The sequence below is a fragment of the Pseudomonas sp. D5(2026) genome, assembly GCF_057766845.1.
Genome location: NZ_CM173421.1, coordinates 4,152,215 through 4,209,885 on the forward strand (window position 1 = coordinate 4,152,215; position 57,671 = coordinate 4,209,885).

48 protein-coding genes (1 of these 48 cut by a window edge) are annotated in these 57,671 nt (G+C 60.5%); 11 read left to right on the plus strand and 37 right to left on the minus strand.

Annotation, left to right across the window (positions count from 1 at the left end; genetic code table 11):
- The 12 genes from AC3B5Q_RS19235 to ihfB form a co-directional block, all read right to left on the minus strand.
- On the minus strand, positions 1-894 hold the 5' portion of the coding sequence (locus AC3B5Q_RS19235; protein WP_330508406.1) for an oligosaccharide flippase family protein. Its footprint begins 369 nt before the window's first position; the window shows 894 of its 1,263 coding nt (coding positions 1-894); its start codon is at positions 892-894; its stop codon lies off the left edge, out of view.
- Positions 895-924: 30 nt separating this feature from the next.
- Positions 925-1,506, minus strand: a complete 582-nt coding sequence (rfbC, locus tag AC3B5Q_RS19240; RefSeq protein WP_330508407.1) for a dTDP-4-dehydrorhamnose 3,5-epimerase — start codon at positions 1,504-1,506, stop codon at positions 925-927.
- A complete protein-coding gene (gene rfbA / locus AC3B5Q_RS19245) occupies positions 1,506-2,384 on the minus strand; it encodes a glucose-1-phosphate thymidylyltransferase RfbA (RefSeq protein ID WP_419230987.1) in 879 nt (292 codons plus the stop codon). Before rfbA ends, rfbC begins: the two co-directional genes overlap by 1 nt.
- 4 nt (positions 2,385-2,388) lie before the next feature.
- Positions 2,389-3,279, minus strand: coding sequence for a dTDP-4-dehydrorhamnose reductase (rfbD, locus tag AC3B5Q_RS19250; protein WP_330508408.1), 891 nt, complete (start codon positions 3,277-3,279; stop codon positions 2,389-2,391).
- Positions 3,276-4,394 carry a dTDP-glucose 4,6-dehydratase gene (rfbB, locus tag AC3B5Q_RS19255; RefSeq protein ID WP_330508409.1) on the minus strand — a complete coding sequence of 373 codons (1,119 nt, stop codon included), beginning with the start codon at positions 4,392-4,394 and terminating at the stop codon, positions 3,276-3,278. Before rfbB ends, rfbD begins: the two co-directional genes overlap by 4 nt.
- Positions 4,391-5,659 (minus strand): UDP-N-acetyl-D-mannosamine dehydrogenase, encoded by a 1,269-nt coding sequence (gene wecC / locus AC3B5Q_RS19260; RefSeq protein WP_330508411.1) that lies wholly within the window; start codon positions 5,657-5,659, stop codon positions 4,391-4,393. The genes rfbB and wecC overlap by 4 nt, the downstream gene beginning before the upstream one ends.
- Before the next feature lie 75 nt (positions 5,660-5,734).
- Entirely contained in the window at positions 5,735-6,853 is a 1,119-nt protein-coding gene (gene wecB, locus AC3B5Q_RS19265) for a non-hydrolyzing UDP-N-acetylglucosamine 2-epimerase (protein WP_330509469.1), read from the minus strand.
- 242 nt (positions 6,854-7,095) lie between these two features.
- Positions 7,096-8,427, minus strand: coding sequence for a Wzz/FepE/Etk N-terminal domain-containing protein (locus tag AC3B5Q_RS19270; RefSeq protein WP_330508412.1), 1,332 nt, complete (start codon positions 8,425-8,427; stop codon positions 7,096-7,098).
- 187 nt (positions 8,428-8,614) lie between these two features.
- The gene (locus AC3B5Q_RS19275) at positions 8,615-9,658 is read right to left on the minus strand and encodes an LPS O-antigen chain length determinant protein WzzB (RefSeq protein WP_330508413.1); all 1,044 of its coding nucleotides are present in this window, start codon (positions 9,656-9,658) and stop codon (positions 8,615-8,617) included.
- A 199-nt stretch (positions 9,659-9,857) separates the two neighbouring features.
- Positions 9,858-11,282, minus strand: a complete 1,425-nt coding sequence (locus AC3B5Q_RS19280) for an MBL fold metallo-hydrolase RNA specificity domain-containing protein (RefSeq protein WP_330508414.1) — start codon at positions 11,280-11,282, stop codon at positions 9,858-9,860.
- A 102-nt stretch (positions 11,283-11,384) separates the two neighbouring features.
- On the minus strand, positions 11,385-11,648 hold the full coding sequence (locus AC3B5Q_RS19285) for a lipopolysaccharide assembly protein LapA domain-containing protein (protein ID WP_028697046.1): 264 nt from the start codon (positions 11,646-11,648) through the stop codon (positions 11,385-11,387).
- A 19-nt stretch (positions 11,649-11,667) separates the two neighbouring features.
- The gene (ihfB, locus tag AC3B5Q_RS19290; protein WP_003252675.1) at positions 11,668-11,964 is read right to left on the minus strand and encodes an integration host factor subunit beta; all 297 of its coding nucleotides are present in this window, start codon (positions 11,962-11,964) and stop codon (positions 11,668-11,670) included.
- A gap of 1,050 nt (positions 11,965-13,014) precedes the next feature.
- Here ihfB and AC3B5Q_RS19295 point away from each other — a divergent pair.
- Entirely contained in the window at positions 13,015-13,470 is a 456-nt protein-coding gene (locus AC3B5Q_RS19295) for an REP-associated tyrosine transposase (RefSeq protein ID WP_021784961.1), read from the plus strand.
- Between the two features lie 362 nt (positions 13,471-13,832).
- Here AC3B5Q_RS19295 and AC3B5Q_RS19300 read toward each other — a convergent pair whose 3' ends face one another.
- From AC3B5Q_RS19300 to mtnA, 8 genes are all read right to left on the minus strand, one after another.
- Positions 13,833-14,039: a hypothetical protein gene (locus tag AC3B5Q_RS19300; protein WP_488392715.1), complete on the minus strand. Its 207-nt coding sequence runs from the start codon at positions 14,037-14,039 to the stop codon at positions 13,833-13,835.
- Positions 14,040-14,046: 7 nt separating this feature from the next.
- Positions 14,047-15,723, minus strand: a complete 1,677-nt coding sequence (gene rpsA / locus AC3B5Q_RS19305) for a 30S ribosomal protein S1 (protein ID WP_003252673.1) — start codon at positions 15,721-15,723, stop codon at positions 14,047-14,049.
- A gap of 124 nt (positions 15,724-15,847) precedes the next feature.
- Positions 15,848-16,534: a (d)CMP kinase gene (gene cmk, locus AC3B5Q_RS19310; protein WP_021784962.1), complete on the minus strand. Its 687-nt coding sequence runs from the start codon at positions 16,532-16,534 to the stop codon at positions 15,848-15,850.
- Complete coding sequence (locus AC3B5Q_RS19315; protein ID WP_033739306.1) at positions 16,531-18,738, minus strand: bifunctional prephenate dehydrogenase/3-phosphoshikimate 1-carboxyvinyltransferase; 2,208 nt, start codon at positions 18,736-18,738, stop codon at positions 16,531-16,533. The genes cmk and AC3B5Q_RS19315 overlap by 4 nt, the downstream gene beginning before the upstream one ends.
- A 186-nt stretch (positions 18,739-18,924) precedes the next feature.
- On the minus strand, positions 18,925-20,019 hold the full coding sequence (gene pheA, locus AC3B5Q_RS19320) for a prephenate dehydratase (protein WP_021784964.1): 1,095 nt from the start codon (positions 20,017-20,019) through the stop codon (positions 18,925-18,927).
- 1 nt (position 20,020) lies between these two features.
- Positions 20,021-21,106: a 3-phosphoserine/phosphohydroxythreonine transaminase gene (gene serC, locus AC3B5Q_RS19325; RefSeq protein ID WP_084852136.1), complete on the minus strand. Its 1,086-nt coding sequence runs from the start codon at positions 21,104-21,106 to the stop codon at positions 20,021-20,023.
- Between the two features lie 147 nt (positions 21,107-21,253).
- Positions 21,254-24,025, minus strand: coding sequence for a DNA gyrase subunit A (gene gyrA / locus AC3B5Q_RS19330; protein WP_488392716.1), 2,772 nt, complete (start codon positions 24,023-24,025; stop codon positions 21,254-21,256).
- A gap of 1,456 nt (positions 24,026-25,481) precedes the next feature.
- On the minus strand, positions 25,482-26,558 hold the full coding sequence (gene mtnA / locus AC3B5Q_RS19335; protein WP_488392717.1) for an S-methyl-5-thioribose-1-phosphate isomerase: 1,077 nt from the start codon (positions 26,556-26,558) through the stop codon (positions 25,482-25,484).
- 110 nt (positions 26,559-26,668) lie between these two features.
- On the opposite strand from mtnA, the gene ubiG reads away from it, so the two are divergent.
- The 3 genes from ubiG to AC3B5Q_RS19350 all read left to right on the plus strand — a co-directional run bounded on the left by ubiG (position 26,669) and on the right by AC3B5Q_RS19350 (position 28,915).
- Positions 26,669-27,367: a bifunctional 2-polyprenyl-6-hydroxyphenol methylase/3-demethylubiquinol 3-O-methyltransferase UbiG gene (ubiG, locus tag AC3B5Q_RS19340; protein ID WP_012271034.1), complete on the plus strand. Its 699-nt coding sequence runs from the start codon at positions 26,669-26,671 to the stop codon at positions 27,365-27,367.
- 2 nt (positions 27,368-27,369) lie between these two features.
- Positions 27,370-28,041, plus strand: coding sequence for an N-acetylmuramic acid 6-phosphate phosphatase MupP (gene mupP / locus AC3B5Q_RS19345; protein ID WP_028698296.1), 672 nt, complete (start codon positions 27,370-27,372; stop codon positions 28,039-28,041).
- A gap of 133 nt (positions 28,042-28,174) precedes the next feature.
- On the plus strand, positions 28,175-28,915 hold the full coding sequence (locus AC3B5Q_RS19350; protein WP_021782446.1) for a YciK family oxidoreductase: 741 nt from the start codon (positions 28,175-28,177) through the stop codon (positions 28,913-28,915).
- 118 nt (positions 28,916-29,033) lie between these two features.
- Here AC3B5Q_RS19350 and AC3B5Q_RS19355 read toward each other — a convergent pair whose 3' ends face one another.
- From AC3B5Q_RS19355 to AC3B5Q_RS19390, 8 genes are all read right to left on the minus strand, one after another.
- Positions 29,034-29,819 (minus strand): iron-containing redox enzyme family protein, encoded by a 786-nt coding sequence (locus AC3B5Q_RS19355; protein WP_021782447.1) that lies wholly within the window; start codon positions 29,817-29,819, stop codon positions 29,034-29,036.
- Between the two features lie 30 nt (positions 29,820-29,849).
- Complete coding sequence (locus AC3B5Q_RS19360) at positions 29,850-32,306, minus strand: EAL domain-containing protein (RefSeq protein ID WP_021782448.1); 2,457 nt, start codon at positions 32,304-32,306, stop codon at positions 29,850-29,852.
- Positions 32,307-32,601: 295 nt separating this feature from the next.
- A protein-coding gene (locus AC3B5Q_RS19365) for an IS3 family transposase (RefSeq protein ID WP_488392707.1) occupies positions 32,602-33,956 on the minus strand; the annotation gives its coding sequence in 2 pieces (ribosomal slippage) (positions 32,602-33,480 and positions 33,483-33,956; 1,353 coding nt in all).
- 72 nt (positions 33,957-34,028) lie between these two features.
- Positions 34,029-35,861 carry an ABC transporter ATP-binding protein gene (locus AC3B5Q_RS19370; RefSeq protein ID WP_488392718.1) on the minus strand — a complete coding sequence of 611 codons (1,833 nt, stop codon included), beginning with the start codon at positions 35,859-35,861 and terminating at the stop codon, positions 34,029-34,031.
- Positions 35,854-36,486, minus strand: a complete 633-nt coding sequence (locus AC3B5Q_RS19375; protein ID WP_028698294.1) for a DsbA family protein — start codon at positions 36,484-36,486, stop codon at positions 35,854-35,856. Before AC3B5Q_RS19375 ends, AC3B5Q_RS19370 begins: the two co-directional genes overlap by 8 nt.
- 3 nt (positions 36,487-36,489) lie before the next feature.
- Entirely contained in the window at positions 36,490-37,422 is a 933-nt protein-coding gene (gene trhO, locus AC3B5Q_RS19380; RefSeq protein ID WP_021782451.1) for an oxygen-dependent tRNA uridine(34) hydroxylase TrhO, read from the minus strand.
- Between the two features lie 127 nt (positions 37,423-37,549).
- The gene (locus tag AC3B5Q_RS19385) at positions 37,550-37,846 is read right to left on the minus strand and encodes a BolA family protein (RefSeq protein WP_010952797.1); all 297 of its coding nucleotides are present in this window, start codon (positions 37,844-37,846) and stop codon (positions 37,550-37,552) included.
- Between the two features lie 10 nt (positions 37,847-37,856).
- The gene (locus AC3B5Q_RS19390) at positions 37,857-38,381 is read right to left on the minus strand and encodes a DUF2059 domain-containing protein (protein ID WP_010952796.1); all 525 of its coding nucleotides are present in this window, start codon (positions 38,379-38,381) and stop codon (positions 37,857-37,859) included.
- Positions 38,382-38,535: 154 nt separating this feature from the next.
- Between AC3B5Q_RS19390 and AC3B5Q_RS19395 the strand changes: the two genes are divergently transcribed.
- Entirely contained in the window at positions 38,536-39,930 is a 1,395-nt protein-coding gene (locus AC3B5Q_RS19395; RefSeq protein WP_021782452.1) for a class II fumarate hydratase, read from the plus strand.
- 115 nt (positions 39,931-40,045) lie between these two features.
- Here AC3B5Q_RS19395 and AC3B5Q_RS19400 read toward each other — a convergent pair whose 3' ends face one another.
- Together AC3B5Q_RS19400 and pap are read right to left on the minus strand one after the other, a co-directional pair.
- Positions 40,046-40,999 (minus strand): DMT family transporter, encoded by a 954-nt coding sequence (locus tag AC3B5Q_RS19400; RefSeq protein ID WP_084850783.1) that lies wholly within the window; start codon positions 40,997-40,999, stop codon positions 40,046-40,048.
- Between the two features lie 177 nt (positions 41,000-41,176).
- A complete protein-coding gene (pap, locus tag AC3B5Q_RS19405; RefSeq protein WP_021782454.1) occupies positions 41,177-42,670 on the minus strand; it encodes a polyphosphate:AMP phosphotransferase in 1,494 nt (497 codons plus the stop codon).
- A 136-nt stretch (positions 42,671-42,806) separates the two neighbouring features.
- Between pap and mnmC the strand changes: the two genes are divergently transcribed.
- The 5 genes from mnmC to AC3B5Q_RS19430 all read left to right on the plus strand — a co-directional run bounded on the left by mnmC (position 42,807) and on the right by AC3B5Q_RS19430 (position 50,385).
- A complete protein-coding gene (gene mnmC / locus AC3B5Q_RS19410) occupies positions 42,807-44,771 on the plus strand; it encodes a bifunctional tRNA (5-methylaminomethyl-2-thiouridine)(34)-methyltransferase MnmC2/FAD-dependent 5-carboxymethylaminomethyl-2-thiouridine(34) oxidoreductase MnmC1 (RefSeq protein ID WP_021782455.1) in 1,965 nt (654 codons plus the stop codon).
- Positions 44,772-45,185: 414 nt separating this feature from the next.
- A complete protein-coding gene (locus AC3B5Q_RS19415) occupies positions 45,186-46,973 on the plus strand; it encodes an N-acetylglutaminylglutamine amidotransferase (protein ID WP_021782456.1) in 1,788 nt (595 codons plus the stop codon).
- A gap of 3 nt (positions 46,974-46,976) precedes the next feature.
- Positions 46,977-48,722: an N-acetylglutaminylglutamine synthetase gene (gene ngg / locus AC3B5Q_RS19420; protein WP_021782457.1), complete on the plus strand. Its 1,746-nt coding sequence runs from the start codon at positions 46,977-46,979 to the stop codon at positions 48,720-48,722.
- 167 nt (positions 48,723-48,889) lie between these two features.
- Positions 48,890-50,074 (plus strand): osmoprotectant NAGGN system M42 family peptidase, encoded by a 1,185-nt coding sequence (locus AC3B5Q_RS19425; RefSeq protein WP_021782458.1) that lies wholly within the window; start codon positions 48,890-48,892, stop codon positions 50,072-50,074.
- An 83-nt stretch (positions 50,075-50,157) separates the two neighbouring features.
- Positions 50,158-50,385, plus strand: coding sequence for a YheU family protein (locus tag AC3B5Q_RS19430; protein WP_004575803.1), 228 nt, complete (start codon positions 50,158-50,160; stop codon positions 50,383-50,385).
- A 14-nt stretch (positions 50,386-50,399) separates the two neighbouring features.
- Here the strand turns inward: AC3B5Q_RS19430 and csrA are convergent, their stop codons facing one another.
- Entirely contained in the window at positions 50,400-50,579 is a 180-nt protein-coding gene (csrA, locus tag AC3B5Q_RS19435; RefSeq protein WP_021782459.1) for a carbon storage regulator CsrA, read from the minus strand.
- Positions 50,580-50,699: 120 nt separating this feature from the next.
- Positions 50,700-51,509: an SDR family oxidoreductase gene (locus AC3B5Q_RS19440; RefSeq protein WP_084850779.1), complete on the minus strand. Its 810-nt coding sequence runs from the start codon at positions 51,507-51,509 to the stop codon at positions 50,700-50,702.
- A gap of 206 nt (positions 51,510-51,715) precedes the next feature.
- On the opposite strand from AC3B5Q_RS19440, the gene AC3B5Q_RS19445 reads away from it, so the two are divergent.
- Positions 51,716-51,868, plus strand: a complete 153-nt coding sequence (locus AC3B5Q_RS19445; RefSeq protein WP_003252624.1) for a DUF3309 family protein — start codon at positions 51,716-51,718, stop codon at positions 51,866-51,868.
- 73 nt (positions 51,869-51,941) lie between these two features.
- Here AC3B5Q_RS19445 and AC3B5Q_RS19450 read toward each other — a convergent pair whose 3' ends face one another.
- From AC3B5Q_RS19450 to AC3B5Q_RS19470, 5 genes are all read right to left on the minus strand, one after another.
- Positions 51,942-53,105: a hypothetical protein gene (locus tag AC3B5Q_RS19450; RefSeq protein ID WP_103443860.1), complete on the minus strand. Its 1,164-nt coding sequence runs from the start codon at positions 53,103-53,105 to the stop codon at positions 51,942-51,944.
- A gap of 11 nt (positions 53,106-53,116) precedes the next feature.
- Complete coding sequence (locus AC3B5Q_RS19455) at positions 53,117-53,866, minus strand: fimbrial biogenesis chaperone (protein WP_021782462.1); 750 nt, start codon at positions 53,864-53,866, stop codon at positions 53,117-53,119.
- Between the two features lie 78 nt (positions 53,867-53,944).
- Positions 53,945-56,413, minus strand: coding sequence for a CS1-pili formation C-terminal domain-containing protein (locus tag AC3B5Q_RS19460; protein ID WP_488392719.1), 2,469 nt, complete (start codon positions 56,411-56,413; stop codon positions 53,945-53,947).
- Between the two features lie 74 nt (positions 56,414-56,487).
- On the minus strand, positions 56,488-56,979 hold the full coding sequence (locus AC3B5Q_RS19465; protein WP_084850776.1) for a CS1 type fimbrial major subunit: 492 nt from the start codon (positions 56,977-56,979) through the stop codon (positions 56,488-56,490).
- 68 nt (positions 56,980-57,047) lie between these two features.
- Positions 57,048-57,533, minus strand: a complete 486-nt coding sequence (locus tag AC3B5Q_RS19470; protein WP_021782465.1) for a CS1 type fimbrial major subunit — start codon at positions 57,531-57,533, stop codon at positions 57,048-57,050.
- Positions 57,534-57,671 lie beyond the last annotated feature (138 nt).

The window sequence follows — 57,671 nt, forward strand, 5'->3', positions numbered from 1 at the left end:
ACTCCGCCATATCAATGACCGTGCCACTTCCGGTTTTTTTTCATTTTCATCGAGCAATGACCAAGCCTTGATCGCCTTAGGAGCAAAGACCTGGTTCAATGGGCGTGCCAGCGCCTGAATACTTTTAATTATTTTCTCTGCAAGCGCATAAGCAGCCACCGCAGCTGAATTTGAAAGACCTGAAAGAATCAGGACATTCGCCCCACGAAAGAGCGTCACCGAAATATTACCAAAAAATAAATGACGCCCATCCATGATATTTAATACAATCTCGCGCCAGCCAATAACGCGTAGCAACCCAACTCCAAAATGGTGCATTACGATCAAAAACGCTACAACACCGGATATCAAAAAACTCCCAGCTAGAATCACGCTCGCAGCAACCAGGCCGGCGGCGTCGTGCACCAGCAAATATATAGCACCTACCGCCCCGAACCTCGAGACGGTAATACAGGCAGCCAATGCGAGATTACGCTCGATCGCTTGGAAATAAAAATTGCTCTGCAATATCATCCCTAAGACGAAAATCAACCAGATCGCTAAAATCTCCGCCATCGCTCCAAACACTAAAGCACTAACACCGAGTAACACGAAAGCCGAGACCAGGAACAGGACCAGTCGCGCGCCAAGTATATTGAAGAAACATGCTGCCTCATGCTCTAGGCTTCCATGTTTCCTTGACTCGATTATCGCCTGCACACCGCTGGTATCAAAACTGTAGAGACATATCGTCAGCACATAGAAAGCCACAGCCTCGGCAACGACAAGGTCGGCAAACGCATCTTTCCCCAAAACCACCAGCAAATATGGGAAAACAAGCAATGGAAACAATGCATTCGCCCCTTGAATCGCTACAAGAGACAAGGCATTCACTGCATCGGATTTATATCTCATCAGCACGCTTTCACTTTAACCATTACCCATTTAACTTAATGCACAAATCTTTGTGCGCAATTTGTCAAAAGGCATAGCCTCAGCGTCTTTCGCAGAGATAATTAGCTCACCGAGCAGTTCGATGGGCCAATCAATAGCGAGCGCGGGGTCATTCCATAGAAATGAAGCTTCAGCTTCCTTATTGTAATAATCAGTGGTCTTGTACAAAAAGTGCGTATCGTCCTCTAAGGCTACGAATCCGTGGGCGAAACCCTCAGGAACCCAGAGCATTTTCTTATTTTTCGCGTTTAACTCCACCCCCACCCATTGCCCATACGTGCTTGAGTCCGGCCGAATGTCAACGGCAACGTCGAACGCTGCGCCTTTTACCACTCGGACCAACTTTCCTTGCGCGTGAGGCGCGGCCTGAAAATGCAGCCCTCTCAATACACCACGGCTTGAAGTAGAATGGTTGTCCTGCACAAACGGCCGAGGCGTTTCCAGCCCGAGTTTGGCAAGCGCAGAGTGGAACGCGCGGTCGTTATAACTTTCGAAGAAGCAGCCCCGCTCGTCTTCGAAAACTCTTGGCTCGACCAATACGACTTCCGGAATCGCGGTTTGGGTAACTTTCATTACTGCCCCTCCCCGATCAACGAAGCCAGATATTGGCCGTAATCCGTTTTTTTCAGGCGTGCAGCTTGCTCCGCCAATTCGGACTCGCCGATCCACCCTTGATTGAAAGCGATCTCCTCCAGGCAGGCCACTTTCAGGCCTTGGCGCTGTTCGATGGTATGAACGAATTGACCTGCTTCAAGCAAAGAGGCATGGGTGCCTGTATCCAGCCATGCGAAACCACGCCCAAGCATCTCGACGCTCAAGCTGCGATCCTCAAGGTAAAAACGATTGATATCCGTGATTTCCAGCTCACCCCTGGCAGATGGCTTGATGGACTTTGCAACCTCAACTACACGATTATCGTAGAAGTACAAACCTGTTACCGCGTAATTCGATTTAGGCGCGCTCGGCTTTTCCTCGATGCTGATGGCTTGGCCAGCCGTATTAAACTCAACGACGCCAAAGCGTTCCGGGTCAGAGACATGGTACCCAAAAACAGTGGCGCCATGCTTACGCGATCCGGCTTGCTTCAGGTGCTCCGAAAAGTGCTGACCATAGAAAATGTTATCGCCCAGAATCAGACAGCAGTCATCATCACCAATAAACTCCTGGCCGATAATAAATGCCTGCGCGAGCCCATCCGGGGATGGCTGCTCCTCATAACTCAAAGAAATACCAAATTGATGCCCATCACCCAAGAGATTGCGAAAGCTAGGGAGATCCGTGGGGGTGGATATGATAAGAACCTCACGTATCCCTGCCAGCATCAACACCGACAACGGATAATAAATCATGGGCTTATCGTAGATAGGCAACAATTGCTTCGACACACCCAAAGTAATCGGATGCAGCCGGGTACCCGAGCCACCAGCGAGAATGATACCTTTACGACTCATGTTATTAATCCTTTATCTCGGTCAGCATGCGATCAACTCCCTCCTGCCACTCAGGCAGCCTTATCTTGAGCGCCGCCTGCAGACGACTTGTATCCAAACGTGAATTGAGTGGCCGCTGGGCAGGTGTTGGATAAGCACGGCTAGGAATTTCCTCTACCGTCTCGACCTGTAGTTGTATACCAAGGGCACGCGCAGTCTTGATAACGTGGCTGGCATACCCATGCCAGCTCACCTCCCCACCCGCCGCGAGATGATAAATTCCACCATCGATGGAACCGGCCGCTGCGGCCTTGAGTGCATGAGCGGTGACATCGGCTATCAGCTCTGCGCCTGTGGGTGCACCTACTTGGTCGCTCACTACCTGAAGCTTCTGTCTTTCCGCCGCCAAGCGTAACATCACCTTAGCAAAGTTATTCCCACGCGTGCCGTACACCCAACTGGTACGGAAAATAAGGTGACTGCAGCCGCTAAGCTGGATGGCACGCTCGCCCTCCAGCTTGCTACGACCATAAACGTTCAGCGGTGAGACCGTGTCTTGCTCTACCCACGGCGCTTGCCCCTCGCCTGAAAACACGTAATCAGTAGAGTAATGGATCAGCCAGCAACCGCTTTTCGCAGCGTAATTGGCCAAGACGCCTACAGCTTCCGCATTGATACGAAATGCTTGCGCCTGGTCGGTTTCTGCTTTATCCACTGCGGTATAGGCAGCAGCGTTAACGATAAAATCCGGCTTGACCTCTTCTAGCGTCCGCTGTAACCCTGGCAAATTAGCAAGATCACCTACAAAGGCCCCCTGCCCTTCCCTACCAAGCGCAACGACTTGACCCAGGCACTGCAATGAGCGTTTCAACTCCCAGCCGACCTGACCGTCTTTACCCAACAATAAGATTTTCATGCTTGCGAACCGTCGCCGTATTGCTTATCGAGCCAAGACTGATAAGCACCGCTCTTGATGTGCTCCACCCAAGAAGGGTTGTCCAGGTACCATTGGACGGTTTTGCGTATACCTGACTCGAATGTTTCTTCGGGTTTCCAGCCGAGCTCACGCTCGATTTTCGAGGCATCGATTGCATAACGCTGATCATGACCAGGTCGGTCCTTTACATGCGATATCAACTCCTCATAGGCCTTCCCCTCAAGGCCTGACGCACGCATCGCCGCATAAGCGGCTGTATTAATGCCAGTCAAAGGTCTCAACTCATCAAGAATAGAGCAAAGCGTCTTGACAACGTCGATATTCTTCTTTTCGTTATGACCGCCGATATTGTAGGTCTCGCCTACCTGGCCACAGGTCAGTACTTTATAGAGTGCACGGGCGTGGTCTTCCACATACAACCAGTCACGAATCTGATCACCTTTACCGTAAACAGGCAACGGCTTACCCTGAAGGGCATTGAGAATGATCAGCGGGATAAGCTTCTCTGGGAAGTGATAGGGACCATAGTTGTTGGAACAGTTGGTAATCAGCGTGGGCAGGCCGTATGTGCGCTTCCACGCACGCACCAAGTGATCGGAACTCGCCTTACTTGCTGAGTAAGGCGAACTCGGCGCGTACGGCGTCGCCTCGGTAAACAACGAAGAAGTATCATGCAAATCACCATATACCTCATCGGTGGAGATATGATGGAAACGGAATGCAGACTTCTTTGTTTTATCTAATTGATTCCAATACTCACGCGCAACCTCCAACAGGTTGTACGTGCCAACTATATTGGTCTCAATGAATGCAGCAGGACCTTCGATAGAACGATCGACGTGTGACTCTGCGGCCAGATGCATTAGGGCATCGGGCCGAAACTCCTCAACGACCTCTGCCAACGCTGCCCGGTTACAGATATCGACGCGCCGAAAGCAGTACCGCTCGTTACTGCTGACGCTGGCCAAAGATTCCAGATTACCGGCGTAGGTCAGCTTGTCTACGTTACACACGCTATGTTCAGTGTGATCGATGATATGCCGAATCACCGCAGAACCGATAAAACCTGCACCGCCAGTCACGAGGATTTTCATGCCGACCACACCCCACGCGTATCGACCACTTTGAGCGTATCAACACGATCGCGCTTGATATTCTTGAATTGTTTATGGTCTACCAGAAGAATCAGTATATCGGCTTGCTGTAATGCGTCCTCGATATCGACCAGTTCGAGCCCGGCAGCCAAACTTGATGGTAACGCGGTAATGTTGGGCTCCACTGCCAAGACCTTACCAGGATGTGCCCGCTGGATATGCTGAACAATCGAAACCGCAGGGCTCTCTCGGAGGTCATCGATATCAGGCTTAAATGCCAGTCCCAAGCAAGCAATCGTAACGTCTTTAGCGGTTTTATCAGCGTTGGCCTGCAGGTACTCGGCAACCGCCAATTTTGCCTTATCAAGCACCCAGAACGGTTTGCTATCGTTGACTTCGCGCGCAGTACGGATTAACCGGGCCTGCTCAGGCGTCTTGCTTACGATGAACCACGGATCGACAGCGATGCAATGACCACCGACACCAGGGCCAGGCTGCAGAATATTGACCCTAGGATGGCGATTTGCAAGACGAATCAACTCCCAAACGTTGATCCCCAGTTCGTCGCAAATCATCGACAGCTCATTCGCAAATGCAATATTGGTATCGCGGAAACTGTTTTCGGTCAGTTTGCACATTTCAGCGGTGCGAGCATTCGTGATGACACATTCGCCTTCGACGAAAATCTGGTACAGTGCCGCCGCTGCCTCAGAGCATTTTGGCGTCATACCGCCAATGACCCGATCATTCTGAACCAACTCTCGCAGAACATGGCCGGGCAACACGCGCTCAGGACAATGCGCAATGCGGATGTCAGACGCCTCACCATGGGTCTGCGGGAACGTAAGGTCCGGGCGGGCCTCGGCCAACCATGCCGACATTTGCTCGGTAGCACCAACGGGCGAGGTGGACTCAAGAATGACCAAGTCACCCGATTTGAGTACAGGTGCGATCCCCCGACATGCCGACTCAATATAATCTAGGTCAGGCTGGTGATGAGCCTTGAAAGGCGTGGGCACAGCAATCAGAAAAGCATCCGCCACCTCGGGTTCGGCGGTGGCTCGCAGGTAACCTTCGGTTACTGCTGCATGAACCACCATGTCCAGATCCGGTTCTACAATATGTATTTTACCTTGATTAATCGTTTCAACAGCTTTCGGGTTCACATCGACACCGATAACTCGCTTTTTCCGCGAAGCGAATACCGCTGCGGTCGGCAGCCCTATGTAACCGAGCCCGATTACCGAAATAGTTTCGAATGCCATGTTAATCCTTATAAATCAGACACTTTTAATAGTCCGCAACATCGCCTCGACGGTGGCACGAAGCGACGCTACCAATTACATATTGAGCAGTGCTTCAATTATACGCTGACTGGCAGCGCCATCCCCGTAAGGGTTATGGGCGTAGCTCATCGCTTGGTAAGCCTGCTCGTCATCGAGTAACTGGCAGAGCGCACCTACAATCTCTTCCGCTTGGGTACCAACTAACCGTACAGTGCCTGCTTCCACGGCCTCCGGCCGCTCAGTAGTGTCGCGCATCACCAGCACGGGCTTACCGAGCGAGGGCGCTTCTTCCTGGATGCCCCCAGAGTCCGTGAGGATGATGTAGGAGCGACTCATCAAATGCACAAACGGCAAGTAGTCGAGCGGCTCGATCAAATGCACATTGGCGATACCGCTCAATAATCGGTTAACAGGCTCGCGCACATTGGGGTTGAGGTGGACCGGGTATACTATCTCGACATCAGGGTAGCGTTTGGCAACCTGAGAAAGCGCTTGGCAAATACGCTCGAAACCATCGCCGAAACTTTCTCGCCGGTGCCCCGTGACCAGTACCATTCTGCGCTCGGCATTGAGGAAAGCCGTTGGCGCCGATGCGGTTTCTCGCAGCTTCTCATCTGTTTGCAGTCGATCGACCACATCCAAAAGCGCATCAATCACTGTATTCCCTGTGACGATGATGTCAGAAGCGCTTACACCCTCCCGCAGCAAGTTGGCACTTGAGGTTTCTGTGGGAGCGAAATGCAGCCTTGCGAGCGCCCCTGTCAGCTTGCGGTTAGCCTCCTCAGGCCAAGGCGAGTAAAGGTTGCCAGTACGTAACCCCGCCTCCACGTGCGCAACGGGAATTTGCTGGTAATAAGCAGCCAGAGTAGCAGCGAAGGTAGTCGCCGTATCACCATGAACCAGAACGACATCGGGACGAAATTGCCTGAACACCCCCTTCAGGCCTTGCAATATCGCAACAGTGACATCGGTCAGGTCTTGACCTGCCTTCATGATGTTGAGATCGAAATCCGGCTCGATACCGAAAAGCCCCAGTACCTGGTCAAGCATTTCCCGGTGCTGACCAGTTACGCACACCTTGGCTTCAAATCGGGAGTCGGCCGTAAGCGCCAGCGCCAGTGGCGCCATCTTGATCGCTTCGGGACGGGTACCAAACACACATAATGTTCTCACGACTACAAACTCCAAGCATGATACACGCCAGCATTAACGCGTTTGGCACAGGGGCCGGGTCTACACCGAGGGTAAATCAGTGAGCCCGATGCCTTTCCCAGCCTCCTGTCGCCCGAACAGTCAAACAGGTTTAGAAAAAACCATCTTGACCTGCATACTCAAAAGCCAAAGACCTATCGCCATGCCATGGTATAACTCAAATTTCATGGCAACATCCATGACTTCGGACACAACATACCACACTACTCAACAATTAACGCCGGAGTCTCCTGCCGACCAATGCCAACTGCAATTTTGGCTCTCTCTGCATGGCGCTTCCGAGCTTTGACCAGCCCCTTCAAGAGCGCGACAAAGACTCCCAATATCAAGCCCGCGAAAAGCGAAAGGCCGATGATAAGAGTTTTGCGGGGTTTCAGTGGGCTCGATGGAGTCGCGGCATATTGATCCACGCTCACCAAACGCAGCTGGCTTAGATCTGTATTGATATTATTCAATCGCGCCCGCTCAGCCCGCAAACCCTCAATGCCTTCAAGAAAAAGCATTTCATTTTCACGCGCCAAGAGCATTTCCACTTCACGATTGGAGGCGAGCATCAACAGTTCTTTACGAATTTTCGCAACGCGTGGCTCGGTAAAGTCATCAGACGACCGCTTGCGCAGCACATCGCGCTCCGCCTCTAGCACATCGTAGCCCATGAAATAGAGCGGCACCTGCTGGGTATTGACTTCAGTTCGCACAATATTGGAGCCACCCGCTGCCTCTTCAGACATCGAGGAAGGAGTAGCGGGTTTCCTCAGACCCAAATTTCGTGCGATGGAAATCGATTCGTTGAGACTAGCCAAGCGGGCTTCTCGCCGGAGCTTCAACTCTACCCGAAGCGCCTTGAGCTCATCCTGCAGACGCGCACGCTTGATCGAGTCTTTCTCGTTAAGCTTGGCTATGCGACTTTCTTTATTGGCATCGTATTTTGCTACTGCCGCTTGAATCTTTAATTCAATCTCCCGAAGTCTATTCGAAATAATACCCTTCAAGTCTTCGGCGAGCTGCACTCGCTCCCGCTCAACCGCGAACGAAACGAAGTTATTAAGAACGGAAGCCCCATCGAGACCTTTTTCATACCTCAGATTCAAGCCAATGAAAGCCGAAAGAAGATCCGCCTTTTTTGGATCTGGCTGAACGAGCTTGAAAGAGTCATTAAATCTAGCAAACGCCTGCTCTGCAGTCTCACCAACTTCCGCGTAAGCATCGACTAACTTTGACTGGGAGCGGAAATAACTAAGCCGATTATCGTAAGAGTCCAACGCTGCACCAACACGAACGAGTGCCGCACCTGGAGGCAGTGTATAGACCCCTGAGCGATTCAAGGCATCCAGATCATTCAATGCAGCAGGACGCAAAACAGTTCTGACCTCATATTCTGGCTTGGCCAAAAAAGCGTATGCGGCACCTAGTGAGGCGACAACCAAGGCTATGGCCACTACCATTGCTCGACGACGCCATAGCTCCTTGGATACACGGAAAAGATCGAATTCGTCCTGAATTGCTGGGTAGGTACCATGCGAAAAATTGGTCACGTCACAAGCCTGTCTGCTAGAGGTAGATCAGCCGGGACAGGAATGACTTTCGCTCTGAACTGGCTACCTCAACCATTTACCCATCAGTGCTATCCCTGTCGTACGGTGGGCAGCCATTCTCGCATTTTCCCCACCCCAGCAAAAGGCCCTTCCTGCACAATGGCATTCAGACAAGCAAGCCCAGCGCTCAGCGCTGATGGATCCGTAACCAATAACCCCGCGCCACCCCAACGAACACCCCTAGAACAAGGGCAAACAGGACCGTCAAAACCAGAACGAAAAGCTTTTTCGGCCTGATCGGTGTCTCCGGCTGATCTACGACTCCATCCTGCTGGTAGACAGAGATCACATCGGCGCCAACCTGCAGAGTACGGTACTGCTCCATTTGCTGCTGCATTCGCCTCAAGCCACTGATGAAAGGATCATCGGAGGTTCGAGCCTCAAGGTTCGCGATCTCAGCTTCCAGGGCGTCACTTCCGCGCATATAGCTCAAACTTCCCGCCATGCCGGCAGACACTTCAGCAGATAACGTGCCCGAAATCAGAGGTGGCTTCTTCAGCCCAATCGCTTTTGCCACAACCAACGCCTCTCTCAGCCTGACGATTGTGTCCTCACGCTCTTCTCGAGCAGTAGCTCTCGCCCTCGCAATCTGCCGCTTGATATTATCGGCCTTGACCAGCATATCGCTCTGATTGTTGTTGAGCACCTCTCGCTTAGCGCGAGCTGCTGCCAACTCCACATACCGAGCCGCCCATTGCACTGCTTGTTCAGGATTACCGACATCAACCTTGATCACGAAGCGGTTAGGCGAGTCCTTTGCGGCGACTGCCACGCTAACATCGCGCGCATAGTCGCCGTACAACAGGTCCCAGGAATTATTACGCCTGTCTTCAGGAAGGCTCGGCAAGTACACAGTACGAAAAAACTGACTGCGAACCGCTTCGGACTGTAGGCTCCTCAAGAAGATCTCGTAAACATCCTTGACATGCCAGACACCAAGGCCAGTCTCCCCTCCTCTGCCATCGTTCAGTTTCGCAATATCCGTCTGCGCAGGTGGCTGCACATAGAGCTTCGCCTCATAGACTGGCTTGGCCATCAAAACATACGCCAAGCCTGCAACCATGACGGAAATCGCCACGGCAGCCATCCAAACCTTCTGCCCCCATGCCCCTTGAATCAACTCAAAAAGACTAACCTCATCACCACCCAGGCCTTCATATCTGTTTTGCATTGCCTCGATCTTCCTCCAACCCAACTGGCGACCTATGCACTCTGAAACCCCATCAAGGGGGCCAGGGCTTCCCCAAGCTCACCGAAGCGCTACAGGCCTTTGCAAACCTGCTCAACCCCAAGCATAGGTATTAATCGGTTGTAGAGACACCTCGACCTGTTTAGTTCCTATTGAACCGACCAGTGGCCAAAATGATGCACTAAGGTGCCTCAACCTTGGCATAATGACCTACAGATTCAAATTCGGATACCAAAGCGCTCATAAGAATATGCTTTGTCCGATCCTCACCATGCACCAGCACCACCCGCCGCGCCTTGCAGCTCATGGCAAACCTCACCAGTTGCGCCTGATCCGCATGCCCCGAGTAGCCGCCCAAGGTCATCACCTTCGCCCGGATCTCATACATCTGCCCATCCAGATCAATCCGCACAAACCCTTCCGCCCCTTCACTCGCCTGTATCACCGCGCCCGGGGTCCCCTTGGCCTGGTAACCGACAAACATCACCTCGTGCCGCGGATCCCCCAGCATGGCCTTGAGATAATTGACGATGCGCCCACCCGAGCACATGCCATTGCCGGCAATGACAATTGCCGGCCGCCCGGTGCTCTTCAGGTAATTGACCACCTGCTGGTGGCGGGCGTGGGAGTCCACACTTATAAGCTGGCTGAAACCGAGCGGGTCGCGCCCTTCGGCAAGGCGCGCCCGTGCTTCGGCATTCCAGTAGTCGTGCAGCTCCCGGTATACACCGGTAATGCGCTGGGCCAGGGGCGAATCGAGGATGATGGGCAGTTGCGACCAGTCGAGCGGGTCGCCATCGGGGGCCGGGCCGGCTTTGTTCAGCAAGGCCTTGCGGTGAAGAATGCCTTCGAGCTCGTACAGTAATTCCTGGGTGCGACCGAGGCTGAAGGCCGGAATCAGCAGTGTGCCCTGGTCGGCCAGTGCGCGGTCGATAGCTGCTTCCAGCCGCTGCTGACGGTCGCCCGCAGGCGGGTGCAGGCGGTCGCCATAGGTGCTTTCAAGTACCAGTACATCGGCCCGTTCCGGGGGCTGCACGGGGCGTAGCAAGGGGTTGCCACAAGCGCCCAGGTCACCGGAGAACACGTAGCGGAGGCCGGCTTGTGCGCGCACCACATCGCATTCGACATAGGCCGAACCCAGCAGATGCCCGGCCCGCTGCAGGCGAATGCGGCAATTGAGACCGGGGTGCTCGACCAGGGTATGCCACTGCTCGAAAGGCAAGGGCACGATCAGGTCGCGGATGAACTCCAGATACCTCGCCACATGGGCGGGTTCGCTGCTGACAGTCAACTTGTAGGCATCTTCCAGCACCAATGGCAGTAGCCGGGCAGACGGCTCGCTGCACAGGATAGGGCCACGATAGCCGGCAGCCAGCAGTGCCGGGATGCGGCCGACGTGGTCGAGATGCACATGAGTGATAACCAGCGCCTGAATGCCCTGCACGTCGAAGCCGAGCGGCGCCGATGCTGCACCCGGCGCGGCATCGATGCCCTGCTCCAGGCCGCAGTCGATCAGCAGGCTGGTGGACGGATCGAGGTGCAGTTGATGGCAGGAGCCGGTGACGCCGCGAGTGCCACCGTGATGGGAAAGGACGGGATATTCCATGCTGCGCACACTCGCCTGGGCCGAAAATGAAGTGCGTTATTACTCCATGACGGCCATTGCAGGCATAGGTGAGACTTTCCCAAGTGGGCGTAGGAAATTACCTTAGTTACCGCTCAGTGCCGCCTCACGGGCTGAAGCCCTGATCTTGCGCTTGCTGCGCTGCACGCCGTAGGCACCCAGCAATGGCCCGACTGCCAAGCCGATGACCAAGGCAGCCAGCACCAGCACGGCTACTGGCACCTCTGGCGCGACCCAGCCAAACAGGACCAGCGACACGGCTTGCTGGTTCTCCAGCACGAAGAACAGCACCACAGCCGCCAACAGCAGCACGAACACCGCCACCAGGGCGCGCTTGAGGTTACGCATCAGATTGCTCCTTGATTGATCAGGCTTCGGCCTCGTCTTCTTCATTGACGCGGTCGCGCAGTTCCTTGCCGGGTTTGAAGTGCGGCACGAACTTGCCTTCGAGGCTGACCGACTGGCCGGTCTTGGGGTTACGGCCTACGCGTGGAGCGCGATAGTGCAGCGAGAAGCTGCCAAAACCGCGGATCTCGATGCGATCGCCGGTAGCCAGGCATTGTGACATCTGTTCAAGCATGGTCTTGATGGCCAGCTCCACGTCCTTGGACGAGAGCAGCCCCTGATGGGTGACAATACGTTCGATCAGCTCCGACTTCGTCATATTTTTCCCTTCGTTATCAAGCAGCTAGATCATTGCTTAACCAGTTTGTAGCACGCTGGGAGGGATTTGAACAGGGTGGTTCTTGACTTAATAAAAAAATTCAAGATTGAAGTTTTACAGGAATGGTCTAGCTGGCGGGGGTTGGCATGATTGGTGGCGGGGCGGCAACCACGGAGAGCCCGAGGGGATGGCGGTAGGGGGCTTGGCCTGTATGGCGGTAGAGGGGCGTTACCTGGGAGATCGAGCGCCGCCTGTATGGCGGTAGAGGGGCGTCGCCTGGGAGATCGAGCGCCGCCTGTATGGCGGTAGAGGGGCGTCGCCTGGGAGATCGAGCGCCGCCCGCGCGGCGCATCGCGAGCTGCGCTCGCTCCTACGTTTGTTTCGGGCCAATCATTCCTGTGAGATTTGTGCGCGAACGCCTTGGCGCATGGCTCGATATCGCGTCGTGCAAACAAGGCGGTCGCGCGCGCCTGTCACAGGCGTTACTGGCCAGAAACAAACGTAGGAGCGAGCGCAGCTCGCGATGCGCCGCGCGGGCGGCGCTCGGTATCTGCAACACCATAAAACCCACGGCAAACACCCCCGGTCATTGCGCAATGTCATGCCAGGCGGCGTGGCCTTGAGGGGATGGCGGTAGATGGGCGTCGCCTGGGAGACCGAGCGCCGCCCGCGCGGCGCATCGCGAGCTGCGCTCGCTCCTACGTTTGTTTCGGGCCAATCATTCCTGTGGGATTTGTGCGCGAACGCCTTGGCGCATGGCTCGATATCGCGTGGCACAAGCAGGCGGGCGTGGCCTTGAGGGTATGGCGGTAGATGGGCGTCGCCTGGGTGACCGAGCGCCGCCCGCGCGGCGCATCGCGAGCTGCGCTCGCTCCTACGTTTGTTTCGGGCCAGTTATTCCTGGGGGCGTTGCGCGCGAGCGTTTTGGCGCATGTCATGGTTCAGGCGGCCGCTTTGGCGCGCATTTACATGCTGCAAATCTCTATCGGATCGACTCCTGCACAGGCTGGCTACGCTAATCGAGCACCTATTCGCTCAAGGATGAACGCAATGCCCAACCCTCATGGCTGCAGGCTTCGCCGCGCAAGATGCTCGGTGCCAGGCAGGCTCTACATGCTGACTACCGTTACCCACCTACGCCGCCCTTTGTTTCACGACCTCCGCTTTGCACGATTGGTCATTCAGAACCTTCGTTACGCAGAAGAACAACACCACTGCCGATCACTGACCTGGGTCGTGATGCCAGACCACGTGCATTGGCTGATTGAACTGAAAGAAGTGACACTTGGAACACTGATGCAGCGCTTCAAATGCCAGTCCAGCAATGCACTGCACAAGGCCGGGGCAAAGGGGAAGCCGGTGTGGCAGGCAGGTTATTACGACCGGGCCTTGCGCCGGGACGAGGACGTTTTCAAGATTGCGAGATACATCGTTGCCAATCCGGTAAGGGCAGGATTGGTGGCCACGGTTGGTGATTATCCACATTGGGATGCGGTGTGGCTTTAAGGGTATGACGGTAGAGATGCGCGACCCGGGAGATCGAGCGCCGCCCGCGCGGCGCATCGCGAGCTGCGCTCGCTCCTACGTTTGTTTCGGGCCAATCATTCCTGTGGGATTTGTGCGCGAACGCCTTGGCGCATGGCTCGATATCGCGTGGTACGAGCAGGCGGCGTGGCCTTGAGGGTATGGCGGTAGATGGGCGTCGCCCGGGAGACCGAGCGCCGCCCGCGCGGCGCATCGCGAGCTGCGCTCGCTCCTACGTTTGTTTCGGGCCAATCATTCCTTTGGGATTTGTGCGCGAACGCCTTGGCGCTTGGCGCGATCTTGCGTCGTACAAACAAGACGGTCGCGCGCGCCTGTCACAGGCGTTACTGGCCAGAAACAAACGTAGGAGCGAGCGCAGCTCGCGATGCGCCGCGCGGGCGGCGCTCGATCTCACTGGCGACACAACCCTTACGACAAACACTCACCACCACCACCACCACCACCACCACCACCACCACCACCACCACCACCCCACCAATAAAAACGCAAAAAAAAAGGGCGACCCGAGGGTCGCCCTTTTTACCGATCAAACAGAACTCAGTTCTGCTTGGCCATTGCTTCGCGCAGCAGCGCAGCCATGGTGGTGTCGGCAGCAGCTTCCGGAGCGTTTTTCAGGCTCTGGATAGCTTCGCGCTCTTCAGCGTCGTCTTTCGATTTGATCGACAGGCTGATAACGCGGGACTTGCGGTCAACGCTGATGATCTTGGCTTCGATCTCTTCGCCTTCCTTCAGAACGTTACGCGCGTCTTCAACGCGGTCACGGCTGATTTCGGAAGCTTTCAGAGTGGCTTCGATGTCGTCGGCCAGGGTGACGATGGCGCCTTTGGCGTCAACTTCTTTCACGATGCCCTTGACGATAGCGCCCTTGTCATTGACAGCAACGAAGTTGGAGAACGGATCGTCTTCCAGCTGCTTGATGCCCAGGGAAATGCGCTCGCGCTCTGGGTCGACCGACAGGATGACGGTTTCCAGCTCGTCGCCCTTCTTGAAACGACGTACGGCTTCTTCGCCGGTTTCGTTCCAGGAGATGTCGGACAGGTGAACCAGGCCGTCGATGCCGCCGTCCAGACCAATGAAGATACCGAAGTCGGTGATCGACTTGATGGTACCGGTGATCTTGTCACCCTTGTTGAACTGGCCGGAGAAGTCTTCCCATGGGTTGGACTTGCACTGCTTGATGCCCAGGGAGATACGACGACGCTCTTCGTCGATGTCCAGAACCATGACTTCCACTTCGTCGCCAACCTGAACGACTTTCGACGGGTGGATGTTCTTGTTGGTCCAGTCCATTTCGGAAACGTGTACCAGACCTTCAACGCCTTCTTCCAGCTCAGCGAAGCAGCCGTAGTCGGTCAGGTTGGTAACGCGAGCCTGTACGCGAGTACCTTCTGGGTAACGGGCAGTGATAGCTACCCACGGATCTTCGCCCATCTGCTTCAGACCCAGCGAAACGCGGTTGCGCTCACGGTCGAACTTCAGAACGCGTACGTCGACTTCGTCGCCAACGTTAACGATTTCCGATGGGTGCTTGATGCGCTTCCAGGCCATGTCGGTGATGTGCAGCAGGCCGTCGATACCGCCCAGGTCCACGAATGCGCCGTAGTCGGTGAGGTTCTTGACGATACCTTTGACTTGCTGGCCTTCCTGCAGGGTTTCCAGCAGGGCTTCGCGCTCGGCGGAGTTCTCGGCTTCCAGCACGCTGCGACGGGAAACGACAACGTTGTTGCGCTTCTGGTCCAGCTTGATGACCTTGAATTCCAGCTCTTTGCCTTCCAGGTGGGTGGTGTCGCGCACTGGGCGGACATCAACCAGGGAGCCCGGCAGGAACGCACGGATGCCGTTAACGTCGACAGTGAAGCCGCCCTTAACCTTACCGTTGATAACGCCCTTGACCACTTCTTCGGCGGCGAAAGCTGCTTCCAGAACAATCCAGCACTCGGCGCGCTTGGCTTTTTCACGGGACAGCTTGGTTTCGCCAAAGCCGTCTTCGACCGCGTCCAGCGCAACGTGAACTTCGTCACCGACCTTGATGGTCAGCTCGCCAGCTTCGTTGTAGAACTGCTCGAGCGGGATGACGCCCTCGGACTTCAGGCCAGCGTGTACGGTAACCCAGTCGCCGTCGATGTCGACAACGATACCGGTGATGATCGCACCCGGCTGAAGATTGAGGGTTTTCAGGCTTTCTTCAAAGAGTTCTGCAAAGCTTTCGCTCATTTTAATTCCTGTAGATTCGGGCGAAACAAACGCCCATAACCACATTCCAGACAATGTGGGTTCGTTTTAAGTAAAGGAAAGCCGGCAGGACGTTGACTGGTGCCCCTGCCTGCTTTCCTGGTTATCAGATAAGGTCGCGCTGGGCGATCTCGCTTCTGATACGTTGCAACACCTGCTCGATGGACAACTCGGTAGAGTCCAACTGAATGGCATCAGCCGCTGGTTTCAGCGGGGCCACTGCACGTTGGGTGTCACGCTCATCACGCGCACGAATCTCATCCAGCAGACTCGACAGACTAACATCTTCACCTTTGCCCTTCAACTGCAGGTAGCGGCGACGTGCGCGCTCCTCCGCGCTGGCGGTGAGGAAGACCTTCAAGGGCGCATCCGGGAACACCACAGTACCCATGTCGCGACCGTCAGCAATCAGCCCCGGCAATTCGCGGAACTCACGCTGGCGAACCAGCAGCGCATCACGCACCGCCGGCAGCGAGGCCACCATCGATGCACCGGCACCGACGGTTTCGGTACGGATGACGTTGCTGACGTCCTCACCCTCAAGGATGATCTGTTGCAGCTTACCGGGCTCGGAAGCGATGAACTGCACATCCAGATGGGCGGCAAGTTTGGTGAGCAGCTCTTCGTTGGTCAGGTCGACACCGTGGTTGCTGGCATTGAATGCCAGCAACCGATACAGCGCGCCGGAATCCAGCAGCTTCCAGCCCAGCTCGCGAGCCATCAACCCGGCGACCGTGCCCTTGCCCGAGCCGCTAGGCCCGTCGATGGTGATAACCGGTGCCAGCGAATTCACGACTTGCCCTCTTCTGCCACGCGAATCCCCACTTCGGCGCACAGCGCCAGGAAGTTGGGGAACGAGGTGGCGACGTTGGCGCAGTCGTGAATGCGAATTGGCGCACTGGCGCGCAGCGAGGCCACACTGAAGGCCATGGCGATGCGGTGGTCACCATGCCCATGCACTTCGCCGCCGCCCAACTGGCCGCCGTCGATGATGATGCCGTCCGGGGTCGGCTCGCACTTGATGCCCAAGGTGATCAGGCCATCAGCCATCACCTGGATGCGATCGGACTCCTTCACCCGCAGCTCTTCGGCGCCACGCAGCACGGTACGCCCTTCAGCGCAGGCGGCTGCCACGAACAATACCGGGAATTCGTCGATGGCCAGCGGCACCAACGCTTCAGGAATGTCGATACCCTTCAGCTTGGCTCCGCGCACACGCAGGTCGGCCACAGGCTCGCCGCCCACTTCACGCTGGTTTTCCAGGGTGATATCGCCGCCCATCAGGCGCAGGATGTCGATCACGCCGGTACGGGTCGGGTTGATGCCGACATGCTCCAGCACCAGCTCGGAGCCTTCAGCGATAGAGGCTGCCACCAGGAAGAACGCTGCCGAGGAAATGTCAGCCGGCACTTCGATGCGGGTAGCGGTCAGCTTGCCACCGGACTGTAGCGAGGCAACCGGGCCGTTGCTGTCGACCGCATAGCCAAAACCGCGCAGCATGCGTTCGGTGTGGTCACGGGTAGGCGCAGGCTCGGTGACAGTGGTCTTGCCTTCGGCGTACAGGCCGGCCAGCAGCAGGCAGGATTTGACCTGGGCGCTAGCCATCGGCAGCGTGTAGGTCAGCCCTTTGAGCTTGTGGCCACCGCGAATGGTCAGCGGCGGGCGGCCTTCAGGGCCGGTCTCGACCACAGCGCCCATTTCGCGCAGCGGGTTGGCCACACGGTTCATCGGGCGCTTGGACAGCGAGGCGTCGCCGGTCATGGTGACGTCGAACGACTGGCCGGCCAACAGGCCCGACAGCAGGCGCATCGAGGTACCGGAGTTACCCACGTACAGCGGCCCTGGCGGCGGCTTGAGACCATGCAGGCCCACGCCGTGAATGGTCACACGACCGTGGTTGGGGCCTTCGATGACCACACCCATGTCACGAAATGCCTGCAGGGTCGCCAGCGCGTCTTCGCCTTCGAGGAAGCCTTCGACCTCGGTAGTACCTTCGGCCAGCGAGCCGAGCATGATCGAGCGATGGGAAATCGACTTGTCGCCCGGTACACGGATCCGCCCGTTCAGGCGGCCACCCGGTTGGGCCTGGAAAATCAGATCGTTGGCGTTCATAGCGTCCACATAGGCCCGGCGGGCCAGGATTTTACTGAAATGCTCGCGGGCAGCCCGTGCGCGGGTGAATACTCCCAGCAGCTGGTGCCCATCCCCTTCAGCGATCGCGTCGCGCAGGGCGTCGAGATCGCTGCGATATGTATCAAGTGTGCGCAGGACAGCGTCGCGGTTGGCGAGGAAGATGTCATGCCACATGGTCGGATCGCTGCCGGCGATTCTTGTGAAATCGCGGAATCCACCCGCAGCGTACCGGAAGATCTCGAGGTTTTCATTGCGTTTGGCCAGTGAATCGACCAGACCGAAGGCCAGCAGGTGTGGCAGATGGCTGGTGGCGGCCAGCACTTCGTCGTGGCGCTCGACCGACATGTGCTCCACATCGGCATCCAGCGCACGCCACAGGCGGTCAACCAGGGCCAGCGCGGCGGGATCGGTTTCGGCCAGCGGCGTGAGGATAACCTTGTGCCGGCGGAACAAGGTGGCGTTGGAGGCCTCTACCCCGCTCTGCTCGGAGCCTGCGATGGGGTGACCCGGGACGAAGCGCGGCAAGCGCGCACCAAAAACGGCGCGGGCCTCACGCACGACGTTGCCCTTGGCACTGCCGACGTCGGTGATGATCGCATCACCCAGGTCGAGCTGGGCCAGGCGCGCCAGGACTTTTTCCATGGCCAGTATCGGTACGGCCAACTGAATGACATCGGCACCCACGCAAGCGGCGGCGAGGTCTTCTTCGCAGCGGTCGACCACACCCAAAGCCACGGCCTGCTTGCGCGACGGGGCATCAAGGTCGACACCGACCACTTCGCGGCACAAGCCGCTCTCACGCAGGCCCTTGGCGAACGAGCCACCGATCAGACCCAGGCCGACAACGACCAGGCGGTTGATGATGGGTGCGGGTTTGGTTTTTGCTGCATTTACCACTGGTGCGAACCCTGTTCAGAAATCTAGGTAGCCTGTGAGGGCCATTGGGGCCGCGACGCGGCCCTTCGCGGGCTCGCCCGCTCCCACAGGGATCGGCATCACATGCTCACTGTGGGAGCGGGCATGCCCGCGAAGGGCTGCAAGGCCCCTGAATCAAAGCACCGCCTTCGGATAAGAGCCCAGCACCTTCAGCGCCACAGCCTCCTGGCTGATCTGCTCGAGCACCGCCTTGATCAGCGGGTCACGGTGGTGGCCGACGAAGTCGATGAAGAACACGTAGGTCCACTTGCCGCTGCGCGACGGGCGGGTCTCGATGCGGGTCAGGTCGATGCCGTTCTGATAGAACGGCACCAGCAACTCATGCAAGGCACCGGGCTTGTTGCTCATCGAAACGATGATCGAGGTCTTGTCGTCGCCGGTCGGCGGCACCTCCTGATTGCCGATCATCAGGAAGCGGGTGGAATTGTCCGGGCGGTCTTCGATCTTCTCGGCCAGACGGGTCAGGCCGTACAGGTTGGCCGCCATGTCGCCGGCGATCGCCGCCGAGTTCCACTCACCCTTGACCCGCTTGGCCGCTTCGGCATTGCTCGATACGGCTACGCGCTCCACGTTCGGGTAGTGCGCGTCCAGCCACTTGCGGCACTGAGCCAGCGACTGGGCGTGGGAGTAGATGCGGGTGATACTGTCGGTCTTGGTGTTCTCGCCCACCAGCAGGTGGTGGTGAATACGCAGCTCGACCTCACCGCAAATCACCATGTCATGCTCAAGGAAGCTGTCCAGGGTGTGGCTGACCGCACCTTCAGTGGAATTTTCCACCGGCACCACACCGAAGTTGACGGCACCGGCCGCCACCTCACGGAACACTTCGTCGATGGCCGCCATCGGCCGACTGATCACCGCGTGGCCGAAGTGCTTCATGGCCGCAGCCTGGGTGAAGGTGCCTTCGGGGCCGAGGTAGGCGATTTTCAGCGGCTGCTCCAGGGCAAGGCACGACGACATGATTTCGCGGAACAACCGCGCCATCTCTTCGTTGCCCAGCGGGCCCTTGTTGCGCTCCATCACGCGCTTGAGCACCGCAGCTTCACGCTCGGGACGGTAGAACACCGGCTTCTCGCCTTCTTTCAGCGAGGCAGTCTTGACCCGGGCTACTTCTTCGGCACAGCGGGCGCGGTCACTGATCAGCTCGAGGATCTTCTCGTCGAGGCTGTCGATGCGCACGCGCAGCGCCTTGAGCTCCTGTTCGGACATATCAGCCATGCTCCTTCTCGAATTCAGCCATGTAGCCTACCAGCGCTTCTACCGCTTCCAGGCCCAGGGCGTTGTAGATGGAGGCACGCATGCCGCCAACCGAACGGTGGCCCTTGAGGTTGAGCAGGCCACGCGCGTCGGCGCCAGCGAGGAAGGCCTTGTCCAGGCGCTCGTCAGCCAGGCGGAACGGTACGTTCATCCACGAACGGGCGTTGACGCTGATCGGGTTGGTGTAGAACTCGCTGCGGTCGATGAAACCGTAAAGGAGGTCTTTCTTGGCACGGTTGCGCTGCTCCATGGCATCAACACCGCCCTGCTCTTTCAGCCACTCGAAGACCAGGCCCGAGAGGTACCAGGAGTAGGTGGCCGGGGTGTTGTACATCGACCCGTTGTCAGCTGAAACCTTGTAGTCGAGCATGGTCGGGCAGCTGCTGCGGGCATGACCCAACAGGTCTTCGCGCACGATGACCACCACCAGGCCGCTTGGACCGATATTCTTCTGCGCGCCGGCATAGATCAGGCCGTACTGCGACACATCGATCGGGCGCGAGAGGATGTCGGAGGACATATCGACCACCAACGGCACGTCACCGGTTTGCGGCACCCAGTCAAACTGCAGGCCACCAATGGTCTCGTTGGACGCATAGTGCACGTAGGCAGCGTTTTTGGTCAGGTTCCACTCGTTTTGACCGGGGATGGCCAGGTAGTCGTAAGGCTTGGCGGTGGCAGCGACGTTAATGTTGCCGAAACGGCGCGCTTCCTCGATGGCCTTCTTCGACCAGATGCCGGTTTCGATGTAGTCGGCAGTGCCGTTTTCCGGCAGCAGGTTCAGCGGGATTTCAGCAAACTGCTGGCTGGCGCCCCCTTGCAGGAACAGTACCTTGTAGTTGGAGGGGACGGACAGCAGGTCACGCAGGTCCTGCTCGGCCTTTTCGGCGATGGCCACATAATCGTCGCTGCGATGGCTCATTTCCATCACCGACAAGCCCTTGCCACGCCAGTCCAGCATCTCGGCCTGTGCGCGCTGCAGGACAGCGTCAGGAAGCGCGGCAGGGCCTGCGCAGAAGTTAAAGGCTCGTTTGCTCACATCCACTCTCGCTCTGCCAAATAGAACAAAATCGTAATTCGGTGGCCACATTCCATGCAGGATCGGTGGCGCCTGCATCGCGGGCAAGCCCGCTCCTACACAGTCAAACGGGGCGACCTTGGTCGCCCCGCTCGGGTTTACGCTTGCTTACTCTTGCGGGGCCTCGTCGGCACCCGCAGCTTCTTCATTTTCATTGTCTGGCGCTGCAGCCTCGACACCCTCCTCGTCCGTCTCGATCACTTCATCGAGTTCGTCCTCGGACGGCTCCTGGATACGCTCCAGGCCCACCAGTGTCTCATCGGCCGCCAGCTTGATCAGCGTAACGCCCTGGGTGTTGCGGCTCAGGCTGGACACTTCGCCAACCCGGGTGCGAACCAGCGTGCCCTGGTCGGAAATCAGCATGATTTCCTCACCTTCCTGCACCTGGATAGCACCGATCAGCAGGCCGTTGCGCCCCTTGGTACCCATGGCGATCACACCCTGGCCACCGCGGCCGCGACGCGGGAACTTGGACAGCGGAGTGCGCTTGCCAAAGCCACGCTCGGAGGCGGTGAGGATCTGCGAGCCGGACTCGGGGATCAGCATCGAAATGATCCGCTGGCCTTTGCCCAGCTTCATGCCGCGCACACCACGGGCGTTGCGACCCATTTCACGCACGACGCTCTCGGCAAAGCGGATGACCTTGCCAGCGTCGGAGAACATCATGACTTCCTTGGCGCCATCGGTGATGGCCGCGGCAATCAGGGTGTCACCTTCCTTCAGCTTCAGGGCGATCAGGCCGTTGGAACGAGGACGGGCGAACTGCACCAGCGGGGTCTTCTTGACGGTGCCGGAAGCGGTCGCCATGAAGATGTACGCGCCGGTCGGCTCTGCAACCCACTCCGGGGTGTCACCGTCTTCTTCGTCGACTTCCTCGGCCTCTACCAGCTCACCCTCGAGCACGGCGTCTTCAGCCTCGTCCAGTTCTTCGTCGAGGTCGGCGTTCTGCTGCAGCGCTTCGAGGTCGATCTGCAGCATGGCGGTGATGCGCTCACCCTCCTCCAGCGGCAGCAGGTTGACCAGCGGGCGACCACGGGCAGCGCGGGACGCTTCGGGGATTTCGTAGGTTTTCTTCCAGTACACCTTGCCCTTGCTGGAGAACAGCAGCAGGGTGGCGTGGCTGTTGGCGACCAGCAGGTGCTCGATGTAGTCCTCGTCCTTCACGCCGGTCGCCGACTTGCCTTTACCGCCACGGCGCTGGGCCTGGTAGGCGGACAATGGCTGGGTCTTGGCATAACCACCATGGGAGATGGTGACCACGCGCTCTTCTTCCGGGATCATGTCGCCGTAGTTGAGGTCGTGGCTGGCGTTGAGAATTTCGGTGCGGCGGGCATCGCCGTACTCGGCACGGATGGCCTCCAGCTCCTCGCGAATCACTTCCATCAGGCGCTCGGCGCTGCTGAGGATGCGGATCAACTCGCCGATCTGCTCGAGGATTTCCTGGTACTCGGCCAGCAGCTTCTCGTGCTCCAGGCCGGTCAGGCGGTGCAGGCGCAGGTCAAGAATGGCCTGGGCCTGTTCCGGCGACAGGAAGTACTTGCCGTCATGCAGGCCGTACTGCTCCGGCAGGTCTTCAGGGCGGCAGGAATCGGCGCCGGCGCGCTCGACCATGACCTGCACGGCACTGGATTCCCACGGCGTGGAAACCAGGGCTTCCTTGGCTTCGGACGGCGTCGGCGAGGCCTTGATCAGGGCAATGACCGGGTCGATGTTGGACAGCGCGACCGCCTGGCCTTCAAGGATATGGCCACGCTCACGGGCCTTGCGCAGCTCGAATACCGTACGGCGGGTCACCACTTCACGGCGGTGGCGGACGAACGCTTCGAGCAGGTCCTTGAGGTTGAGCAGGCGCGGACGGCCGTCGACCAGGGCCACCACGTTGATACCGAACACGCTCTGCAGCTGGGTTTGCTGGTAGAGGTTGTTGAGCACCACCTCCGGCACCTCGCCGCGACGCATCTCGATGACGATGCGCATGCCGTCCTTGTCGGACTCGTCGCGCAGCTCGGTGATGCCTTCGATCTTCTTCTCTTTGACCAGCTCGGCAATCTTTTCGATCAGGCGAGCCTTGTTCAGCTGGTACGGCAGCTCGGTGATCACGATCTGCTGGCGGCCGCCAACCTTGTCGATGTCTTCGATTTCGGAGCGGGCGCGCATGTAGATGCGGCCACGGCCGGTGCGATAGGCCTCGATGATGCCCTGGCGACCGTTGATGATGCCGGCAGTCGGGAAGTCCGGGCCAGGGATATGCTGCATCAGCTCATCGATGGTGACTTCCGGGTTGTCGATGAGTGCCAGGCAGCCATCGATGACCTCGCCGAGGTTGTGCGGCGGAATATTGGTCGCCATGCCCACGGCAATACCGCTGGAACCGTTGACCAGCAGGTTGGGAATACGCGTCGGCATGACCGCCGGGATCTGCTCGGTGCCGTCGTAGTTGGGCACCCAGTCGACGGTTTCCTTGTGCAGGTCGGCCAGCAGCTCGTGGGCCAGTTTGGTCATGCGCACTTCGGTGTATCGCATGGCGGCAGCGTTGTCGCCGTCCACCGAACCGAAGTTGCCCTGACCGTCGACCAGCAGGTAGCGCAACGAGAACGGCTGGGCCATACGCACGATGGTGTCGTAGACCGCAGTGTCGCCGTGCGGGTGGTACTTACCGATCACGTCACCGACCACACGGGCGGATTTCTTGTACGGCTTGTTCCAGTCGTTGCCCAGTTCGCTCATCGCATAGAGAACGCGGCGATGCACGGGCTTCAAGCCGTCACGCGCATCGGGCAGCGCTCGCCCGACAATCACGCTCATCGCGTAGTCGAGGTAAGACTGTCTCAGTTCGTCTTCGATATTGACCGGGAGGATTTCTTTGGCCAGTTCGCCCATGAGAAGCCTGATTCCTTTTTCTGGTGAAACTTCGCAGCTCCATCAAGGGCCGAACGAAGCTCGCCGCCGCAGCGCATAAGGGTGCGACGACTTACGACAAATCAATGAGTTGTGCCATGGATCTGCGCAATGAAGGCCGCCGTGATGGGCGGTCTTGGAAACTGCCGGATGTTATCACAAAGGCGGGGGCGGTGGGGAGATGTGGCACGGGGGCTTGACGTGAATATTGTGTTGGCTGCAAGACCGAGCGCCGCCCGCGCGGCGCATCGCGAGCTGCGCTCGCTCCTACGTTTGTTTCGGGCCAGTAACGCCTGTGGCAGACGCGCGCGACCGCCTGGCCCGTACCACACGATATCGCGGCATGCGCCAAGGCGTACGCGCGCAAATCCCACAGGAATGACTGGCCCGAAACAAACGTAGGAGCGAGCGCAGCTCGCGATGCGCCGCGCGGGCGGCGCTCGGTCTCCCAGGCGACGCCCCTCTACCGCCATACAGGCGGCGCTCGCCCTCCCAGGCGACACCCCTCTACCGCCATACCCTCAAGACCACGCCGCCTGGCATGACGTTGCGCAATGGCCGGGTGGGTTTGCCGTGGGTTTTATGGTGTTGCGCAATGGCCGGGTGTGTTTGCCGTGGATTTTATGGTGTTGCAGATACCGAGCGCCGCCCGCGCGGCGCATCGCGAGCTGCGCTCGCTCCTACGTTTGTTTCTGGCCAATAACGCCAGCGGCAGACGCGCGCGACCGCCTTGTTTGTACGACGCGATATCGAGACATGCGCCAAGGCGTTCGCGCGCAAATCCCACAGGAATGACTGGCCCGAAACAAACGTAGGAGCGAGCGCAGCTCGCGATGCGCCGCGCGGGCGGCGCTCGGTCTCCCAGGCGACGCCCCTCTACCGCCATACAGGCGGCGCTCGCCCTCCCAGGCGACGCCCCTCTACCGCCATACCCTCAAGGCCACGCCGCCTGGCATGACGTTGCGCAATGACCGGGTGGGTTTGCCGTGGGTTTTATGGTGTTGCGCAATGGCCGGGTGTGTTTGCCGTGGATTTTATGGTGTTGCGGATACCGAGCGCCGCCCGCGCGGCGCATCGCGAGCCTTGCTCGCTCCTACGTTTGTTTCGGGCCAGTAACACCTGTGGCAGACGCGCGCGACCGCCTTGTTTGTACGACGCGGTATCGAGACATGCGCCAAGGCGTTCGCGCACAAATCCCACAGGAATGACTGGCCCGAAACAAACGTAGGAGCGAGCAAGGCTCGCGATGCGCCGCGCGGGCGGCGCTCGGTCTCCCAGGCGACGCCCATCTACCGCCATACAGGCGGCGCTCGGTCTCCCAGGCGACGCCCCTCTACCGCCATACAGGCGGCGCTCGCCCTCACAGGCAACACACCTCGACCGCCCTACCCCTCAATGCCGCCTCGACCGCCCCCCCTCAATGCCACCTCGCCCCCCCTCAATGCAACCGCTTGCGGCAAACCAGCTGAGCCAGCTTGGCAGCATCCGGACGCTCGACAATGCCGCGCTCGGTCACGATCACATCGATCAGGTCGGCCGGCGTCACATCGAACACCGGATTGAACACCTCGACACCCGGCGGCACCCGGGTACCGCCAAAGTCGAGCCACTCGTCGGCGTCACGCTCCTCCAGCGGGATATCCTCGCCCGTGGCCAGGTTCAGGTCGATGCTGGTGCTCGGTGCCACGACCATGAAGCGCACGCCATGGTGCATGGCACTGACAGCCAGCTGATAGGTGCCGATCTTGCCGGCCATGTCGCCATTGGCAGCGATGCAGTCCGCCCCCACCACCACCCAGGTGATACCCTTGGTCTTCATGAGGTGGGCCAGCGCAGAGTCGGCACAAAGCGTCACCGGGATACCCTCATTGGCCAGCTCCCAGCCGGTCAGGCGCGAACCCTGCAGCCAAGGGCGAGTCTCACCGGCATATACCCGCTCGACCATGCCTTCCAGGTAGCCGGCACGGATCACCCCCAGCGCGGTGCCAAAGCCGCCACTGGCAAGGGCGCCGGCGTTGCCGAAGGTGAGCAGGGCCTGGGCATTGCCCTGATGGCGACGGATCAGTTCGATACCCTGCTGGGCCATGGTCAGGTTGGCCTCACGGTCGCTTTCGTGAATGGCCACCGCTTCGGCCTCCAGCGCTGCCAGAACGTCCTCTTCCGGACGCAGGCGCTGCAGGCGCTCGCGCATGCGGTTCAGCGCCCAGAACAAGTTGGCGGCGGTAGGACGCGCTTCGGCCAGGGTGAGAAAGTCGTCTTCCAGGTCCATTTCCCAATCGCCGCCTTCGGCCAGCCGCTCTTCAAGCGCCAGTACCAGGCCGTAAGCTGCGGCAATACCGATTGCCGAGGCACCGCGCACCGCCATGTCGCGGATGGCTGCGGCCACCTGCGCAACATTGTCGCAGGCCAGCCAACGCTCCTCCGACGGCAGCAGGCGCTGGTCGAGCAGGTGCAAGGCGCCGCCCTGCCAGCGGATCGCGGTCACCTTCTCCGCCGCCAAAAGTCGCTCGCGCATTGCCTCTCCCCGTCATTCGGATATCAAAAGCCGGCGATTATAGCGACCCTCGGGGCCGAGCGCTCGGGTATACTCCGACGCAATTTTGCGAAGTTTCAGAGGACTGTTCAATGAGCAACGTCGACCGCGCCGAAATCGCCAAGTTCGAAGCGCTGGCCCACCGCTGGTGGGACCGCGAAAGCGAGTTCAAGCCGCTGCACGAAATCAACCCGCTGCGCGTCAACTGGATCGACGAGCGCGCCAGCCTGGCCGGCAAGAAAGTGCTGGATGTGGGTTGCGGTGGCGGCATCCTCAGCGAAGCCATGGCCCTGCGCGGTGCCACGGTCACCGGTATCGACATGGGCGAGGCGCCATTGGCGGTGGCCCAGCTACACCAGCTGGAATCGGGCGTGCAGGTGGAATACCGGCAGATCACCGCCGAAGCCCTGGCCGAGGAAATGCCTGAACAGTTCGATGTGGTCACCTGCCTGGAAATGCTCGAGCACGTGCCCGACCCGTCTTCGGTGATTCGCGCCTGCTACCGCATGGTCAAGCCTGGTGGCCAGGTGTTCTTCTCCACCATCAACCGCAACCCCAAGGCCTACCTGCTGGCCATCGTCGGCGCCGAGTACATCCTGAAGATGCTGCCGCGCGGCACCCATGACTTCAAGAAGTTCATCCGCCCCTCCGAGCTGGGCGCCTGGAGCCGCGATGCCGGCCTGCAGGTGAAGGACATCATCGGCCTCACCTACAACCCGCTGACCAAGCACTACAAGCTCAACAGCGACGTCGACGTCAACTACATGATCCAGACCCTGCGCGAGGAATAAGCATGCGTTTGCGAGCAGTACTCTTCGACATGGACGGCACCTTGCTGGACACGGCGCCGGACTTCATCGCCATTTGCCAGGCCATGCTCGCCGACCGCGGGCTGCCGGCCGTTGACGACAACCTGATCCGTGGCGTGATCTCGGGTGGCGCCCGCGCCATGGTTGCCACTGCGTTCGCCATGGACCCGGATGCTGACGGCTTCGAGGCCTTGCGCCTGGAGTTCCTCGAGCGTTACCAGCGCGACTGCGCGGTGCACAGCAAGCTGTTCGAGGGCATGGCCGAGCTGCTGGCCGACATCGAAAGAGGCAACCTGCTGTGGGGCGTAGTCACCAACAAGCCGGTGCGCTTCGCCGAGCCGATCATGCAGCAACTGGGCCTGGCCGAGCGTTCGGCGCTGTTGATCTGCCCGGACCACGTGAAAAATAGCAAACCCGACCCCGAGCCGCTGATCCTGGCCTGCAAGACGCTGAACCTGGACCCGGCCAGTGTGCTGTTCGTCGGCGACGACCTGCGCGACATCGAGTCTGGCCGTGACGCTGGCACCCGCACGGCGGCAGTGCGCTACGGCTATATTCATCCAGAGGACAACCCCAACAACTGGGGTGCCGACGTGGTGGTCGACCACCCGCTGGAACTGCGCAAAGTGATCGACAGCGCGCTGTGCGGCTGCTGAACCGTAACTGACAACGACGAGGAACCCTGTGGGAGCGGGCTTGCCCGCGAACGAGGCGAAGCCCTTGCCTTGCACCGCGGCGCCAGCTTCGCGGGCAAGCCCGCTCCCACAGGGGCCGAGATAGGGATACGAAATGTTCGACTACACCGCCCGCCCCGACCTGCTGCAAGGCCGGGTCATCCTGGTTACCGGTGCCGGCCGTGGCATTGGTGCCGCGGCTGCCAAGGCCTATGCCGCACTGGGCGCCACCGTGCTGCTGCTGGGCAAGACCGAGGCCAACCTGAACGAGGTCTACGACCAGATCGAAGCCGCCGGTCATCCGCAGCCGGTGGTCATCCCGTTCAACCTGGAAACCGCCCTGCCACACCAATACGACGAGTTGGCGGCCATGATCGAAGACCAGTTCGGTCGCCTCGATGGCCTGCTCAACAATGCGTCGATCATCGGCCCGCGCACGCCGCTGGAACAGCTGTCAGGCGACAACTTCATGCGCGTCATGCATATCAACGTCAATGCCACCTTCATGCTCACCAGTACCCTGCTGCCGCTGCTGAAGCTGTCGGAAGACGCCTCGGTGGTGTTCACCAGCAGCAGCGTCGGGCGCAAGGGCCGGGCTTACTGGGGCGCCTATGGCGTGTCGAAGTTCGCCACCGAAGGCCTGATGCAGACCTTGGCCGATGAACTGGAAGGCGTGGCGCCGGTGCGCTCCAACAGCATCAACCCGGGCGCCACGCGCACGGCGATGCGGGCCCAGGCCTACCCCGGCGAGAACCCGCAGAACAACCCGCTGCCCGAAGAAATCATGCCGGTATACCTATACCTGATGGGGCCGGACAGCACAGGAGTGAACGGGCAGGCGTTCAACGCTCAATAAACCTGCACTGGCCTCTTCGCGGGCTTGCCCGCTCCCACAGGCGCACCGCAGCCCTCAAGGACTGAGCCATACCTGTGGGAGCGGGCAAGCCCGCGAAGAGGCCGCTACAGGCGAACGATCAGCCGGCAGCCAACGCCGGCCGCATACGGCCTTGCTGGCGCCCTTCCAGCTGCATGCAGCGCTCCAGGAACAGGTACATGCAGTCGTAGCTCTTGCAAATGGCCCTGCGCAGCTCGTTGCGCAACCCCAGGGTCGGGTTTTCACCGGCCAGGGTACAAATGATCTCCAACGCCTCCCACGGGTGCGCATCGTCATATTGGGCATGCATCTTCAGCCACTTCATCGCCCGCTTGCGCCCTTCTTCCGGAAAACCCTGCGCATAGGTGTCGGTCGAGCACACCACCGCCGACCACTCACCGGTCGCCCCTTCGATGGCGTAGTTGGTCGCCGCCATGGAAATGGCCAGGTTTTCGGTGGCGCACACCCGCCAGCACCAGTCGTTCAGGCCGTTCAGCTCGGGCGGCACTTCTTGCGCCTGCAACTCGTGCAGGTGCACACCGTGCGCCTGGCACCAGTTCACCCAGTAATCGGCATGGTTGAGCTCGACGCGGATGTTGCGCATCAGCCAGCGCCGCGCCATGTCCTCGCCCTGATGCCGGCCGTAGCGGGTCTTGGTCAGGTTATGCGCCATGTACAACGAAAACTGCTCCACCACCGGCCAGCCACCGATCAGGTACTGACGGATGGTCGATTGCTTCAGCTGGCCATCGCGTAGACGTGCATAAAACTCATGCTCAACCACCCGGCGCTTGCTCTCGCGGCAGTCTTCAATCAGTTGCTGGGCCCATTGGGGGTAACTGGCGGGGTCCATCAAAGGCCCGATACGAACGAATGCGTCAATCACTTTCAGCTCCTTGATCCTTGTGATTTCCAACTAGCGAAACGTGCCAGGTGCTCGCTGCAACAGAGGCCGGGCGGCGATCCGTTGGCGCTGCAGACTGTCACAGGTGAACACCTGGGGGCGTTCGATCAGGTAGCCCTGGGCGTAATCCACGCCTATTTCCTGCAAGGCCTGCTCGATCAAGGGTGTTTCGACAAACTCGGCAATCGTGCGCTTACCCATCACATGGCCGATATGGTTGATGACCTCGACCATGGCCCGGTTGACCGGGTCGTCGAGCATGTCCTTGACGAAACTCCCGTCAATCTTCAGGTAGTCCACGGGCAAATGCTTGAGATAGGCGAACGAGGACATGCCAGCGCAAAAATCATCCAACGAGAAACGGCAACCCAGCCCTTTCAGCTCGTTGATGAAGCGAATGGCGCTGCCCAGGTTGGCAATGGCGCTGGTTTCGGTAATTTCGAAACAGATCATTCGCGGCGGAATGGCGTATTCGACGAACAACCGCTGGAGGTATTCAAGGAACTTGTCGTCGCCAATGCTGGACCCCGACAGGTTGATGGCACAGGTCGACAACGGCCCTTCACGCCCTTCTTCCAGGCACTGGCGTATGACCATGAACACATTGCGCACCACCCAGCGGTCCAGCGCGGTCATCAGGCCGTAGCGCTCGGCCGCCGGGATGAAGCTGCTGGGCAGGATGGTGCGGCCGCTTTCGTCGTGCAGGCGCAACAGAATTTCGATATGGCCCGGGCCTTCGAAGGTTTTGAGCGGGGCGATTTCCTGGGCGTAGAGGCAAAAGCGGTTTTCTTCCAGGGCCACATGCAGGCGCTGGATCCAGGCCATTTCGCCAAAACGCATGGACAGTTCGCTGTCGTCGGCGTGGTACACCTGCACACGGTTTCGGCCCTTTTCCTTGGCCATGTAGCAGGCCATGTCGGCGGCGCGCAGCGAGGCCTCCAGGGTACCGGGGGCCTGGGCCATATGCACCAGGCCAATGCTGACCGTGGTCACGAACGGCCGCCCTTTCCATACGAAGTGCAGGCTCTGCACCAGTTGACGTAATTGTTCGGCAATGCGCTCGGCCTGGTCGGGCGGGCAGTTTTCCAGCAGCACGCCAAATTCATCGCCACCCAGCCGCGCCAGCGTATCGCCCTCACGCAGGCCGGATTGCAGCACCGCGCAGATGTGCCGCAGCAACTCATCGCCGGCCGCGTGGCCACAGGTGTCGTTGACCAGCTTGAACTGGTCGAGGTCAAGGAACATCAGCGAGTGCCGCCCGGCCTGACGCGCCAGGTCGTTGAGCGCCTGCTCCAGGCGGTATTCGAACTCGCGGCGGTTGGCCAGCCCGGTCAGGGCGTCATGGGTTGCCTGCCAGGACAGATTGGCGATGTACTGGCGCTCCTGGGTCATATCGTGCAGCACCAGCACAATGCCACTGACCTGGCCATCACTGACAATCGGCGAGCCCACCAGGTTGATCGACACAGTACTGCCGTCCAGGCGCTGGATCAGCCGGGCATGCTCGGAGCCGCCCTTGAGGCTACCGCCGAGCACCTGTTCGACCAGGCTGCGACCATCATCCTCGGCGTGCTCATCAACCAGGCTGAACAGCGCTGACAGTGGCAGGCCCTGAGCCTGGCCGGATTGCCAGTGGGTCAATTGTTCGGCGGCCGGGTTCATATAGCCGATATTGCCCTCGACATCGGTGGTGATCACCGCATCACCGATGGCCTGCAGGGTAATCTGCGCACGCTCTTTTTCTTCCTGCAGGGCACTGGCAAAGGCCTGGCGCTGGGCCAGCAGCTTGCTGGAGCGCCCCCAGGCAATCGCTATCAGGAACATCGCGGTCAGCAGGTTGGTGATCAGCAGCACCCGGAGCAGTGCGCGCGAGCCCTCGCCCAAGGCATCGCTGAAGGCCTTGGCCGCTGGGGTCACGCCTTCGTTGATGGCGACAATGCGGGCCTTCCAATCGCTGACGGTGTCGGCATCCACCGGGCCACTGGCAAAACGCTGGCGCATTTCACCGGCCAGCACATCCAGTTTGGCCAGATAGTCGTCGCCGATGTCCCAGTAATCAATGGCTGTCTGCATATAGCTGACATGGCGGAAATTGCTGTAGAACCAGATGATCCGCGCGACATCGTCAGGGTGGTTGCCACCTTGCAGTACCGCCTGTCGCGCGGCGTCCAGATCAGGGTTGGGGTGGTCGAGTACCTCGCGCAGGCGATGATCCCCCTGAGGCACGGTAATGGCCTGGCGATAGCGTTGGTAGGTGCTGTCGTCGCGCGTCTCGCTGTACAGATTGAGGTAGTAGATGGCATCTTTCTGCGCCTTGGACCACAGGCTTTCGCCCGCGACATAGGCGCGCACGGCCGAAAGCGTATAAAGGCTGAGGCTGCCCAACGCGACCTGAAGGACCACGACGGCGATGAAAGGCCATGTGATGCCGAGCAACTTTGGCGCTTCGAGTGTGCGATTTCCCTTCATGGAGTCCCTGTCACAGAGCAGATAAGGCGTAAATCGACCCAGACAAGCACAGCGTAGGCCATTTGCCATCGCTGTGGGGGGGATTTTTATGACAAGGAATCGGGGAATTTGTACAGCGTATGCGCTGGCCATTGTAGGAGCGGGTTTACCCGCGAAGAAGACACCGCGGTGGATGGCACGGGCTTCGCCCGTGTTCGCGGGCAAGCCCGCTTCCACAGGGATCGCACCAGCTTTTAGAAATTGAGCAAGACAGTTGCTCCCACAAGCTGGACTGCCCCCCAAAAGTTGGACAGTTTTAAGCTGCAGCCTGAGCCCTGTACTCCACAGGGCTCAGGCCATTGAGCCTCAGCTTGATGCGATCATGGTTGTAGTAGTGAATGTACTCATCCAGACCCGCTCTCAGCTCATCAATGCTCTCGAAACGCTTCAGGTAGAAAAACTCAGATTTGAGCGTGCCGAAGAAGCTTTCCATGGCCGCATTGTCCAGGCAATTGCCTTTTCGAGACATGCTCTGCTTTACCCCGCATTCGCTTAGCTTACGGCGGTATTGCGCCTGCTGGTAATGCCATCCCTGATCCGAATGCAGCACGAGCTTCGGTTTCTCTCCCAGGCAATCGAGCGCTTTGCCAAGCATGTTCCCAACCAGGCTATAGCATGGGCGGCTGGCCATTTCGTAGGCCACGATTTCGCCGTTGTACAAATCCATCACGGGCGACAGGTAAAGCTTCTGTTGAGCTACTTTGAACTCGGTTACGTCGGTCACCCACTTCTGGTTTGGGCGTTGAGCAACAAAATTTCGCTCCAGCACATTCGCTGCCACTTTACCGACGGTACCTCGATAGGAGCGGTATTTCTTGGGGCGCACTACTGATTTCAATCCCTGCTCAGCCATCAGCCGTTCAATGACCTTCTTGTTCACCCGCTTTTCCTTCCTGATTACGAGTGCGATACGGCGATAACCATAAAGCCCTTTCTGCTCGTGGTAGACGCGATGCACCAATGCCTTGAGCTCAGCATGCCGATCTGGCTTCTGCTGAGCTTTTAGCTGGTAGTAGAAGGTGCTGCGCGCCAGCTCGACCAACTGAAGGAGGTCAGGCAAAGGAAACCTGCGCTTGAGTTTGGAAACGATCAGGGCTTTTTCCCGCGTGTTCGTTCCTTTTCCTCGCGCAGAGCCTTGAGCTCCTTTAGGACAGCATTCTCCATGCGCAGGTACTCAAGTTCAGCCATCAGCTGATCTCGAGACTTCTGATCATCATTGGTATCGGTGGGTTTGGCAGGCTTGATCTTCTTCGGCACGTCGATTGGCTTTCTTGGCTTGATGGCAGTAGAGGGTGCAGGACTGCCACTGTAGTACTGCCGCTGCCAAATGCCTATCTGAGAGGACTGCCCAAGACCAAAGTGGGCAGCGGTCTGGCGCAGCGAAAGCCGATGCTCGTGCATATAGCTAAGCACCTGCTGTTTGAAATCACTGGTATAGCGCCGCCCATGCGAGCCTGGACCAATGCCATTATTGGCCTGATAACTGGCCACCCAGCGTCGAAGCAGGCTGAAATCGATACCTAAGTGTTGAGCCACCTTTCGGAAACCGTTGCTGCCATCCAGGTAGGCTGTGATCGCTGTGAGCTTGAATTGCTCGGTGTACTTACCCATAGATCCCCCAAGGGTTGGATTGGTGTCCAACTTCTTGGGGGCAGTCCAAGCCCGGTGAAGGCAGCCAGATAATCAGCTCTGCTGCAGGTGCCCGTAAAGCTTGGCATATAACCCACCCTCGGCTATCAGCTGCTGATGGTCGCCGTCTTCGGCCACGTGCCCGCCATCGAACACCAGCACCCGGTCGGCCTGTTTCACCGCCGACAACCGATGGGCGATGATCAGCGTGGTGCGGCCGCTGAGGAAGCGCGCCAAGGCCTGATGCAGGTTGTACTCGGTGGCAGCATCCAGGGCTGAGGTGGCCTCGTCGAGGATCACCACCTTGGGCTCAGCCAGCACCATGCGGGCAATGGCCAGGCGCTGGCGCTGGCCACCGGACAAGCGCACGCCTGAACGCCCCACCACACTGTCCAGGCCCTGCGGCAAGGCGGCGATGGTGGCATCCAGCTGGGCGATACGCAGCGCCTGCCAGCACGCATCATCGCTGCAGTCGCGGCCCATGGTCAGGTTGGCACGCACGCTGTCGCTGAACAGCGACGGGTGCTGCAACACCACCGCGACGTTCTCGCGCAGGGTTTCCAGGCCGATTTCCTGCAGGCTGGCACCGCCAAAGCGAATGGTCCCGGCCTGGGCGCTATAAAGGCCCAGCAACAGCTGCACCAACGTGCTCTTGCCGCCGCCGCTGGCACCGACAATCGCCACCTTCTCACCCGCAGCGATAGACAGGTCGAGGTGGTCGAGCACCGGCTCGTCGGCATAGGCAAAGCGCAGATCGCGCACTTCAATGCCCACCGTTTCGCGCCCGGCGAACGGGTTGCTGGCGGCCGGGTATTGCGGCTCGTCGGCACGCGCCAGCAGTTCGTTGAGGCGGCTCAGCGCACCGCCTGCGGCGTAGTACGCATATTGCAGATTAAGCAGTTGCTCCACCGGGCCGATCATGAACCACAGGTAGCTGAACACCGCCAGCATCTGGCCGATCGACAGATCGGAAAACAGCACGGTCAGCATGGCCGCCGCGCGGAAAATGTCGATGCCGAACTGGAACAGCAGGCCACTGGCACGGCCACTGGCATCGCTTTTCCATTGCGAGTCCACGGCGTAATCGCGCACCTCGCGGGCACGCAGGCCCAGGCGGCCAAGGAAGTAACCCTGGCGGTTACCGGCGCGGATTTCCTGGATGGCATCGAGGGTTTCCGCCAGCGCCTGGGTAAAGCGCGCGGTGCTGTCGTTCTCAAGCTTTTTCAGGTGTTTGACGCGCTTGCCCAACTGCACCGTGAAGTAGATCACCAGCGGGTTGAACAGCAAGATCAGCAAGGCCAGCTGCCAGTGCATCCAAATCAGGATGGCCGCCGTGCCGGTCAAGGTCAGCATGGCCACCAGGAAGCGGCTGAGGGTTTCGCCAACGAACTTGTCGAGGGTGTCCAGGTCGGTGACCAGGTGGGTGGTCACCGTGCCGCTGCCCAGGCTTTCGTATTCCTTCAGCGAAATACGCTTGAGCCGCTCGATCAGGCGGATGCGCAGGCGGTAGACAATGTCCTTGGCCAGCCCGGCGAACAGCTTGGACTGGATGACGTTGAACGCCAGCGCGGCCAGGCGCAGGCACAAGGTGAGCGCCAGCATCAGGCCGATGTAGCCGGCTGCCACCTGCCAGCCGGACGGCAGCAGGTGGTTCATCCACTTCAGCGCGGCGTCACCATGGCCGAGCAGCACTTCGTCCACCAACAGCGGCAGCAGCAGCGGAATGGGCACGCTGCAACATGCCGCCAGTAACGCTATAAGGTTGGCGGACCAGAGGTTTTTCTTGTGATGCAGGGCCAGGCGGCGGATTTCCGCCCAGCTCAGTCGATCGCCCGCAGTGTAAGGCTTGCCCGGTACCGGGTCGGGTGAGCCAGGCACATCAAGCACAGGCGGCCTGCTGCAGCCAGCGGCCGAGCAAGGGTTGCAGGCGCTCCAGCGGCTGATAGCCGTTGGTCAGCAAAGCCAGTTGGCCATTGCGCTCGGCCAGCAGGGTCGGGAAACCGGCAATACCCAGGTCCTGAGCCCAGGCGAAGTCGGCCGCGGTGGCGGCACGGGTATCGGCACGGGCGAAGGTTTCGGCGAACGTGGCACGGTCGAAGCCACACTGCGAGGCTAGCTCGACCAGCTGCGGCGCGATGGTCACATCGACGCCCTGCTCGTAGAACGAACGCTGGATCAACGCCAGCAGCGGCCATACGCGTTCGGCATCCAGCTCGCGGGCCGTGACCAGGGCGCGGCAGGCCGGCTCGGTGTCGTAGACGAAGCCGTCAGGCATGGCCCCCTCGAAGCGGAACGGCTGGCCGGTAGCATCAGCCACCGCCTGCCAGTGTTCCAGGATGTACTTGCGAGTGGAGCTGTCCAGGGCGCTGCCGCCAGTGCGCAGCCCGCCCGGTACCAAGTGGGCAGGCACGCCTGCCTCACGCGCCTGGGCGATCAGGGCCGCAGCCACTGGCGCAAAACCCCAGCACCAGGAGCACATCGGGTCCATCACATAGATCAGGCGTGCAGACATGCTTCAAGCCTCGGCTTTGTAGTTGTAACCGATCGGGTGCGGCAGGTTGCGGGCCTTGGCCAGCTCGATCTGCTTCTGCCGATCGATGGCACTGCGCCGGGTCTTCTCGCTCAGGCTGTCCCAGCAATGCGGGCAGCTGACACCTGGCGAATAGTGCTCGGACGCGCGCTCCTCTGCATTGATCGGGTGGCGGCAGGCGTGGCACTGGTCGTACTCGCCTTCGCTCAGGTCATGGCGCACCGTAACCCGGTTGTCGAAGACGAAGCAGTCGCCGTCCCACAGGCTTTCTTCCTGAGGCACTTCCTCGAAGTATTTCAGGATGCCGCCCTTAAGATGATAGACCGACTCGAAGCCTTCACCGAGCATGTAGCTGGAGGCCTTTTCGCAACGGATGCCGCCGGTGCAGAACATAGCGACCTTCTTGTGCTTGCTCGGGTCGAAATTGGCCTTGATGTACTCCGGGAACTCGCGGAAGGTTTCGGTCTTCGGGTCGATGGCGCCCTTGAATGTACCGATGGCCACTTCGTAGTCGTTGCGGGTGTCGATCAGCAGCACTTCCGGGTCGCTGATCAGGGCGTTCCAGTCCTTGGGCTCGACATAGGTACCAACGGCCTGGTTGGGGTCTACGCCCGGCACGCCGAGGGTGACGATTTCTTTCTTGAGCTTGACCTTGGTGCGGTAGAACGGCTGTTCGTCGCAGTACGATTCTTTGTGGTCGATATCGACCAGACGCGGGTCGTTGCGCAACCAGGTCAGCAGGCCATCAATGCCCTCCCGGGTGCCTGACACGGTGCCGTTGATGCCCTCCTGGGCCAGCAGCAGGGTGCCTTTGACGTTGTTGTCGAGCATGGTCTTGAGCAGCGGCTCGCGCAGCTCGACGTAGTCTTCCAGGGTGACGAACTTGTACAGCGCCGCGACGACGATGGCTTGAGACATGTAACGGAATCTCCAGGTGGTTGCCCTCGTAAGGGGCGGACCGGGTTTGACAGTTGCACAAAAAGCAGGGGGCCGCTAAGCGGCCCCCTTTGGGTGATGCAGATTCTACCAGAACAACAAAACGGTTTCAGTGCCCGCCGCCCGCACACACGGGCGAGGCCGGTGCAACGCCGACCTTGGCCCACTCTTCGGCGGTGTAGGTGTGGATGGCCAGGGCGTGGATCTCGCCCATCAGCTCACCCATGGTGGCGTACACCTTCTGGTGGCGCTTGACGCTGTTCAGCCCGGCGAACTGCTCGCTGACGATCACGGCCTTGTAGTGGGTCTCCTGACCACGACTGTGCATGTGACTTTCATTGAGCACTTCCAGGTGTTGCGGCGCCAGCGCGGCCAGTTGCTGTTCGATACGTTGTTGCATAGTCATTGCGGCGTACTCACTTCTTCGCTGGGGCGGCGGCCTTGCCTGCGTTCGGGTCCAGCTCTTTGGTCATGTCTTCCAGCAGCTTGTTCACCACTGGAACGGCTGGCTCCAGGCTCTGCTGGGTCAGCTGTGCCGACTGCTGGGTGACCTTGGGCATTTCACGCAGCACTTTCTTGCCCAGCGGCGATTCGTAGAACTTGACCAGGTCTTTCAGTTCCTGCTCGGTGAAGGTGCGGGTGTACAGGTCGACCATCTTCGGCTTCAGCTTGTTCCAGCCGATGGCGTTGTCCAGCGCGGCATTGGCCTTGGCCTGGTAGCTTTCCAGTACGGGCTGCTTGGCGGCCGGGGCCTTGGTCTGGGCGAAACGCTGGGCAAACATCTGCTGCACTTGCATGTACACCGGGGTGCCCAGCTTGTCGGCGTTGGCCAGGGTCAGGAATTTCTCGGCAGCAGCGTTGTGACTGGCGGTGGCAGCGAGTACCTGGCCGCTGGCGCAAACCAGGGCAACGGCGGCACAGAGGACACGGAGACGGGTCATTGCATTTCCTTCAAAGAGAGGGAGGCGGGCACCTCAGAGTAGAGCATTCTGCGCCGTGGTGGCGATGTGCTCAAGTGGCACGACGAGCGACGGAACCGCTCGGTCGAATCAGGGCCTAAACTGCGATTTCGAACTACACAGGAGTGAGTACAGAATGAGCCGTATCGAGACAGACAGCCTGGGCCCGGTCGAAGTTCCGGAGGACGCCTACTGGGGTGCGCAGACCCAGCGTTCGCTGATCAACTTCGCCATTGGCAAGGAGCGCATGCCCCGCGCGGTATTGCACGCCCTGGCACTGATCAAGAAGGCCGCGGCGCGCGTGAACGACCGCAATGGCGACCTGCCGGCCGACATCGCCCGGCTGATCGAGCAGGCCGCCGATGAGGTGCTGGATGGCCAGCACGACGATCAGTTCCCGCTCGTCGTCTGGCAGACGGGCAGCGGCACCCAGAGCAACATGAATGTCAACGAGGTGATCGCTGGGCGCGCCAACGAACTGGCCGGCAAAGGCCGTGGCGGCAAGGCGCCAGTACACCCCAATGACCACGTCAACCGCTCGCAGAGCTCCAACGACTGCTTCCCCACCGCCATGCACATTGCGGCAGCCCAGGCGGTGCATGAAAAGCTGCTGCCGGCCGTCACCGAACTGTCTTCGGGGCTGGCCGAGCTGTCGATGCGTCACCACAAGCTGGTGAAAACCGGCCGCACGCACATGATGGACGCCACGCCGATTACCTTCGGCCAGGAAGTGTCGGCCTTCGTCGCCCAGCTCGATTACGCCCAGCGCGCCATCCGCGCCACCCTGCCGGCGGTGTGCGAACTGGCCCAGGGCGGTACTGCCGTGGGTACCGGGCTCAACGCTCCGCAGGGTTTTGCTGAGGCCATCGCTGCCGAGCTGGCGGCGCTGTCCGGGCTGCCGTTCATCACGGCACCCAACAAGTTCGCCGCTCTCGCCGGCCACGAACCGCTGACCAGCCTGGCGGGGGCCCTGAAGACCCTGGCCGTGGCCCTGATGAAAATCGCCAACGACCTGCGCCTGCTGGGGTCCGGCCCGCGCGCCGGGCTTGCCGAGGTGCGCCTGCCAGCCAACGAGCCGGGCAGCTCGATCATGCCGGGCAAGGTCAACCCCACTCAGTGCGAGGCGCTGTCGATGCTGGCCTGCCAGGTACTGGGCAACGACGCGGCCATCGGCTTTGCCGCCAGCCAGGGGCATTTGCAGTTGAATGTGTTCAAGCCGGTCATCATCCATAACCTGCTGCAGTCCATCGAGTTGCTGGCCGATGGTTGCCGCAACTTCCAGGCACATTGCGTGGCGGGTATCGAGCCGGATGCCGAGCAGATGGCCGCGCACCTGGAGCGCGGGTTGATGCTGGTGACGGCGCTGAACCCGCATATCGGCTATGACAAGGCGGCAGAAATTGCCAAGAAGGCTTACAGCGAGGGCACGACCTTGCGCGAGGCGGCATTGGCCTTGAAGTACCTGACCAATGAGCAGTTCGACCAGTGGGTGCGGCCGGAGGACATGCTGGCGCCGGGCGGCAAGGGCTGACTGCTCTGTAGCCTGTACCGGCCCTTTTGCGGGTAAACCCGCTCCTACGCCGAGAGGCGATCCATTGTAGGAGCGGGTTTACCCGCGAAAGGGCCGGTACAGGCAATCGACAGACCTAGGCCAACCGCGCCCTGCGGGCCCGCCAACCCGCCACCAGCGAGGGCCCCAGCGCCACCAGCGCCGAACCGAACACCACCGTGACCGCCCCCACATAGCCCAGGGCGTTGATGTCCTCGGCATGCACATAGTCAGGCCACACCAATGCCGCCAGCGCCACCGCAACGAAGGTCACCAGCGGGGTCAGCGCCAGCGTGGCACTTACCCGTGAGGCCTCCCAGTGCGCCAGCGCTTCGGCAAAGGCGCCGTATGCCACCAGGGTGTTCAGGCAACAGGCCAGCAGCAGCCAGCCTTGTACCGGGGTCAGTTGCAAGGCCTCCAGCGGGTGCACCCAAGGTGTCAGCAACGCAGCACAGCTGAGGTAGATCACCATCATCACCTGCTGCGAATGCCACACGGTCAGCAACTGCTTCTGGCTCAGGGCGTAGAACACCCAGATACTGGTCGCCAGCAAGATGGTCAATACGCCCGTGGTATAGGCACCCAGTGAAGTCAGCAATTCCTCCAGGCGCTGGTTGAAGAACAGGCCAAACCCTGCCAGCAGCACCAACAGCCCCATGCCCTGCCCCACACTGAAGCGCTCGCGGAACACGAACACGCTGGCCACCAGCAACAGCACCGGGCCGATCTGTACCACCAGTTGTGCGGTGCCCGGGCTAAGCAGTTTGAGACCGATCAGGTAAAGCACGTAGTTGCCCATCAGGCCGAACACCGCAACCAGCACCAGGCCCTTGCCCCTGGGCGCCAGTTTGCGGATGGACGGCAAACGCCGTTGAGCCGCCAGCCAGGCGAACAGCAGGCCACCGGAGACCAGCAGCCGGTACCAGGTGACGGTGATCGGGTCGACCACTTGCAATACCTGCTTGAGCTTGATCGGCAGGATGCCCCAGAGCAGCGCCGTCAGAAGTGCCAGGAACAGCCCATAGCCCCAGCGGCCAGAAGTGGTGTGCATAAAATCCTCGATCAAGCCCGTGGTGGGGGTGATTGAATTCTACGGGGTTGGAGGACGGTCACGGTGCAGAGTGCCGAGAAAAGAATTCATCAGGTCATTCTTCCAGGGCATGGCTGGGGGGCGAGGTGTTGCCTGTGCTGACCGCGAAAGCGCCAGAACAGGCAACATCACATTGGGCTATTTCTTGTGCTTGGCAAACGCCTCTTCCAGCGCCTGGTTGATGGTGCGCAACACCTTCACCCGCGCCCAGCGCTTGTCATTGGCCTCCACCAGCGCCCACGGGGCAATCTCGCTGCTGGTACGGTCGACCATGTCGCCCACAGCCTGGGTGTACTCGCCCCACTTGTCGCGGTTGCGCCAGTCATCCTCGGTGATCTTGTAGCGTTTGAACGGAATCTGCTCTCGCTCTTCGAAGCGCTCCAGTTGGGTCTGCTGGTCGATCGCCAGCCAGAACTTGACCAGCACAACGCCGGCATTCACCAACTGCTCTTCAAAGTCGTTGATCTCGCTGTAGGCACGCATCCAGTCAGCCGGGCTGCAGAAGCCTTCCACCCGCTCCACCAGCACCCGGCCATACCAGGAGCGGTCGAAGATGGTGAACTTGCCCCGTGCCGGGATGTGCCGCCAGAACCGCCACAGGTACGGCTGGGCGCGCTCTTCTTCGGTGGGTGCGGCAATCGGCACGATGCGGTACTGACGTGGGTCCAGCGCCGCCGCCACGCGTCGGATGGCGCCCCCCTTGCCGGCCGCGTCGTTGCCCTCGAACACCGCCACCAGCGCGTGCCGGCGCATGCGCTTGTCACGCAGCAGACCGGCCAGACGGGCCTGTTCGGTGATCAACTGTTCCTGATAGTCGGCCTTGTCCAGGCGCAACGTCATGTCCAGGGCGCCAAGCAGGCTGCGGTCGTCGATGCTATGGCTCAGCGGGGCCACGTTGCCCTGGTGCTTGCCCTTGGGATTATTGGCCAGCGCGGCTTGCAGGCTTTCCAGCAGAATACGCCCCACCGCCAGGCTGCGGTAATTCGGGTCTACCCCTTCGATGATGTGCCATGGTGCATAGTCGCGGCTGGTGCGGCGCAGCACGCGCTCACCAAAGCGCACGAAGCGGTCGTACGTTTGCGACTGCTGCCAATCCAGCGGGCTGATCTTCCAGCTGTGCAGCGGGTCGTCCTTGAGCGATTTCAGCCGTGCCTTCATCTGCTTCTTGGACAGGTGGAACCAGAACTTGATGATCAGCGCACCCTCATCGCAAAGCATCTCCTCCAGGCGTTCGGCACCGGTAATGGCCTGATCGAGCACGGCATCCTTGAACACCCCGTGCACCCGTCCCTGCAGCATCTGGCTGTACCAGTTGCCAAAGAACACCCCCATCCGCCCCTTGGGTGGCAAGGCCCGCCAGTAGCGCCAGGCGGGCGGGCGGGCCAGCTCTTCGTCGGTCTGCTGGTCGAAGGTGAGCACATCGATCATGCGCGGGTCCATCCACTCGTTGAGCAGCTTTACCGTCTCGCCCTTGCCGGCGCCTTCGATGCCGTTGATCAGCACGATCACCGGAAACCGCGCCTGCTGCTTGAGTTCGTACTGGGCTTCGAGCAGGGCCTCGCGTAAAGCGGGTACCTCGGCGTCGTAAGCCTCCTTGTCGATGCTGTGGCCGATTTCGGCAGATTCGAACATGCACTGGCTCCTTCAATGGATAAGCAAGACTAGCGGATTTCATTTCTGCCTGTACGGGCCTCTTCACGAATGAACGCGCTCCCACAGCTCATCCGGATGGCATAAAATCCCGCCATCCGCTGCAACCGAGCCCACCATGCCCACCCTCCTCCAGCACGCCCAGATCGACTGGGACGACCAGGGCCGCCCCCATTCGCGGCACTATGACGACGTCTATTTCGCAGTCAACGAAGGCATCGAAGAAACCAAGCACGTGTTCCTCGGCCAGACCCGCCTGGCCGAGCGTTTTGCCAACCTGGCGCCGCATGCCTGCACGGTGATCGGCGAAACCGGCTTTGGCACCGGCATGAATTTTTTCTGCGCCTGGCAGCTGTTTGACCAGCACGCACACAGCGACGCGCGCCTGCACTTCGTCAGCGTCGAGAAGTACCCACTCGCCCACGCCGACATGGCCCGCGCAGTAAGCCTGTGGCCTGAACTGGCCGCCTATACGGGGCCGCTGCTGGAGCAGTACGTGGCGGTGCACCCGGGCTTTCAGCAGTTCACCTTCGCCGATGGCAGGGTCACCCTGACCCTGTTGATAGGCGATGTGCTGGAACAGCTGCCGCAGCTCGATGCGCAGATCGATGTGTGGTTCCTCGACGGCTTCGCCCCCGCCAAGAACCCTGACATGTGGACCCCGGCGCTGTTTGCGCAACTGGCGCGGCTATCGCATCCGGGCACGGTGCTGGGCACCTTCACCACCACCGGCTGGGTACGCCGCAGCCTGGTCGAAGCTGGCTTCGCCATGAAGAAGGTGCCAGGCATCGGCAAGAAGTGGGAGGTGATGAGCGGCGCCTACGTCGGCCCCCTGCCCGGCCCATGCGCGCCCTGGTACGCGCGCCCCGCTGTTGCGCAGGGGCCGCGCGAGGCGCTGGTGATCGGTGCCGGACTTGCCGGCAGCAGCAGCGCCGCCAGCCTGGCCCGGCGTGGCTGGCAGGTAACCGTGCTGGAGCGCCACGAAGCCCCGGCCCAGGAAGCTTCGGGCAACCCGCAAGGGGTGCTGTACCTCAAGCTGTCCGCCCATGGCACCGCACTGTCGCAGATGATCCTGTCCGGGTTCGGCTACACCCGGCGCCAGCTGCAGCGGTTGCAGCGTGGCCGTGACTGGGATGCCTGCGGGGTGCTGCAACTGGCCTTCGACAGCAAGGAGGCCGAACGCCAGGGCAAGCTGGCTGTCGCCTTCGACCACGGCTTGCTGCACTGCCTGGCGCGCGCCGAGGCCGAAGCCATCGCCGGCGTGGCGTTGCCTGGCGGCGGGTTGTTCTACCCCGAAGGTGGCTGGGTGCACCCGCCGGCGCTGTGCCAGCAGCAGTTGCAGCACCCCGGTATTCACCTGGTGGCCCACCAGGAAGTGCTCGAACTGCGCAAAGTGGGTGAACGGTGGCAGGCCTGGGCTGGCGACCAACTATTAGCCAGCGCTCCAGTGGTGGTCCTGGCCGGCGCGGCCGATGTGCGGCGCTTCGAACCTTGCGCGCAGTTACCACTCAAGCGCATTCGTGGGCAGATCACCCGCTTGCCGGCCACCGCCAGCAGCCAGGCGCTACGCACCGTGGTGTGCGCGGAGGGCTATGTGGCACCGCCGCGCGAGGGTGAACATACACTGGGGGCAAGTTTTGACTTCCACAGTGAAGACCTTGCGCCAACGGTGGCCGAGCACCGGGGCAACCTGGCGTTGCTGGATGAGATTTCTACTGACCTGGCCCGGCGCCTGGGCGTGGCCGAGCTGAACCCCGAGCAACTGCAAGGGCGCGCGGCGTTCCGTTGTACCAGCCCGGATTATTTGCCGATTGTCGGGCCGATGGCCGACGCGCAGGCGTTTGCCGAAGCTTATGCCGTGTTGGGGCGTGATGCCCGGCAGGTGCCGGATGTGGCCTGCCCTTGGCTGGAGGGGTTGTATGTGAACAGCGGGCATGGGTCGCGCGGGTTGATCACGGCACCTTTGAGCGGGGAACTGGTGGCCGCCTGGGTGTGCGGCGAGCCGTTGCCGTTGCCGCGTGAGGTGGCGCAGGCGTGTCATCCGAACCGGTTTGCCTTGCGCAGGCTGATCCGGGGGAAGTGATTGCTTCGGGGGCATGGCGTTGAATTTATTGCGCCGGTGAGATCGAGCGCCGCCCGCGCGGCGCATCGCGAGCTGCGCTCGCTCCTACGTTTGTTTCGGGCCAATTATTCCTGGGGGATTTGCGCGCGAACGCTTTGGTGTATGACCCTGTATTGCGTCGTACGAGCAAGGCGGTCGCGCGCGCCTGTTACAGGCGTTACTGGCCCGAAACAAACGTAGGAGCGAGCGCAGCTCGCGATGCGCTGCGCACGCGGCGCTCGATTTCTGCAATACTGCGAGATCCCAGGCAATAACCTGCCACCTCAACCTTATATAACAAACTGTTCTAAAACTCTAAAAAAGCAAACAGGTCAGTTCATTAAGGTGCCCTAATCCGGGGCATCACCTCCCCAACGGAAAAACCGGTAAGGACTTATGTGCGGATTAGCAGGAGAATTACGTTTCACCCCCATCGACCAAGCCCCTCGCCCAGCCGACCTGGCTGCGGTAGAGCGCATTACCCATCACCTGGCCCCGCGTGGCCCGGATGCCTGGGGCTTCCATAGCCAAGGCCCGATCGCCCTGGGCCACCGGCGGCTGAAAATCATGGACCTGTCCGACGGCTCGGCGCAGCCGATGGTCGACAACACCCTGGGCCTGTCATTGGCCTTCAACGGCGCCATCTACAACTTCCCCGAACTGCGCGAGGAACTGCAGGCGCTGGGCTACAGCTTCTGGTCCGACGGCGACACCGAGGTGCTGCTCAAGGGCTACCACGCCTGGGGCGCTGCCCTGCTGCCCAAGCTCAACGGCATGTTTGCCCTGGCCATCTGGGAGCGCGACAACCAGCGCCTGTTCCTGGCCCGCGACCGCCTCGGCGTCAAACCTCTGTACCTGTCGCGCAACGGCGAGCGCCTGCGCTTTGCCTCGACCCTGCCGGCACTGCTCAAGGGCGGTGACATCGACCCGATGCTCGACCCCGTGGCACTCAACCACTACCTGAATTTCCACGCCGTGGTACCGGCACCGCGCACCCTGCTGGCCAACGTGCAGAAACTGGAGCCAGGCACCTGGATGCGCATCGACCGGCATGGCGAAGTGGAGCGCCAGGTCTGGTGGCAACTGCACTACGGCCCCCACCCCGACGAGCGTGAGCTGGACCTGGAAGGCTGGACCACCCGCGTGCTTGACGCCACCCGGGACGCCGTAGCCATCCGCCAGCGGGCTGCTGTGGATGTTGGCGTATTGCTGTCCGGAGGGGTCGACTCCAGCCTGCTGGTGGGCCTGTTGCGCGAAGTGGGGGTGGAAGACCTGTCGACCTTCTCCATCGGCTTCGAGGATGCCGGCGGCGAGCGCGGCGATGAGTTCCAGTACTCCGACCTGATCGCCAGGCACTACGGCACCCGCCACCACCAACTGCGCATTGCCGAACACGAGATCATCGACCAGTTGCCGGCCGCGTTTCGCGCCATGAGCGAGCCGATGGTCAGCCACGACTGCATCGCGTTCTACCTGCTGTCGCGGGAAGTGGCCAAGCACTGCAAGGGCGTACAGAGCGGCCAGGGTGCCGATGAGCTGTTCGCCGGTTACCACTGGTACCCGCAGGTGGACGGCGCCGACGATGCCTATGCTGCCTATCGTGATGCGTTCTTCGACCGCAGCCACGCCGAATACCGCGACACCGTGCAGGCCCCCTGGCTGCTGGAAACCGACGCCGCCGGCGACTTCGTACGCGAACACTTCGCCCGCCCCGGCGCACCGGCTGCGGTGGACAAGGCGCTGCGCCTGGACAGCACCGTGATGCTGGTCGACGACCCGGTCAAACGGGTGGACAACATGACCATGGCCTGGGGCCTGGAGGCGCGCACGCCGTTCCTCGATTACCGCCTGGTGGAACTGTCGGCACGCATTCCCGCACGCTTCAAGCTGCCCGATGGCGGCAAGCAGGTGCTCAAGCAGGCGGCGCGACGGGTGATCCCGCATGAGGTGATCGACCGCAAGAAGGGTTACTTCCCGGTACCGGGCCTGAAGCATCTGGAAGGTGCCACCCTGGGCTGGGTACGCGAGCTGTTGACCGACCCCAGCCAAGACAGAGGGTTGTTCAACCCGGCCATGATCGACCGCCTGCTAAGCAACCCGCACGGCCAACTGACGCCATTGCGCGGTTCCAAGCTATGGCAACTGGCGGCGCTTAACCTGTGGTTGAGCGAACAAGGAATCTGACCGATGAAAGCCCATGAAATCGCTTATGGTCAGCGCCTGCTGCGCGGCCAGGCGCCGTCCTATGAGCGCCTGCAAGCGCGCTTGGCCGGTGACGGCAGCCAGCCCCATGACCAACCGCGTGCCGTGCACTGCGGCTGGGGCCGGCTGCTGATAGGCCACACCTACCCCGACCCGGTTTCCCTGGCCGAGGATTTGCTCGACGAGCACCCGGGCGAACGCGACATCGCCCTGTACGTGGCCGCACCGCAGCAGGTGCTGGCCCAGGCCCCACAGCAGCTGTTCCTCGATCCGTCCGACACCCTGCGCCTATGGTTCACCGACTACCGCCCGGCGCAGCGGGTATTTCGCGGCTTCCGCGTGCGCCGGGCACAGAACCCCGCCGACTGGCAGGCAATCAACACCCTGTACCAGGCCCGCGGGATGCTCCCCGTCGACGCCGAGCTGCTTACCCCCCGGCACTTGGGTGGCCCGGTGTACTGGCTGGCAGAGGACGAAGACAGCGGCTCGGTGATCGGCAGCGTCATGGGCCTGAACCACACCAAAGCGTTCGATGACCCCGAGCATGGCAGCAGCCTGTGGTGCCTGGCGGTGGACCCACACTGCACCCGCCCGGGCGTGGGCGAGGTGCTGGTGCGCCACCTGATCGAACACTTCATGAGCCGTGGCCTGGCTTACCTGGACCTGTCGGTGCTGCACGACAACCGCCAGGCCAAGCGCCTTTACCAGAAACTGGGTTTTCGCAACCTGCCCACCTTCGCCGTCAAGCGCAAGAACGGTATCAACGAGCAGTTGTTCCTCGGGCCTGGCCCGCAAGCCGACCTCAACCCCTATGCACGCATCATCGTCGACGAGGCGCTACGCCGCGGCATTGAAGTGCAGGTGGATGACGCCGCTGGCGGCCTGTTCACCCTGAGCCTGGGCGGGCGACGCATTCGCTGTCGGGAATCGCTCAGCGACCTGACCAGTGCCGTGACCATGACCCTGTGCCAGGACAAACGCCTGACCCAGCACGCGCTGCACAACGCTGGGCTGCAGGTGCCAGCGCAACAGCTGGCTGGCAATGCCGATGACAACCTGGCGTTTCTCGACGAGCATGGCGCGGTGGTGGTCAAGCCGGTCGATGGCGAACAAGGCCAGGGCGTGGCGGTGAACCTGACCTGCATCGACGACATCACCCGTGCCGTGGCGCACGCCCGCCAGTTCGACAGCCGCGTGCTGCTGGAAAGCTTCCACGCCGGGTTCGACCTGCGCATCGTGGTGATCGGCTACGAGGTGGTGGCCGCCGCCATCCGTCACCCGGCGCAGGTGCTGGGCGATGGCAAACACAGCGTGCGCCAGTTGATCGAAGCCCAGAGCCGTCGCCGCCAGGCCGCCACCGGTGGCGAAAGCCGCATTCCGCTGGACGACGAAACCGAGCGCACCTTGCGCGCAGCGGGCGTTGGTTATGACGACGTATTGCCGGCCGGCCAGCGTCTGGCCGTGCGGCGTACGGCCAACCTGCACACCGGCGGCACCCTGGAGGACGTCACCGAACGCCTGCACCCGGTGCTGGCCGATGCTGCCGTGCGCGCGGCACGGGCACTGGAAATTCCGGTGGTGGGGCTGGACTTCATGGTGCGTGATGCCGGGCAGCCGGAGTACGTGATCATCGAGGCCAACGAACGTGCTGGCCTGGCCAACCATGAACCGCAGCCCACGGCCGAGCGTTTTATCGACCTGCTGTTTCCCCATAGCCGGCCTTTGGCGTAAACCCGTGCCGGCCTCTTCGCGGGCAAGCCCGCTCCCACAGGGATATCACCGCCCTTGAAGGTTGCGTTGTACCTGTAGGAGCGGGCTTGCCCGCGAAGGCAGCGCTGTACCTGTAGGAGCGGGCTTGCCCGCGAAGAGGCCAGCACAGGAGTAAAGGAGTCCCCAACATGTCCGAGCGACACCCCGAACCCGATCTCGACTACCTCAAACGCGTGCTGCTGGAAATGCTCGCCATCCCCAGCCCCACCGGTTTCACCGACACCATCGTGCGCTACGTGGCCGAACGCCTTGACGAACTGGGCATCCCCTTCGAGCTGACCCGCCGCGGCACCATTCGTGCAACCCTCAAAGGTCGGCAGGCCACCCCCGATCGCGCCGTCTCTGCCCACCTGGATACCATCGGCGCCAGCGTGCGCCAGTTGCAGGACAATGGCCGCCTGGCCCTGGCGCCGGTCGGTTGCTGGTCCAGCCGTTTTGCCGAAGGCAGCCGGGTTAGCGTGTTCACCGATACCGGGGTATTCCGTGGCAGCGTGCTGCCGCTGATGGCCAGCGGGCATGCCTTCAACACGGCCATCGACCAGATGCCGATCAGCTGGGACCACGTGGAAGTGCGCCTGGATGCCTACTGCGCCACACGCGCCGACTGTGAGGCACTGGGCGTGAGCATTGGTGATTTCGTGGCCTTCGACCCCTTGCCCGAGTTCACCGAAAGCGGCCACATCAGCGCCCGTCACCTGGACGACAAGGCTGGCGTAGCCGCATTGCTGGCGGCATTGAAGGCCGTGGTGGAAAGCGGCCGCCAGCCGCTGATCGACTGCCACCCGCTGTTCACCATCACCGAGGAGACCGGCTCGGGTGCAGCCGGCGCCCTGCCCTGGGACGTCAGCGAGTTCGTCGGCATCGACATCGCCCCGGTGGCGCCTGGGCAGGCGTCCAGCGAGCATGCGGTCAGTGTGGCCATGCAGGACTCGTCGGGGCCTTACGACTACCACCTGTCCCGGCACCTGCTGAAACTGGCCGGCGACCACGACTTGCCGGTGCGGCGCGACCTGTTCCGCTATTACTTCAGCGATGCCCATTCGGCGGTGACGGCCGGGCACGATATCCGTACCGCGCTGGTGGCCTTTGGTTGCGATGCCACCCATGGTTACGAGCGCACCCATATCGACAGCCTGGCAGCACTGAGCCGGCTGTTATCAGCCTACCTGCTGAGCCCGCCCGTGTTTGCCAGCGACTCGCAGCCGGCCAATGCATCGCTCGAGCGCTTCAGCCACCAGCTGGAACATGATGCGCAGATGGAAAGCGACACGCGGGTACCGGCGGTGGACAGCCTGGTCGGAAACAAAGGCTAAACGCCCATGGGGCTGCAAAGCGGCCCCAACACCTCGAATGTTTCGCGTAGCATGCTCATACCCACTTCAGACACCACCCGACCATGCTGATCCCCTACGACCAACTGCAAGCCGAAACCCTGACCCGCCTGATCGAGGACTTCGTTACCCGCGACGGCACTGACAACGGCGACGATACCCCGCTGGAAACCCGCGTGCTGCGAGTACGCCAGGCGTTGGCCAAAGGCCAGGCTTTCATCCTTTTCGACCTGGAAAGCCAGCAGTGCCAGTTGCTGGCCAAGCATGATGTGCCCCGCGAACTGCTCGAATAGCAGGTCTGGCCTGTTCAGGCCTTGTTCTGCTTGGACGCCTTGATGCGCTTGTAAACTTCGGCTCGATGCACCGGCACCTCACGCGGGGCATCCACACCAAAGCGCACCACGCCGTCCCGGGTCTCCACCACCATGATCCGGATATCATCGCCAATCATGATGACCTCCCCCACTTCACGCCCTATTACCAGCATGTTCCGATCCTCCTGCAAAAGGGAAAACCGGAGCCTGCCCCGTAGGCATTCAGCTACTCAATAGCTCCACTGCGATTCAGAAGCCCCTTACGCATTTGAGTAACTTCTCCTACAGAACAATCATCGCGACTGGGCTTTTGCCCGCATTTTCACCGCCATTTCGGCCATCTCGTCATACAGCCGCTCAGGGGCCTGGCGTTTCAGTTGCCAGGCCTGGCGCCCTGCCTCATGGGGCAGGATGAGGAACTCGCCTGCAGCGACCTGCTGATGGATATAGTCGGCAATGTCTGCCGCACTGATCGGCGAACCTTCGAGCAACTTGCCCACCTGTGCCTTCATCGCCGGGTTCGGCCCGCGGAACGAGTCCAGCAGGTTGGTCTGGAAGAACGACGGGCACACCACGTGCACCGCCACCTCAATCTGGCGCAACTCCACCAGCAGGCTTTCCGACAATGCCAGCACACCGGCCTTGGCCACGTTGTAGTTGCTCATGCCCGGGCCCTGCATCAGTGCAGCCATCGAGGCGACGTTGATAATGCACCCCTTGCTGCGCTCCAGCAGCGGCAGGAACGCCTTGCAACCCTTGACCACGCCCATCAGATTGACGGCGATCTGCCAGTCCCAGTCTTCCAGCGACAGCTCGGCGAAGAACCCGCCCGAAGCGATACCGGCGTTGTTGACGATCACATCGACCCCACCAAACTTCTCTTCGCAGGCCTGGGCAAGGGCCGTCAGCTGGCTATAGTCGCGCACATCGCAGCGCTGGACGAAGCCGTCGCCACCGGCCTGATGAACCTGCTCCAGCGTTTCGCGCAGGCCGGTTTCGTTAACATCGGCCAGTGCCAGGCGCCAGCCCTCACGTGCCCAGCGCAGGGCAATCTCGCGGCCGAGGCCGGACCCGGCGCCGGTGATCATGATGCGTTTTTGCATGGTCGCAGGCCTTGTTCTGACAGGTAGTCCGGTGAGTCTAATCAAGGCGTTGCCATCCAGCAGGATTCATCAGGGTAGTGAATGGGGGGGCATGATTGGGCAGACGGCTGCACGGGGATGGAATCTTTGCCAACCCGCACCGGTCCGAATTATCGAGAGGCCAGCAATCTCAGGCTCTTGCCCCCTAATCATGCAAGGACTTTGACATGACCACGATCCTTATCATCATCCTGATTCTGCTGCTGATCGGTGGCTTACCGGTCTTCCCCCACTCGCGCAGCTGGGGCTATGGCCCTTCCGGCATTATTGGCGTGGTGTTGGTGATTCTGCTGGTACTGCTGTTGCTTGGGATGATATGACGCGCTGCGGATAGCCACTTCATCCAACCAGTTGAGGTTAATGGCAAGCGGGTCGCAACACCCGGTTGCCGTCCTACAGGTTCGCATCGAACACCATCGTCACCACAGCGTGATACTCGATACCAGGCAACATGTCCTGTTCCTGGGTGTGGCCGCGAGGGTATACATGAAAATGCAACTGCCCTTGGCTGCCGGTCACACCCTCTGGCGGGACTTCCAGGCTCATGGCGTTCTCAGCTCCGCCAAAGGACATTGCCTGCCGATAGAGCGAACGGCCATGGTAGGACACACCTGGCAAGGTCATGGCCAGATACAGCGGTATATCATGGCCCTTGGCCGAGCGTAAATTGCACGTGCTGCCCAGCCCCGTGCTGCACAGCGCCCAGACGTTGAACGGGCCACTGGCAGTCAGGCTGAAGGTCACGTCTTTTTCCAGCTTGTCTGTCGCACCCCGCCCTCGGCTCCCATGCCCCTGCGCGTGCCGCGGCACCAGAGCCACCTGCTCGGAGCCCGGCTCAAAACGCACCTCAAGGTCATGCACCACCTCCAGCTCGACGTTGATCGCCACTGAATCGTCCGTGAGCCCGGAGACCGTTCGGCTCGAACCCAGGCTTATATCCCTGTCAGGGCCTATCGAATAGACCACGCGCCCTCGGTACACGCCCGACTTCAAGCTCGCCGGTAAAGGCGTCTTCAACCTGTAGCCCAGCGTCAGGTGACTCACGTGGTAAGTGCTCGCATTCGCCGCATTGACGTTGGCCCAGCAACCGTTGCTGGCTGGCGACCACAGAAACAGGCGATGGGCCGCGCTGGCCAACGCAACCTGGCAACCACTCGAGTCCAGGCCCGTGCGCGCCGCAAGCGTCGGTGCCCCATCGTCCGAAGTTACCGCACCGCCCAGGTGGGTAATGGCAAAGTCCATGCTGACTTGCTCACCGGTCTGGTCACGGACCATCAGTAGCGTAGTCGGCTGGACAGGGGCCGAGAGGTAGAAGCCGTCGGCGCCTTCGCCATCGACTGTTTTCGAGTACTCGACCCCCACATCCAGCAGGTCCTGCAGCGGATCGCCACAAAGCTGCGGCAACTGAGTACACACAGGGGACGACCGGGGCGTCAGGTTTTCAAACTGCCGGGTCTCGCCGCGGTAACGCAGCTTGAGCGTAATATCGGCCGCTTGCGCCCACGACGAACCCAACACGCCAGACAGCAGTACCAGCATTGCACACTTGCGAAACATGCCCCTACCTCTCACTCGGCCTTGAAGCTCATAGCTTTGCGTGCATCGCCTTCCACCAGCTCAAAGCGGTATTCGACACCGGGCTTCTCGACGAACTCGCGCTTACGCCCGGGGCGAAGATGGTGCTTGGCCGGAGGCTCACACTCCTCCTCGTTCAGCACACAGACCTGGACGTTGTCGAGCAGCACCGTCGCATTGCCCTCGTTGCGCACGGTCCATTTCCCACCGGCTTGCTCGATCGAGGTCTGATACCGCGTGGCAGCAGGCTTGGTAATCAAAATGGTGCCGTAGCCGGCCAGAAACTGCACACCGGCACTGAGTTCTTTGCGGTAAGCGTCAAGCTCCGTTTTATCCAGTGCGAAGCTGTCATCCTGTTCCGGCACCACCGGGACGAAGCGCAGCCGGTAGTAACGCTCCTGGTTCCGTTCACCGCGATACAGCAACCGCACGGCCTGCATACCGCGTGCAGGGATGATCATCCGCGCTGGGCTGGCAACAACGCTGCGCTGGTCGAAGGGCAGCTCATCGATGTCCACCTCACGGGGTTCTGCCTGACCGTCGTAGACCAACTCCAGCACGCTGACTTTGACGAAGGCGGTACTGTCCCCCCGGTTGTAGATGCGTTTGGCATAGGTGCCCTTGCCTGGTTCGAGGTAGTCATAGAGCGTGCCGACATCCAGCTGTGGCCCGGCCTGGGCAAACCACGGCAGCATCAGCGCAACGAACAACAAGGGTGACAAGTGAAATGTGAACCTGTGCATCTTCAACCTCTGTTTACTCAACATCCAATCCATCGACCCGGGAATCGGGCCCTCTACAGCTTCATGCAGAAAGCCGGCTCAGCCCACACTGGGCACACACCGCTGATCACCCACGATCAGCAGGTCATCCTCGCGATCAAAGTTGTCCGGCGGTAATGTCAGAAGGCAGTTGCCTGCCGTGCCATGGCGAATTTCCAGGGTGGGCCGTGACTCACTCATTTCCACGTTGAAATAGCCATCCGCCTCGACAACCGTGCGCCCGGCGTCATTGACCACATGCGCGCCGTGCAGTGGCTGGCCTTGCCCGTCGAGCAGCCGGCCAAACACAGTCACCGTTCGCATGACTTTCACTGCGTGGTACCCCACCCCACCGCGGTTGAGGTGATAGTCCACAGCGAGGGGTTGGATCTGTGCTGGCGGCACGTCCTTCGTGTCGAAGTCGAAACGCACATGGCCAGATTTGAACGCCGTCACCGGCACGATATTGCGCCCGGGGTGCAGCACTGCACTCATGCCCTGGCCATCGTTGGCGCGCAGCTTCACACCGTGCAGATCGCTTTCGACATCGATGATCAAGCCGGCTTCGAGCGGCAGGTTGCTGCCCCCCATGGCCAGCTTCCCGGCGCCCAGCGCCAGGGTGCTTTCCAGGTTGAGGCCACCGCTGAGGTTATTGTTGAAAGAGGAACTCTGGGCATAGGCATCGCCCTGCAGCGCCTGGCTGTGGAAGCGCCCATTGGCCGCCAGGCTGGTGCCATAGCCGTCGAGCGTCGCGCTGCCCCCCAGGCTGTGCACGGGGCCCAGGTCGACGTTCTGCCGATACCACAGCGAAGCGTAGGGGTCATTGCCCCCCTCACGCGAGGCGCGGCTACCCACATCGACCCCAAGCTGCTTGCCATCGCGCTCGAGCTTCATGCTTACAGCAACGTTGACACCGCGGCTGCGGACACCGGCGCTGCTGCGCGTTCCAGGCCTGTCGAAAAGTGACAGGCGAACACTGCTCTGATGCCCCCGCAGCTTCCCGTAGAACGCCCAGCTCAGGTCGGCACCCAGGCCGCTTGCCGAGCCCGCACTGTGTTCCAGGCGCAGCGTCGCTGAACTGCGCGCGGTTATCCGCTGGTTGATCGAAAAGGCGGTGCGGCTGCGCACCTGGCGCTGTGAAGTATCGTCGCGACCACTACTGCCAGGCTCCAGCCAGGTCTGGTTGTGGCTCAGTAGCAACGAGCCCCAAGGATGGGTGTAGGTCAACTGCAGATCGCCGCCGTTGCCCAGGCCTTGGGTCTGATTGAGGCTGGCGTAAAGCTTGAACCGTTCATGCACGTCCCAGTCCAGCGAGGTACCCAACTGCAGGTCAGCATCGACCTGTTGCACTGACAGCCCCAGCACCGCAGCAGGATGCATCAGGTAGTTGGAAAGGGCCCCGAACACCGGGCTCTGTTCACGTTCGCCATCCCCGTTGCTCAGCAGCTCGACCTGCTGGCCCAGGTACAGGTTGTAGCGCCAGCGGTTATCCATGTTCTGCCACCGGCTGGGCTTGTAGATGGACGCTTCGCTGCGCGAGGTCTCCAGGCCGTCTTCGAGCAAACGCAGCTCTACATCATAGATGCCGCCAGGCAATACCCGCGTGTCGAGCGCCTGTAAACCGGCCTGTACCGGCTGACTGTTGATCAGCGAACCATTGCGATAGATTTCGACGATACCCGGGCGGTTCGGCGTGACATAGACCGGGATGGCGCTGGCTTGGCCATTGTCGACCAGCAGGCTGTCACTGCTGCCCAGCATCAAGCCAAGCGTGCTATCAGGGCGACGCCCCAGGAGGGCTGGCTGGCGCACGAGGCCTTCTGCGCCAGTAGAGAAGTAACCCAGCCGAAAGAAATGCTCTTCGTGCATGCTCTCTGCGTAAAGCTGGTTCATGCGGTAACGCATATCGCCTTGCTCAGATGGGCTACGATCCACGCGTGCATCGGCAAGCGTCGTCCAGTTATGCAGGTTGCCCTGACCGAGCAGGCCGATTCTGCCCGTGGTCTGATTGCCATCATTGACCAGGTTGAGCTGGTTACGCAGCAGCAACCCAGCGTCACTCTGCTCCGGGAGGCGGTGGAAGAGCGCGTCCTGCTCCAGCTTCTCGGCATTGGACGTCAGCAATGACAACTGGGAATTAGCCAGGCTGTAATGGATAGCCTGCAACCCGTCCGGGCAGTTTTGCAGGCAGTCGCCCAGCATGCGCCCGCCCTCCAGGCGCTGTTGCCATAACTGCCTGAGTGTGGCCGGCTCTGTGCTCTGCTCAGTGTCGGTAAACGCCAGCAACTGCACACGGTTATCACGGCTCAGCACCACCATGGCATCACCGAGGTAGCGTTGATCAAGCTCCACTCGTACGGCAAGTGGCACATCGAAGAAGTGCGCCTCGAAGTCTTCAGGCAAACGCCCGAATGTATTCAGGTCAATGGCACTGGACGCGCGCTCGGCCAACACTTCGAGGGGCAGAAGGCAGGCAGCACCCAGCAGCCAGACAGCGAGTGCACGGCCGGGTGCAGCAAACTGGAACATGATTCAATCCACTTCAACACCTGCCCCTACACGGATAAACATCCAGTAAGTTGAGGCAGGCGGCACTGCTTCAGTCAAAGGCTGGCGGAGGAAGTTTCAAACAACACGCTCACTGTCCCGGCATACTCACCCTTTACATAACCACTGTCGGGCCTTATGGCATTAAAGGTAATGGGAAGTTCCTTGCCAACTTTAGCATCTTCCGCGCTCATGACCTCCGTGGCCGTCAACGCCAACTGTTTACCCCCAACAGAGATGATAAGATCAATCTTCTCGTCGGTTTGCGGGTCTTGCAGCGCTGCTGTGTACAGCAGGTGGGCCTGAATAGCGCCGACATCACTCTGTGCCGAGAACCTTTCACTGACCGCCTTGAAGTCTTCGCGCTCCGGCTCATATTCAAGCGTCACGCCTTTATCCAGCCAGTCCCCTATGGGGGCCACTGAAAACTCATTCCCGGGAATGACCGCCGTCACTGAAATATTCTGACTGATCGGCGCAGGGGCGGACGCGACAGCAGCACCGGCAAACAATGCAAGGAACGGGACAGCCAATACATAGGATTTCACATCAAACTTCCTTTAACGGTTGCACAACAAATAGCGGGCACACTGGAGCACCCGAATGGAATTGCGAATCAGGGCGCCCCTGTTTCGAACATCAAGGTGGCTTGCGTGACATAGGTGCCGGGTATGCGAGTCGACGACGCTTCCGGCATCGGATAGAACCTGAATTGAATGCTTTTTCCCTGAGCGGCTTCAGCAGCACTGACGATTTCAACCGGTGCCGTGCCCATTCTTTTGCGATTCAACATGATGTGGTATCGACGGGGCGCTTCTCCACCGCCCACCCGGGTAAACCGATACTCCGAACGGTCGGTTTTCGCGTAGATCGGGCCGTAGGTACTTTTTACAAACACCTCTTTTTCAATTTGCTTGAAGACACCCCGATCCGGGTCATATTCAGCCTGAAGTACGTCTTCCCACCAACTGTCAACCGAGTTCACCTGAAATTCAGGAACCGACACGACAGCTTGGACACTGATGTCCTGCGGTATTTCCTTCGCCCCGGCAGCGCCCGCCACGCCAAGGAGAGCGAAGGTGATCAAACAGCGTAACTTCATTGAACATTCCCCAAATGTGCCGGCATCTATAGATGCCCTTACGACATGAGGAAACTTTATGGGCAGAGCCTCACTCTGTATGTAGGCTGTTTCTGACTGCATAAAATAAAAAACGCCCCGACAGGCGGGGCGTTTTCA

What these genes read in the sequence shown, in the direction of transcription:
- rfbC (WP_330508407.1), bottom strand. Translation starts at nt 1,506, where the DNA reads ATGAAAGTTACCCAAACCGCGATTCCGGAAGTCGTATTGGTCGAGCCA.
- rfbA (WP_419230987.1), bottom strand. Translation starts at nt 2,384, where the DNA reads ATGAGTCGTAAAGGTATCATTCTCGCTGGTGGCTCGGGTACCCGGCTG.
- rfbD (WP_330508408.1), bottom strand. Translation starts at nt 3,279, where the DNA reads ATGAAAATCTTATTGTTGGGTAAAGACGGTCAGGTCGGCTGGGAGTTG.
- rfbB (WP_330508409.1), bottom strand. Translation starts at nt 4,394, where the DNA reads ATGAAAATCCTCGTGACTGGCGGTGCAGGTTTTATCGGTTCTGCGGTG.
- wecC (WP_330508411.1), bottom strand. Translation starts at nt 5,659, where the DNA reads ATGGCATTCGAAACTATTTCGGTAATCGGGCTCGGTTACATAGGGCTG.
- AC3B5Q_RS19275 (WP_330508413.1), bottom strand. Translation starts at nt 9,658, where the DNA reads ATGCAAAACAGATATGAAGGCCTGGGTGGTGATGAGGTTAGTCTTTTT.
- AC3B5Q_RS19280 (WP_330508414.1), bottom strand. Translation starts at nt 11,282, where the DNA reads ATGGAATATCCCGTCCTTTCCCATCACGGTGGCACTCGCGGCGTCACC.
- AC3B5Q_RS19285 (WP_028697046.1), bottom strand. Translation starts at nt 11,648, where the DNA reads ATGCGTAACCTCAAGCGCGCCCTGGTGGCGGTGTTCGTGCTGCTGTTG.
- ihfB (WP_003252675.1), bottom strand. Translation starts at nt 11,964, where the DNA reads ATGACGAAGTCGGAGCTGATCGAACGTATTGTCACCCATCAGGGGCTG.
- AC3B5Q_RS19295 (WP_021784961.1), top strand. Translation starts at nt 13,015, where the DNA reads ATGCCCAACCCTCATGGCTGCAGGCTTCGCCGCGCAAGATGCTCGGTG.
- rpsA (WP_003252673.1), bottom strand. Translation starts at nt 15,723, where the DNA reads ATGAGCGAAAGCTTTGCAGAACTCTTTGAAGAAAGCCTGAAAACCCTC.
- pheA (WP_021784964.1), bottom strand. Translation starts at nt 20,019, where the DNA reads ATGTCCGAACAGGAGCTCAAGGCGCTGCGCGTGCGCATCGACAGCCTC.
- gyrA (WP_488392716.1), bottom strand. Translation starts at nt 24,025, where the DNA reads ATGGGCGAACTGGCCAAAGAAATCCTCCCGGTCAATATCGAAGACGAA.
- mtnA (WP_488392717.1), bottom strand. Translation starts at nt 26,558, where the DNA reads ATGCGCGAGCGACTTTTGGCGGCGGAGAAGGTGACCGCGATCCGCTGG.
- ubiG (WP_012271034.1), top strand. Translation starts at nt 26,669, where the DNA reads ATGAGCAACGTCGACCGCGCCGAAATCGCCAAGTTCGAAGCGCTGGCC.
- mupP (WP_028698296.1), top strand. Translation starts at nt 27,370, where the DNA reads ATGCGTTTGCGAGCAGTACTCTTCGACATGGACGGCACCTTGCTGGAC.
- AC3B5Q_RS19350 (WP_021782446.1), top strand. Translation starts at nt 28,175, where the DNA reads ATGTTCGACTACACCGCCCGCCCCGACCTGCTGCAAGGCCGGGTCATC.
- AC3B5Q_RS19360 (WP_021782448.1), bottom strand. Translation starts at nt 32,306, where the DNA reads ATGAAGGGAAATCGCACACTCGAAGCGCCAAAGTTGCTCGGCATCACA.
- AC3B5Q_RS19375 (WP_028698294.1), bottom strand. Translation starts at nt 36,486, where the DNA reads ATGTCTGCACGCCTGATCTATGTGATGGACCCGATGTGCTCCTGGTGC.
- trhO (WP_021782451.1), bottom strand. Translation starts at nt 37,422, where the DNA reads ATGTCTCAAGCCATCGTCGTCGCGGCGCTGTACAAGTTCGTCACCCTG.
- AC3B5Q_RS19385 (WP_010952797.1), bottom strand. Translation starts at nt 37,846, where the DNA reads ATGACTATGCAACAACGTATCGAACAGCAACTGGCCGCGCTGGCGCCG.
- AC3B5Q_RS19390 (WP_010952796.1), bottom strand. Translation starts at nt 38,381, where the DNA reads ATGACCCGTCTCCGTGTCCTCTGTGCCGCCGTTGCCCTGGTTTGCGCC.
- AC3B5Q_RS19395 (WP_021782452.1), top strand. Translation starts at nt 38,536, where the DNA reads ATGAGCCGTATCGAGACAGACAGCCTGGGCCCGGTCGAAGTTCCGGAG.
- AC3B5Q_RS19400 (WP_084850783.1), bottom strand. Translation starts at nt 40,999, where the DNA reads ATGCACACCACTTCTGGCCGCTGGGGCTATGGGCTGTTCCTGGCACTT.
- pap (WP_021782454.1), bottom strand. Translation starts at nt 42,670, where the DNA reads ATGTTCGAATCTGCCGAAATCGGCCACAGCATCGACAAGGAGGCTTAC.
- mnmC (WP_021782455.1), top strand. Translation starts at nt 42,807, where the DNA reads ATGCCCACCCTCCTCCAGCACGCCCAGATCGACTGGGACGACCAGGGC.
- AC3B5Q_RS19415 (WP_021782456.1), top strand. Translation starts at nt 45,186, where the DNA reads ATGTGCGGATTAGCAGGAGAATTACGTTTCACCCCCATCGACCAAGCC.
- ngg (WP_021782457.1), top strand. Translation starts at nt 46,977, where the DNA reads ATGAAAGCCCATGAAATCGCTTATGGTCAGCGCCTGCTGCGCGGCCAG.
- AC3B5Q_RS19425 (WP_021782458.1), top strand. Translation starts at nt 48,890, where the DNA reads ATGTCCGAGCGACACCCCGAACCCGATCTCGACTACCTCAAACGCGTG.
- AC3B5Q_RS19430 (WP_004575803.1), top strand. Translation starts at nt 50,158, where the DNA reads ATGCTGATCCCCTACGACCAACTGCAAGCCGAAACCCTGACCCGCCTG.
- csrA (WP_021782459.1), bottom strand. Translation starts at nt 50,579, where the DNA reads ATGCTGGTAATAGGGCGTGAAGTGGGGGAGGTCATCATGATTGGCGAT.
- AC3B5Q_RS19440 (WP_084850779.1), bottom strand. Translation starts at nt 51,509, where the DNA reads ATGCAAAAACGCATCATGATCACCGGCGCCGGGTCCGGCCTCGGCCGC.
- AC3B5Q_RS19445 (WP_003252624.1), top strand. Translation starts at nt 51,716, where the DNA reads ATGACCACGATCCTTATCATCATCCTGATTCTGCTGCTGATCGGTGGC.
- AC3B5Q_RS19450 (WP_103443860.1), bottom strand. Translation starts at nt 53,105, where the DNA reads ATGTTTCGCAAGTGTGCAATGCTGGTACTGCTGTCTGGCGTGTTGGGT.
- AC3B5Q_RS19455 (WP_021782462.1), bottom strand. Translation starts at nt 53,866, where the DNA reads ATGCACAGGTTCACATTTCACTTGTCACCCTTGTTGTTCGTTGCGCTG.
- AC3B5Q_RS19460 (WP_488392719.1), bottom strand. Translation starts at nt 56,413, where the DNA reads ATGTTCCAGTTTGCTGCACCCGGCCGTGCACTCGCTGTCTGGCTGCTG.
- AC3B5Q_RS19470 (WP_021782465.1), bottom strand. Translation starts at nt 57,533, where the DNA reads ATGAAGTTACGCTGTTTGATCACCTTCGCTCTCCTTGGCGTGGCGGGC.